Source organism: uncultured Rummeliibacillus sp. (assembly GCF_934216135.1).
Taxonomy (GTDB): domain Bacteria; phylum Bacillota; class Bacilli; order Bacillales_A; family Planococcaceae; genus Rummeliibacillus.
Genome location: NZ_CAKQBI010000016.1, coordinates 1 through 57,671, shown reverse-complemented (window position 1 = coordinate 57,671; position 57,671 = coordinate 1). Strand labels below are relative to the sequence as shown.

The window sequence follows — 57,671 nt, the reverse complement described above, 5'->3', positions numbered from 1 at the left end:
AATTTGCTTCCTCTATTAAAAGATAAAGGAAAGCTATTCATTGGAGATGTTGCTTTTCAAACAAGAGAACAACTTAATACATGTAGAATTGAAAGTATAGATTATTGGGATGAGGACGAATTTTATTTCGTATTTGAAGAAATAGCTTCTAAGTTAAGCAATTTTTGTACATGTGAATTTCATCCAATTTCCCAGTGCGGTGGAATTTTCGTTATTTCTAACTAAGTAATATCATATTAATCCTTTAAACTGTTGGTTAACTAGATTACTAGCTAATCAACAGTTTTTTATATACGAAAATTTAACTGAAACATTTATAAATTATGTTTACAATGGAGAAAATAAGTTAAAATATATTGAAAATATTTTAGTTGGAGGATATCATATGAACCTCATCATTGAATGGATTTACAAAACATCCAGAGGAGTAGAAACGGTATTTCGCTCAGAAGAAATATCGGCAGAGAAAGCATATAAAATTGCTTTAGATATAGAGAAAACAGGAAGAGTGAAGAACATAACATTTATAGATCAATTCGATAGTTCATGGACTATGAAAGAGCTAAAACGTTATTTAACGGAAGTGGAAGGAGAACCACATAATATTACAGTCTATTTTGACGGTGGTTATGATAGAGAAACGACTATATCAGGTTTAGGTTGTGCCATCTATTTTGAGCAAAATGGCAAGCCGTTTCGGGTTAGAAAAAATGCACAAACAGTAGGGTTGAAATCGAATAACGAATCCGAATATGCAGCACTTCAACTAAGTATTACAGAATTAGAATTATTAAATGTTAAGAATACGAATGTTCGATTTATCGGTGATTCGCAAGTCGTTATTAACCAAATGAGTGGTGAATGGGCAGTACTAGAACCAGAGTTAATGAGTTGGGCTGACAGAATTGATAATAAGTTAAAAGAACTAGGCATCCAAGCAGAATATGAGCATGTATCTCGAAAGTTGAATGTAGAAGCTGATCGACTAGCAACTCAAGCGATACATGGTATAGAAATTATTGCACAAATAGAATTAATATTGGAACATGATTGATAGAAATTAGAATTTTTTCTCTATAAATTTTTTTATTGCGTTCTTCTATTGTTTAAAGAATGGAATATCGGGAATACTTTTCTCAAAGAGTATAAGTCCGATATTGCGTGAACATATAAGTGAAACTTGGAGGAAACAGCATGAAAAACAAAATGAAAATAATCATCTTTGTATTCACAGCGTTAATCACATTATCTGGCTGTGGCAATGTTTTAAAGGGAGAAAATATTGATGTAAACAAAAATGTGGATATAGCTCCTGATGATAATTTAAATTTAGATGACAAACAAACTGTAACAGAAGAAAATAATCATATGAATCATAACAATTCTGGTGTAGTTTTAGGAGATATTAAAAAAGCTAAAAATCCAACGTATCCAGTAGGAAGTCAAGTAATCGTTCAAGCCAATCATATGGTTGGCATGAATGGAGCAAAAGGAACGATTGTTGGTGCATATGAGACTAATGCCTACTCAGTCAGTTATAAACCAACTACTGGTGGAAAAGAAGTCAAAAATCACAAATGGGTGATTCAAGAAGAAATAAAAAAAGCAGCCGGTAAAATTCTACAACCAGGAGCGAAAGTGACCCTTGATGCAGACCATTTGCCAGGTATGAAGGGTGCTATTGCTACAATTGAATCTGGAATTCACACAACAGTTTACATGGTCAACTATAAGCCAACTACTGGTGGGAATGAAGTGAAAAATCATAAATGGTTGATTGAAAGTGAACTAGTAGCAAATATATAAAAAATTAAAAGAAATTTCTATGAGATTTTAAATAGAAGTTTCTTTTTTTGTGATAAAGATAGATTATATAATCTACTAATAACAATATGTTATAATGAGAGAAACGGAATAAGAAGAAAAAGGGTACAAATCATTTTTTGATTTGTTTAAAAGGGAAGATCGGTGAGAATCCGACGCTGTCCCGCAACTGTAATTCAGAGCAAATCGCAAAAACCACTGTCAAAACGGGAAGGTGCGATGAGCAGAGAAGATAAGCCAGGAGACCTGCCTTTTTTCGAGTACAGCCATATAACCTACGAGGATAGGAGGTGTAGAGTGTGACAGAATATCTTCTGCATGCTCATTGTACGACAAAACCGCAAAGTTCTCCCTTTTTTAGAGGGCTTATTTTGCTATGGTCGAAGTCGTATAAGAGAGCAAGTTTTTCATAACACATCCTTCTAAATGTTGACGGATGTGTTTTTTTATGAGAAAAGGAGAGAAAACGATGAATCATGAAATTGTCACCATGTATGAACAAAAGATGAAGCAGCAACTAATGATATCTGTTGGGACTTCTAAATCAATGTCTTTGAAAGAGATTACACGAGAATTGATAGAAGAAAATTGTGAACAGTATTTAAATATTAACTACGCTTATTTAAATGTTAAACATGAAATAATAGGAAGTTATTAATTTGAGTACTTTTTGAAATTTTAAATTTTATAGGCTTTTTTAGAAATAATAATATAGTTAAGCGCATGAAAACATAGAAGATTGTTTCCATGCGCTTTTTAGTTTTATATTCCGATTTATGTTATTTTACCTGACATTTAAATAAAAAATAAATGCGCTTTTTATATTATTTTGTTTGATTGATAATTTTGTTAAAGGAATTTTTTAATATGTTAGGTTTTAATACATTGACTATATATAAAAACTTACGTATATTCAAAATATAAGATTACCTATTTATAGGAGATGCTATTTAATAATGCCAAAGGATGGTGGGAAGAATGATGTGGAATACACCAGAGAAATTACGTTCGCTCCTTTGTGAGCTTGTCAGTTGGGAAAGTCAGACAATGACAAAAGGGGAACAACTATTTTCAAGTAAACTAAAAGCAAAATTACAGCAACTTCAATACTTTAAGGAAAACCCATCTTATCTAAAACTTTGTGATGTTGACCGCGGGAGACAAGTTGTTTCAGCATTATACAAAAATTCACATGTAAATGAAACTGTAGTTTTAATTAGTCATTTTGATACAGTACAAATTGAAGAGTACAGTTCATTTATTCCTATAGCAACTATGCCTGAAGTGTTAACGAATGCTTTTAAGGCAGATCCAAGTATGCTAAACGAATCTGCCAAAAAAGATTTAGTAAGTGGGGATTACTTATTTGGCCGAGGGGTAATGGATATGAAAATCGGCTTAGCACTACATATGCAAATCATTGAAAGAGCTATTGCGGAAAAATGGCCTATTAATCTACTAATTGTTACTGTACCTGATGAAGAAGTCAATTCAGCAGGCATGCGACAAGCAGTGAAACTTATATCAGAATTACAAGAAAAAGAAAATTTGAAGATTAAATTATTTTTAAATAGTGAACCTTCTTTTTCTCAAGGTCCAACTGATTTAAAAGAATATGTTTACTCTGGTTCAATTGGAAAGATTATGCCTGCAGCACTTTTCTATGGGAAAGAGACGCATGTAGGAGAACCTTTAAAAGGGATGACTGCACCTTTTATGAGTGCTTTTCTAACAGCAGAAATGGAATGGAATGAAAAATTTCTAGAAGAAGACTTTGGTGAACAAACCCCTCTTCCAGTTTCGCTGAAGTTAACCGATCTAAAAGAACAATATTCTACACAGACACCCTATCGTGCCATTTCGATGTTCAATGTTTTCCTCATGAAGCGGAGTGCCGGAGAAATCATGAACTTATTCGAAGAAGTAGCGAAAGAGGCTATGAGAAAGTGTCAAACACGTTACGAGGTAATCTGTAAGAAACAAGGCGTTTCAACAATTGGCAAGATTCGTGTAGTTCGATTTGAAGAATTATATACGTATGCAGTTAATAAAATGGGTATAAAGCAGGTAAAAGAATTAAAGGAATCTATATTATCGAATGACACATTTGACGATCGTGAAAAGTCATTACGAATTGCAGATCAATTGATGATACGCTGCCAAGAATTAGCGCCAGCTGTAGTATTACTGTTTGCACCACCATATTATCCACCTGTAAATTCATCAGAAGATTCCCTGATACAAGGCGCGGTTTCCTTACTCCTTGAAGAAGCAAAAAAGTTCAATATTCCTCTTGAACAAATCCATTATTTTAATGGGATTTGTGATTTGAGTTACTGTCAATTTCAAGCTGTTAAGGATTGGAAGACATATGAAAAAAATTCACCAGTTTGGGGAGAAACGTATGATATTCCATTTGAAGAAATGTCGAAGTTTTCAGCTCCAGTCCTTAATGTGGGGCCGTTTGGGAAAGATGCACATCAAATTTCGGAACGTTTACATGTTAAAAGTGCATTTGAGGAAATGCCGGTATTACTCTATGAATTGCTGAAGTATGTAAGTAAAAATTCACAAGTTGTAGAATAATGAAATTTCAGCATATATTATTGTACAGATATCTAATCTGCATATATTTTTTCTCGCATTAACCGATTATAGAAGTTTCATTTTATATGAACAGGAGGAGCTATACTGGGATTATTTGATAATTTGATGGGGAATGCGACAGAAGTAAGCAAAGAAATTATTCATTCTGAGATAAAAGATCTAATTGCGAAAAATGAAAAAGTTGAGCAAGCATATAAGTTAATTAGAGACCTCTTTGTTTTTACAGATAAACGATTAATATTGATTGATAAACAAGGGGTAACAGGAAAGAAAATAGAATATCACTCTATTCCTTATAGAAGCGTAGTACACTTCTCCATTGAGACAGCTGGTACTTTTGATTTTGAAGCAGAACTAAAAATTTGGTTGTCTAATAGTGGTGAACCAATCGAGAAGAGGTTCACTAAACAATCAGATATTTATAAAATTCAAAGTGTATTAGCAGCTTATGTTTTAAAAGAATAAGTCGAATTAATATATTTTTCTATAATAGAGGAAGCTTTCTGCTGTGAATGGTAAGCTTCCTTGCTATTACTACAAGGTCTTACTATTGTGGTTTAAACATTACTTAGAAAGAGAGTGAGATAGAAAATTAGCATGAATTTAATAATAGTGTTACAATAACTATTATAAAAAAATTTTTTGCGGAAGTAGTTTAGTGGTAGAACATCACCTTCCCAAGGTGAGGGTCGCGGGTTCGATCCCCGTCTTCCGCTCCAAAATGGAGGAATACCCAAGTCTGGCTGAAGGGATCGGTCTTGAAAACCGACAGGCGGGTCAAACCGCGCGGGGGTTCGAATCCCTCTTCCTCCTCCATACTGGGTCGGTAGCTCAGTTGGTAGAGCATTAGATTGAAGCTCTAAGTGTCGGCAGTTCGATTCTGTCCCGACCCATAAAGAGATATTCAGAAAGTAAACTGGATATCTCTTTTTCTATTGTCAAAAGAATTATAGATGATACAATAATCATTAATGATTTTGATAATGGTTTTCGGGGGTAATTAGATGACTGAAAAAGACAGTCAGTTTAAAGGCATTGTTTTGGTTCTGTTGGCAGCGATCTTTTGGGCTGGAGCTGGAACTTTAGCTCAATTTTTAGTTCAGGAGAATGGATTTAGTATAGAGTGGTTAGTTGATCAAAGATTGCTATTAGCTGGTCTATTATTGTTAGTTCTTAATTATCGTAAAGAACATAAACGTATCTGGTCTATATGGAAAAGTAAACATGATGTGATTAGTATCCTTTTATTTAGTATAGCGGGCATGGTCGCAGTACAATATACATATTTTGCAGCAATTAAATACGGCAATGCTGCAACTGCAACAGTTTTACAATACTTATCGCCAGTAATAATTGTTGTTTATGTCGTTGGTAGAAATCGCAAGCTCCCAAATAAATATGAAGCTATAGCTGTATTGATGGCTGTATTAGGAACAATCCTATTAGTGACTCACGGTAAACTTACAGGTTTGTCTATATCAGGTAAAGCGTTGTTTTGGGGAATTACATCAGCATTTGCATTGGCTTTTTATACTTTGCACCCTGTAAAATTATTAGCGAGATACGGTTCTACTGTTGTAGTAGGGTGGGGGATGCTAATTGGTGGAATAGCCTTTAGTTTTGTTCATCCACCATGGAAGTTCGAGGGAACATGGTCTGTTTTGTCATTCTCCAGTTTTGTGTATATTATCATATTTGGCACACTTTTAGCTTTCTTTTTCTTTCTTGAAAGTTTTCGATATGTAAAACCGACAGTAGCGAGTGTACTTGCATGTGTGGAACCTCTTACTGCATCTATCTTATCAGTGCTATTTCTTCATGTATCTTTTGGAATTCCTGAATGGATTGGCACTTTTTGCATATTGAGTACTATATTCATATCAGCAAAAAAGCCGAAGAAATTAAAAGGGATTTCTGTAACAGAAGAAAATAATCACATATAAAACTTTAAAAGAGAGAATTCATTTCGAATTCTCTCTTTTAATATGATATAAAATGTAAATGAATAACTATGTGGCTTAATATTATCAGAAGTAAATGTATAAAGCAATAAAGAAAAGATATAATCTTTCAGGGGAAAGCATGAAACCAATTTATTCATCAAAAATTCATAAGCTAATTTATTATTTTTATTGCTTTCTAAATTTCTCTCCATCAATTATAACTTGAACTCTAATGTTAATACCCTTAGGTCCATGACTTACTTCATAAGTAATGGTAGAATTCATCAGGAAATTTATAAGAAGAGGCTGTCCGTAAGTATTTTACTTACAAGACAGCCTCTTAAAAGTTATTTATCTGAATCGGATTTATTTTCGTCAGATTTTTTTGTTATTGATACATCGTCTCTAAGCTCTTGAGTAGAGTTTTTGAATTCACGAATAGTATCACCAGCAGCTTTACCTATTTGTGGTAGTTTGGAAGGTCCGAATACAATCAATGCAATTACAAGAATAACGATTAATCCGGGCACACCGATGCTTGCAAGTCCCATAAGAAACCCTCCTTAATTTAAAAATAAATGATATTCTTCCGTAAATATTGTATATTACTAAACGGAAAAAGTGAAACAAACAGTATTTTCAGAATTTACTAGTTTAGTTGCGATTTGTCTAATTCTGATTGGAGAATATTTTTTTCTTTCACTAATTCTTCACCAGATTGCATTAAATCATAACGTAAATCAACAAATTTTTGTTGAATAGCCATATATTCAGCTTGAATTTCTTCAATTGCTTTATGAACATCACCGATTAAAGGCTTAATCTTTGATTTATCTTCGTCTAAAACAATATATTCATCATTATTGATAAATACTTCTATTTTAAAATGATTGTTTTCGATTGATAGATTGAAAAACATCTCAGCAAGAAAATGTTTGAAATGCTTGTGATAGGCTTTTTTAATGGGGCTACTTTCGGGTAGGTCTTGAAAGAGTTTTCCTATAGTTGCTTTCTTTTCAAAAATATCATCATAATCGATTAAACCAATTTTTTTTAAGAAACGTGTATATTCAATATCAAATTTTGCTTGCAGTACACGTAAATCTGCATCTAGGTATTTCATTTTGTCTTCATTGCGAAGCATGCGTTTACGAAGTTCACTCTGTTTCATATGTAAAAAATCCTCCAATTATTTCATTCCATCATTATATCAAATATTATTATTATATGATAGATATTTGATTGGAAATAATTTGAGTTTTAAAGAACAAAAGATAAACAATAATGGAACTAGTGAACTAATATCAATAACTGAGTATTCGTAAAACTAGCTCCATATGAAATCACATTATATTATAAAAAGATTATTCGATTGATATTTTATAGTCATTTGCCTCAATCATCTTAAATTTATGTTCAAACAATCTTAGTAAAACAACATTTAAGAGTATCGGAAGTATAAAGAACATAGTCACCATAATTGTAATATTCGTTGTTGACCAACCATCTGCTGTCAAATTAATGTAGTTTAATGGACCGATTAAACCTGATAGACCGAAGCCTGCACTCATTGGTGTACCTTGAATGTTGAAAATTCCAGCTAACCCTCCTAATATGGCAGCTGTAATTAGCATAGGAAAAGCCATTTTAGGTTTCATGAAAAAATTACGCATTTGAATTTTAGGTGAGCCGAGTACATGAGCAAGAGCTGTTCCAAGAGAATTTACTTTATAGCTAGCTATGCACAAACCGACACCTGCAGAAACAATCCCTAAGTTTGCAGCACCAGACCCTATTCCTGAAAGCATGATCACAGTTGCTACACCTACAGTAGAAAGAGGGGACAGTATTAGTAAGCAGAAGATAACAGCAATGATTGCTCCCATTGCAACGGGTTGTAATGTAGTTACATGTTGAATGCCAGTGCCGATTACACCAGTACCAGCTTTTACGTAAGGCAATAATACATAACCAATTAAACCAGGGATAAAAATAGAAAGTGTTGGCATCAATAAAATTGTATAGTCCTTTAATTTTACCCCTATAAATTGAACAAATAATACCGCTAAAGCTGCAGTAATCCCAGTATTTAATACAACACCAATCCCAGAAAGTGTCATAATTCCATCTTTCATGGTAATAACACCACTTCCTACAACAGCTGCTAAACCGATACTAGCAGTTTGAATAGGAGTTAATTTAAAAGTCATCCCTACTGTAACGCCAATCATTGCTGGTAACATACTCATAGTAATGATTGTTAAATTTAAAATGTGCTGTAAAAATGGTGCATCTGGAATGAGGAGTTTAAAAATTTCCCCTACCAACGCATTTGGAATTAAAGAAACAACTATACCAATACTCATACCGGTTAATAGTTTATTGAAAAAATCTTTCATAAAATTTCCTCCTCGAAATTCATTATCTATTAGTACAACAGTTTAACGCTTTAAAGCAGCAAAGTAAATAGGTAAATGAATAATTATCATAATTATTTGGGTAATAATAAGATTAATCATTTACTCGCAGGAGGATAAAAGCGATGAAAAGATTGATGTGGTTATGCTTTTGCCTACTCACTTTAATTCTCAATGGTTGTATTAAACCAAATTATTCAACACAAATCGGTATAGTAAAAGAAGATAGAAATATTCAGATACTAGAAACAATTAGAGATGAAAAATTTTATCAAAAAAGCATGGATGCTTTTAATAATGGTAGAAATATTAAGTTAGATGAAAATGATATAAAAGGACTACCAACTTACTGTATTCAATTTAAAGATGAAACCCAAAACATTGTAGTAAGTAATTATGATTTATGGGTTGTCAAAGAAAATCAGGAAGTTATTTTTACAAATCATATGAATCCCTATTCATATTATAAAATTGAAAAAGAAGACGAAGATTTTATCCGTAATATTATTCTGAAACATCATGAAGAGAAGTGAATGGTGTATACTAAAGAAAAAATATTTGGAGTGTGCATATAAACATGTGGTTTTGGTACATAGTTAGTTTTTTTATAAGCCTGTTGGCGATGTTTATTATTTATAAAATTACAAATGTTTTTTTATTTGTATTTCCTCCGTTAGCCGTAATTTTGGTGCATCTATATTTTAAACGTAAACCAAAGTAGAAATAGAATCTTACTAATTTGTGAACACACTAACGTTCTAATAACTTTTGCTCTACAATAGTATTGAATAACGTAGAGGGAGATTCATAATGGATACATTAAAACAGATCATAGCTATAGAAGATACAATTCAAAGACGAACATTAATGATTCAATATATTGTCGATCATCCTACGGAAAAAGATGAAATTGTAAAAGTTATAAATGAAAAAAATATAAACTTCTGGGAAACAAATATGGGTGAACCTTTTGAGATGAATCCATATAAATGGGATGATATTTATTATCAAAATTTACAAATTAGATTGAACAATAATTTTTCTAAAGAAAAGTTTGGACATATGCTAGAAGTGGCGGAATATTTAGCGAATCATCAAAGTACTTTACTAAGCGAAAATAGCAATGAAAAGATTAAACTATATGGAAATACAATGGGCTTTATTATGATTTGGGGTGTCGTTGTATTTATTGTTTTAATTGTTTTAGTTGTATTTTATTTTAAAAATAAATATGCCTAATAAAAATCCTACTCGCATAAATTTGCAAGTAGGATTTTATCTTGAAATCTAGATTATAATTCGTCTGCAATACCAAGTAAAATGATGCCGATCATTACGATTGTAATAACAACATAATGTTTAGAAGATAGTTTTTCTTTTAAGAAAATTCTAGATAGAATGACAGAGAAAATACTATATGATGCTATTAATGGTGCAGCGATTATAGCATATGCACTCATTGCATAGACATAGAAAAATTGCCCAGTTGTTTCTAAGATTGCTGCAAATGCTTTATCACGTTCTTTGAAAACGTTAAATTGTACTTTTTTAATAGCCTTCAAATAGATAAATGCAATTGCTGCACAAATGAAGAACGTATATTCATAAGCCAATAAAGCTGCATCTTCGCTCATAAGTTTGAGTTCATCAAGATAAATACCATCAGCAAATGTACCAGCTCCATCTAATAATGCATAGATGATTGGAAAAATGACGGCCATAAAACCAAGTTGGTATTTTTTATCGATTACTGTATTTTGCAAACGCATCAATTTGTTCTCTTCTTGTTTTTCTACTATAGCAATACCAATGACCCCAGCGGTAATAATTATTACCCCTAAGATATGAATCCAATCAATGTCTTGTTTAAAGAAGATAAAAAGTAGAATTGCTGTAATAGCACCAGATGAGTTTTGTACTGGTGAAGAAATCGACAGTTCCAAATAACGCAAACCAATATAGCCCACTGTCATTGAAGAAATGTAAAAGAATGATACAGGCAAATATTTCACCATGTCGAATAGTCTAAAGTCTATGCCTTTATACAGCATATAGCCCGTAGCATGAATCCCCATTACTAATCCAACAATTACAACAATCTTCAGATGACTGTATTTATCATTACTATCTGAGCCCCTTTTATAGAATAAATCTGCACCGCCCCATGCAAGAGCAGTCAGTATTGAAAATAAAAACCACATAATTTGAAAGACTCCTTATTTATTTTTACAACTAGTACATTATACGTTTTTTTTAAATTGCTGAAAAGATTGAATTTATGAAGTGAAAAAACTTTTTAAAATAGTAATATAATTTATAGGAAAAACACACTAAAAATACAATGTCATATTTATTCCATAAAGGTAAAAATAGTACGAAGATGATACAATAATAGGAAAGCAAATGAAAGGTGATTTACATCGAATGATCGAAAAAGCAAACCAATATTTACAACAATTTTTTGGTTACAAACAATTTCGTTTAGGCCAGGAAAAAATTATAGAACATGTTTTAGCGGGGGATTCCTCTTTATGTGTCATGCCAACTGGTGGAGGAAAATCAGTATGTTATCAAATTCCAGCACTTATGCTTGAAGGTACTACGATCGTAGTGTCTCCTTTAATCTCATTAATGCAAGATCAGGTCGATACTCTACTTGATATGGGAATTGAAGCAGCCTACATTAATAGTTCTTTAAATCAGCAAGAATTTCAACAAACAATACAAAATGCTCAAAAAGGACACTATAAACTTTTATATATTGCGCCTGAACGATTGGAATCAGAGTCTTTTAGAAATCTATTAGCCTCACTACCCGTACCATTAATAGCAGTAGATGAAGCGCATTGTATTTCACAATGGGGGCATGATTTTCGCCCAAGTTATCGTTCAATTGGACGATTGATGAATCTATTTGAAAAACAGCCCACAGTAGTTGCTTTAACCGCAACAGCAACGCCTGATGTTCGTGAAGATATTTGTCAACAGCTCAATATTTCAGAGGAAAATACCGTTATTACAGGTTTTGCACGAGATAATTTAAATTTTTCAGTACTAATTGGACAAAACAAAGAACGTTACGTCAAGGATTTTGTAAAGAAAAATTTAAAAGAAGTAGGAATTATCTATGCTGCTACAAGGAAAACGGTCGATCATTTATATGAAGTACTTAAAAAAGCAGGGCATTCTGTAGCAAAATATCATGCAGGATTATCAGAGTCTTTAAGGCAAAGTGAACAAAACCGCTTTTTACATGATGAAGCTTCTGTTATTGTTGCGACGAATGCATTTGGAATGGGAATTGATAAATCTAATGTTAGATATGTTATACATTATCAATTACCTAAGAATATGGAAAGCTATTATCAAGAAGCGGGTAGAGCAGGTCGTGATGGATTACCAAGCCAATGTATTTTGCTATATTCTCCGCAAGACGTACAAACACAACGCTTTTTAATAGACCAAACCGATGATCGAGAACGTATTCCTTCAGAATTAAAAAAACTACAAAGTATGGTTGACTATTGTCATACAGAAAATTGCTTGCAACAATATATCGTTCAATATTTTGGTGAGAATTCTGAAGAAACATGTGGAAAATGCAGTAACTGTTTGGATGACAGAGAAGTATTCGATGTTACAGTAGATTGTCAAAAAGTTTTATCATGCGTTATTAGAATGGGCCAAAAATTTGGAAAAACAATGGTAGCACAAGTACTTGTCGGGTCAAAAAATCAAAAGATAAAAAGTTTTGGCTTTGAAAGTTTATCGACTTACGGTTTATTGAAAGAAATGACCATAAAAGATGTAACCAATTTTATCGAATATATGATTGCTGAGGAATTATTGGCAGTAAACCAAGGTTCAATGCCCACTGTATACGTATCGGCGAAGGGAAAAGAAGTCCTCCTAGGAAAACGTAAGGTAGAAAGACGTGGTGTTGTCGTCACAAAACAAATTGTAGAGACAGACCCATTATTTGAAGAACTAAGAATCATTCGCAAGCAACTAGCAGATCAATCAAATGTTCCACCTTTTGTTATTTTTTCAGATAAGTCTTTAAAAGATATGTGTGCCAAAAAGCCAACAAATTCTCAAGAGTTCTTAGAAGTAAATGGTGTAGGGGAAAATAAACTAGAAAAATATGGGGAAGTGTTTATAAAGGCCATCTTAGAATATCAAACAAATCAATAATCGAAGGGGGAAGGGAATGTTATTTTCACAATTAGCTGTAGAATGTCAAAAAATCATCAATAGTTATCAGGATTATCAAGTAAGTGTCGCTATTATAGATGGTGAGCAATCGTTTCTCTATAAAGAAAATCAATTGTTCCGTGCAGCTAGTACTATCAAAATACCTATTCTATTAGCTTCTTATTTAAATTTAAATGATCGATTAGATACCGTAGCTACTATTCCTGAAGAATTAATCGTAGAAGGTGCTGGGGTAATACCATTTATAACTGGGAAATTACCTTTTACATATCGCAACTTAATGGAATTAATGATTATTGTATCTGACAATACGGCTTCGAATGCCTTATTGCATAGTAACTCCATGCATCATGTCAACCACTTAATGCAAAAGATAGGTTGTAAGGGTAGTAAGATTGAACGCTATTTTATGGATGAAAGTGCTGTACAAAATGGATTCGATAATTATACAACAGCAAAAGATATGATTTTAATGTTGCAACAAATAGGTGAGCCAGGTGGAGTGTTAAATGATAGTCAACGTTCAGATGCTCTAAGAATATTGGAAAATCAACAGTTTGAGGACATGTTACCAGCTTATACATTTGATGAAGAAATACGCTATTATCATAAAACAGGTGGATTAACGGGTGTAGATCATGATGTCGCCATTATAAACTATCGACAAAAAAAGCTATATGTAGCTGTTCTAACGCAAGGATGGAATGACGGATTTACTGGTAAGAAATGTATTGCTGAAATAGGGAAGGTAATTGTAGATTATTTAAAAGAATAATAAGATGTAGGAAAGATAATAACCTATTATCACTAGCTGTGAAGTATTGCTCCTGTGTGGTCAAATCAAACTTTCTCGACGAAAAGGGCGTGTCTCAAAAAATTTAAGACACGCCCTTTATTAATTTGAACGAATTAAATGTGTATGCTTTTCATCTAAAACAACGATACCAGTCACTCCATTAACTGTTTCTGAGTGAATAATCTTATCTTTTAATACAGGTAGTAATTTAGGGGATAATGCAACATGTATACCTTCTATTTCCATAATAATATCAGTATGAATCGGGGTATCAATATCTGCGGCAAACTTCATCCCGTTACGATCTGCAACTGCATAAAAGCGGAGCAGATGGTACTTATTATCAGCTGTTAAATTTTTGATAAATTTCTTTCCCTGATTAGTGAGTCTCATCGTAAAATCATCCATCCCTTACACAAATTTCGAAAGTTTTTTCACACTATTAATAGAGAGCCGTAATAACACCATCAAGAATTGTTACAAAAAAATTGAAGAGGGTGTTAGTTCGATGAAAAGCAAGGCTTGCAATAAATTTTTAATTAGAGGTAACCCTATTAAATAAATTTCACATTAACGGTCAGTAGAAAATCGCCCCCGCTGATGTTGCGCTTGATGGTGTAAGTATTCCACGACTATTTAAAATTTAAACAATAAGTAATTTGAATATAAGAAAATTATTATTTTCTCGTAATCCATTCTGCAACGATAAAAAATACGATAAAAAAAGCAAAAGCGATAATAAAAAACCAAGCTGGAACGCCACCAAAAGATAACAAGCAAGACACCCCCTTAAAATTCTTATTCTAATAGTAACATATCCTTCTTCTACTTCCATTTCATAGTGGATGACCAATCTTGTTTAAACTTTTTCGATAAAATCAGCATATTTATAGGACAAATTTATGGAAATCGTTTAAAATAAGAAATATATGTAATATACCCGAATGAATGGGGAGTAAGCTTATGCAATTATTTTTTGTAATTGGATCAAGCTTGACTTTAGTTAAGAGAGGTTGTTTAAAAGAATGATTCATTTAGATTGGAAAAATGCACCGACTATTAAGAAAGTAACATGTAAGCATACGAATGCAAAAAAATATTTAGTTTCAAATGTATTAACAGTTGGAAAAGAATATGAAGTGAAAAACGAAACAGAAGAATTCTATTTCGTCATCGATAATACCGGACATGTGGGTGGCTATTACAAAAACTACTTTGAATAAGTAGAAGTAATAAAAACAGCTTTTCGCTTACCAATGTGAGCGGAAAGCTGTTTTTATTTTTACAGATCCAATACATAATATTTGGAGTAACAAGTATCAAACGCAATATACCTATTAATGATTATAGTAGTTATAGATGCTTTATATTAAAGAAAAAGGAAGTGATTCATATGAAAGAGATCATCTTGCAAGAACAATCAATTCGCAAAAATAGAAAACATACAGAAGATGATCAGTTACTGATTGGTAAAGGCGGTTACATTTCACCAAATGATTATTTATGGGACGATATTCTACTTAGTGTAACATTAAAAAAAGCTATATTATTGAAAGGTCCTGCGGGTTCAGGTAAAACAAAACTAGCAGAATCTATTTCAAACTTCTTTTATCAACCAATGCATAGTATTAACTGTTCTGTTGATCTGGATGCTGAAAGTTTATTAGGTTTTAAAACGATGGTTCAAAAAGAAGGGAAAACATTAATAGAATTTGTAGAAGGCCCTGTTGTAAAAGCGATGAAACAAGGTCATTTACTTTATATTGATGAGATAAATATGGCAAAAGCAGAAACCTTGCCGATTTTACATAGTGTTTTAGACTATCGTCGAATGTTAACAAATCCATTTACAGGGGAAGTTATTCAAGCTCATCCCGACTTTAGTGTAGTTGCTGCTATAAATGAAGGGTATATTGGTACTACACCCATGAATGAAGCCTTGAAAAATCGTTTTGTTTCTTTTAGTATTCCATACTTAAATGGTCAACAATTAAAAGAATTATGGCAAAAAAGATTCCCTAACGTTTCAACTGATTTACTCACACTTATGTTAAATTTAGCAGAAGATTTAAAACAACAAGTGATGAATGGACTTTTGAGTGAAGAAGCAGCTTCTATTCGTAGTTTACTTGATGCTACAGAATTAGCTCAGCATATCGAACCTATACGAGCTATTCGATACGCAGTCGCAGAAAAGCTAGATGACCAAAGTGAAAAAGATTTAGTCATTGAATTAGCAAAAACATGGATAAAGTGAGGTTTTTAGATGGCCGAACTTAGTCGATTTATACAATTTAACAACGAACAAATAGATCCTAGACAAATGTTACATTATGAACAGTTAGCTAGAGCTCTTTCGAATGCACCATTTCTGTCTATGTCCGAAAGACAGTTAATCGAAATGAGACCTCAAGAACAACAAATTGCAATGAGCGTTTTTTGGCGTCATCGTGATAAAGAAACGATGCACTTAGGCAGATTATCAGATATCTATATACTGACATTAGGCTTTTGGTGTCATTTTGATGTAAATGCGTATTTAGAATTTGAAGAAGAAATTCGAATCCATCCATTAAAAAATTTTTTAAAGCAACTTGTCCTCCTAATTGAAGAATTTAGGTTAATGGACCTTGTCGTACAAAAAAGGCCAGGTATTGCTAAAGCGATTCAAATTAGAAAGAAAACATATATTGAATCATATAAACATCGATTTGAAGCAAATGCTCAAAAAGGTTTACTAGCAGATGCTTGCATCAATTATTTATACCTGGCTGCAAATGAAGGAATGATTAACCTTCCAGAAAATGATGTGTCCAACAAATTTGAACCTTTGCTTTACCCTTTTCAACAAATTTATGATGTTAAGAAAACGCAACAAAGTATCGATTTGGTGTATAGAATAATACCCATTATCGAAGAGCAAATAAGTAGAGATTTAGTTCTGGATTATTATGCATTAATGGATTCAATTCCAGAGGCAGTAAAATCTCATGAACATAGAGGCGTAAAAGGGCAAGAATGTGGCAACCAAAACGATGCAAAAGAAACGATTGAACAATTATTCCGAACATGGCATAGAGAAACAAAAGAAGAAACAGGTGTTCATCTACGTTTCGAGTTGCAACGCGGAAATGCAGGTAAAGCATTTAGTGTAGAATCGGAGGAAGGGCAAGAAGGAAACCAAATTTCTGAAGAGGGCACAGGTGGAGTCTCAAATGCAAATGCGACACCACAAAAAGCTAATCATAATGTAAATAAAAAAATCCCCAGAAAAAAGCAGCAAGCGAGACAGCAATATGGCAAAGAAAACGAAAATGTAGTGTTTGAGGAAAAAAGAATAGAAACTACCAAAACTCTTCAAACGCTAACTAACCTTGCCACTTGGCGTGCAGAACAAGCACCAAGTGTGAAAGCTCTAACGACAGAGTTTAGAAAAAGATTGACTCAAAAAGAAATTGCCAAACGAGATCATTTAACAAAGGGAAGATTAGACTCATCTAAATTAATAAATCTACTTTTGGAAGAACGATGTAAACCTTTTTATAAGAAAAATGCACCTGCAAAGCCATTAGATGCTGTTTTTGGATTATTAATCGATTGTTCAGCATCAATGATTGATAAAATGGATGAAACAAAAAAAGCTGTTTTGTTATTTCACGATGTTTTGAGACAAATGGATATTCCTCATGAAATTGTTGGCTTTTATGAGGACGCATATGAAGCAACGCCAGAAATTCAACCGAATACGTTTGAATGGCTACACAAATTTGAGGACAACCAAAAGGATAATGGAGCATCCATAATGTCCCTTACAGCCCACGAAGATAATAGAGATGGTTTTGCCATTCGCTGGATGACTAAACGGTTAAAACAAAGAAATGAAAAACATCGTTTTCTACTTCTTTTTTCAGATGGAGAGCCTTCAGCATTTGAATATGCACAAAATGGTGTAAAAGACACTCTTGATGCAGTGTTAGAAGCAGAAAAACAGAATATTGAAGTACTTCACTTGTTTCTAAACAATGAAATGCCAGGAGAGGAACAATTGCAGTTATTCCATATGATTTATGGTTCACATACAGTAACTGCCGATAGTGTAGAAAAGTTTACTGATATAACGATTAGGCTTTTACGTAAAATGATTTCACTTGTTATTCAAAGTCAATAAAATATAGAAAATAAAAAAGGCTATCTTAAAGGTCGCAGAACTCTTTAAGATAGTCTTTTTGTTTAAAATGATGATCGTTCTTGTTGATGTTTTGTATGAATGGATAGGAGTCTTTGTTTTAAATCTTCTTCCATTCTTGCTATTTCTATTTCAGCAGCTTTTCGTTTTTGACGTCCATCGGCTTGTATTTGAAGAGTTTCTTCAATCGTAGAAATTAAATTCTCTTGTGTTTTTTTCAACGTTTCGATTTCTACAAGGCCTCTTTCATTTTCCTTAGCTGTTTCAATTGTGTTTACTTTTAACATTTCAGAGTTCTTCAGTAACAAGTCATTCGTTGTTTTTGTCACTTGTTTTTGTGCTTCAACAGCTTTACGTTGATTGTTTAATGTTAATGCAATGGCAATTTGGTTTTTCCATAAAGGAATGGCTGTCATAATAGATGACTGGATTTTCTCAGCTAACGTTTGATTGGTTTGCTGAATCATACGAATTTGTGGTGCTGTTTGAATTGTTATCTGACGTGACAACTGTAAATCGTAAATTCTTTTTTCAAGACGATCAACGAATTGTGTTAAGTCATTAAATTCTTGTACATCCATTTGGTCTTGTGAGGCTTCTGCTTTGTGTTTTAATTTGGGAAGCATTTCACTAATAATTTCCTCTTTTTTAAGCTCTGCTGCAGCAATATATACATTTAATGCTTGAAAGTAAATTTTGTTTTGTTCATATAGTTGATCGAGCATATGAACATCATCAACAAGTCCTTGTTTTGAATGTTCTAGTTGAATACCAATACGATCAATCTGTGTACTTAATTTCTGGTATTTAGTCAAAAGTTCTTGAAGGGAACGAGAGACTCTTTTGAAAAATTTTCGAATACCAGACTTTTTTTCTTGTTGTAATTCTTCAGGGTCCAATTCATTTAATTTTTCCATTAAGTCTTTTAAAATATCTCCAACTGGACCAATATCTTTTCGTTGAACATGGTCGAGCATTTGATGTGAAAATCGAGAAAGTTCATTTTGAGCATTTGCACCATAAGTTAGAATAGACTCATAGTTACCAACTGGAATTTGCTCGGCTAATTGATGTGCTTTTTTTTGGTCTTCATCGGATAATCGTTCAAGAACAGAAGGTGCTTTTTGTTCAGTCGGTGATGGCTCATTTGAAAGCTTAGGTTCCGGTTGTAATTCAAACGGATTACTTAATAAATCATCCATCGATGGCGTAGGATTGGAAGATGAATTTGTCATTTAGATTCTCCTCTCATAGTTGCAGAAGTTTGATTTTGAGCTGTTGAAAGTTGCGCAAAGTCTAACTCCATTTAAGTTCTTCAATATCTGTAGCAAGTACTGATTGTAAATCTTTCTGCATAACATTGTTTAAGTCCTCTAATGTTTCACGTGTTTCTTGTAAAGCTAGATGAATTTCTTTGTTCTTAATAGGTTGTGTAGATAAAAGAACATACTTCTCAGTTAATTCACTAGCTGAATGTAAATGAGCATAGAAAAACTGTTCTGCTTGATAGAACTTTTTTGGACTTTTTTTAACTATATGATAAATTCGTTTAACTAAACGATTCATCTCTAAAAGTTGTTTGAACATAGAGATAGAACGAACTTTAGTATAGTTTCTGTTTAAGTTTTTAAGTAGCGAATAAGCTTCTGCTAACTGTTCTTGAATATGTTTATATTCAGAACGATTGAGACCATTTCTCTTCAAATAGCGTAAGTATTGAATATTCTTAATGATTATATTTGATAGCAAATAACTTACAATTGCTAAAAGAGAGCTTATCCAAAAATTAATATCAAAACTCCAATTACATATCATTAAAGTGGTCATTGCAATGAGTAGGTTAAGAAAATTTCTTAATAAAAATTGTCCGAATTTGAGCATGAATTTTCCTCCTTCTATCGCTCTTATTTTATGTACGAATGAAGCGAAAGAAAGTTTCATTTTAACAAACATATAAGAGTTTTTTCTAAAATTATTATAGCGGACTTTTTAGTCTTTAAGTAATTTTTAGTACTTATTATGATTGTTGCGTGTTAAATATTTAAAATGGATAAATATGATGAAGATTATTGACTATTTTTTGAAATAATAAAAAAGCTGATAAATCAACGTTTATCAGCTTTTTAACTTATAAATAGAGTAAACCGAATATTAAAGTGCCATTAATCGTTGCTGCTCAATTTTTTCGATTAAATAATTAATCTTATTGAGCACTTCATTAGAAGATAATTCTAATTTAGATAGAGCTTGTTCAGCTTCTTCAATCTTGCCTTTTTTATATAATTGAACAGCTATCAAAGCTTGGTTATGTACTTCTTGATGATAATAATCAAGTTCTTTAAATACATTCTCATGACCAAAAGTTTGTTGTGCTTTTTCTGATGTATACCATTTACCAAGTCGGCAATCTTTATGAGAAGATACTTCACCTTCTTGAATATTTTCAATTCCTAGGAACATATTATAAATTCGCCATTTCCACAAAATATGATCTGCCTTTGAAAGTTGCAGTAGGGCAAGACTAGAAAGTTTGGCGTTACTATTGTCGATTAAACTTAATCTAAAGTGATTTATTTCATCTCCTAATTGATGTATTCCTAATGAAGTAGAATGCGCCAATTCTCTAATATCTTCTTGTAAATTGGTAATCTGAATCATACGATTTGAAATTTCGTCAGCCGCAGATGCCTGTTCTTCGGAAATTGCGGCTGTTTGTGTTACATCACTATTGATTTCTTCAATAATTTGAACAATCTGAGTAAGAAGGGGAAGTGAGTTTTTAGCATCGTTTGTAGCAACTTTAATAATAGTTGTAGTCTCAGATATAGAGTCTGCCACATTTTTTGAGTAATCTTTTAAATGATGTACATTAGTAGTCACTTCACTTAATGCCGAAACAGTATTCTCGGCAAGTTTCCGAACCTCTTGTGCAACAACTGCAAATCCTTTTCCATGTTCGCCAGCTCTTGCAGCTTCAATTGACGCATTTAAAGCAAGCAAATTAGTTTGATCTGCAATGTTCGTTATTAATGTGACTACTTTTTCGATATCATTGACGCGTTTTTGTAATTCATCAAAAGAAAGAACGATATTAGAAAATGTTTCACCAGTCTTAACTATGTCATTTAAAGAAGAACTGATTTTATTTTTAGAAGTTGTAGCATACTTAACAGATTCTGCAGTTTTTTCGGAAATTTTACTTGAATTTTTAGCCACTTCATTGATAGATGCAGATATTTCTTCTGTTGCTGCTGATGATGATTGTATTTCGTTTGATTGTTGGTCTAAATTGATGACTAAATCTTTCATAAACATTATTTGAGATGTTGTATCCATGAGTGAAGAAACTCCAGTCACAGAGTGTTCAAGTGTACTTTCAGTTATAACCTCTATCAATAGTTCATGTTCAATATTAATCGCTGCTTGAAAAGAACGTAGTAAGTTAAAAGCTTTGGCAGGTTTGAACCCAAAGTTATACAATATATGAGATGTTACATAAAAGGAAAACTGATTAAGTAAAACAATAGTTTTTCCAGCTTCACATTTATAGCGTTTAAGCATATGATAAAAACTGATTACTTTATGAATGTAGTTTTCATCTCTTTGTGTGTTAAAGAATGTATGTAAGTATTGTTCTATAAACTTTTCATCTATATGGTTACGCTTATTTGGTGAAATCTCTTCAATATAAGAAACGAAAAAGTCTTTAATTGATGGGCTTGTGTTAAGAAACATTTTATACAATTCTTTTAACGTATCTTCGTCTTTATGTGTAAAATGATTAAATGATAAAGTATTTTTAAATCGGCCGTCGATGGAAATATCTGTGCCTCTTTCTAAAAGTTGATCTATTTCTATCTTAGGCCTTATTGATGAAAACATAACGGTAATCCTCCGATTATTTGTGATTATTTTATAATAATGTGTATAGTAATTTTATCACATTTTAATTTTGTTATATAGATATATCTAAGCGGATATTATGAACATTTTATCAAATTTATTAGAAGAAGGATGGAATTGATGTATAGAATTATTTATATGAAAGCCGATTATGAGCCATGGTGGCAATTTGATGGTTGGCAAGAATATATAGTAGAAGAAAAAACTTTTGAAGATTATGAGAAGGCTAAAAGTTATTTAAATAAAATGATTGAACGTTTTAAACAAAGATACACGCATTATGAGTTAAAAAAAGATAGGTTCTGGGCATTTTGGTCAGATGATGAAATTCAATTTTGTGAAGCTTGTGATGACGATATTCAAACTTACCATGGGATTATATGGGAAGAACTTAAATAACTGAAAGTAATAAACTTTTTGGAAATTCTTCAATTTTGTTGACAATCATTTTGAAAGTGGTATACTTAATACAACAAATGAAATTGATTTACCGCAAACTTCCATTCACATATTACAAAAAGTGATCGGCTTGTCTCGGTACTTTATGTAATATGTGAATTTTTGTTTGTGGTTAAAATTTTATTTGTTCACTTTTATTTTTTTTGGAGGTTTTCTCACATGAAACAAGGTACAGTAAAATGGTTTAACTCAGAAAAAGGCTTCGGTTTTATCGAAGTAGAAGGCGAAAATGATGTATTCGTACACTTCAGCGCTATCCAAGGCGAAGGCTTCAAAACTCTTGACGAAGGTCAAAAAGTTGAATTTGAAGTTGTTGAAGGTAACCGTGGACCACAAGCAGCTAATGTAACAAAACTTTAATTTACTGCTTATAGGGGTAACTCGTTTACCCCTTTCTATCAATTACATAATTTTCAATATGTCATATTTATGTATTACAAAGCGTAGCTGGCGAATAGTTACTTTTTGTAATATGTAAATCTTTGATCTAGGTTAAGAATTGCGTATTGATTTAAAATTTTTAAAATTTTTGGAGGTATCTCACATGAAACAAGGTACAGTAAAATGGTTTAATGCAGAAAAAGGCTTCGGTTTTATCGAAGTAGAAGGCGAAGATGATGTATTCGTACACTTCTCAGCTATCCAAGGCGAAGGTTTCAAAACTCTTGAAGAAGGTCAAAAAGTTGAATTCGAAGTAGTCGAAGGTAACCGTGGACCACAAGCAGCTAACGTTACTAAATTCTAATAACGTTTTTTGAAAAGGAACATCCTTAGGGGTGTTCCTTTTTTATATGCAATTTTTTAAATTCAATGTTATACCAAATCTGTAAAGCGTATAAAACTATTTACTTAATATAAAATCTGGTCTTTTTTGGAAAGTAGATTCAAATATATCAAGTAAAAAATTTAAGATACTTCAATATTATCAAAATATCAAATGATATATTAGCATTCTTCGTCATATAGTTATTTTGAGGAGGAGATATATTGAAGGTTCTTACAAAATGGTCTAACACTTTAATGGAAAAATATTTACCTGATCCTTATGTCTTTGTAATAATTTTAACAGCTCTTGTTCTTGTTTGCGGTCTTATATTTACAGATTCTACTCCAATGAATATGGTAACCTATTGGGGCGATGGTTTTTGGGGACTATTAGCATTCACAATGCAAATGGTTGTAGTTTTAGCAGCAGGACATGTATTAGCGAATAGCCCAATTTTTAAAAAAATATTGAGTAAACTTGCAAGCAAAGTAAAAACACCGGGACGAGCAATTATTATTGTTAGTTTTGTTTCTATCATAGCTTGTTGGATTAACTGGGGCTTTGGCCTTGTAATAGGTGCATTATTTGCAAAAGAAATTGCTAGACATGTATCAAAAGTAGATTATCGCTTATTAATCGCAAGTGCATATTCTGGTTTTGTTGTATGGCATGGTGGTCTAGCAGGTTCAGTTCCTTTATCAATCGCAACAGAAGGTCATCCATTTGCTGAGAAAATAGGAGTTATACCAACGACAGAAACACTTTTTTCCTCATATAATTTGTTCATAGTAATTGTAATCTTTTTAACGTTGCCATTTTTCAATCGTTGGATGATGCCGAAAGAGGAAGAGACAGTTTCAGTTAATCCTGAATTATTAGAAGATGATATAGAAGAAAAGGAAAGTAACATTCAATTTCCTAATAGCTTTGCCAATCGCTCAGAAAATAGCATAATCATAACCGTGCTAATAGGAGCTTTAGGATTAGCTTATCTTATTTGGCATTTCATTACAAAAGGATTTGACTTAAATTTAAATATTATCAATACGATCCTTATTATTCTAGGTATTATCTTCCATGGAACACCCCGTAAGTTTTTAGCGGCAGTAAATCAGGCGATTAAAACAACTGGCGGAATTGTATTCCAATTTCCTTTTTACGCGGGTATCATGGGAATGATGACAGCATCAGGTCTCGCTGCAGTTATTTCAGAATGGTTTATTAGCATTTCGAACGAAACGACATTCCCTTTATTTGCGTTTTGGTCGGCTGGTATCGTAAACATATTTGTTCCTTCTGGTGGGGGACAATGGGCAGTTCAAGCGCCTATTATGCTTGATGCAGCTGCAACACTAGGTATTGATTATGCAAAAACGGCAATGGCTATTGCGTGGGGGGATGCATGGACAAATATGATTCAGCCATTTTGGGCACTTCCAGCACTTGCAATAGCAGGATTAAAAGCGAAAGATATTATGGGATTCTGTGTATTCGTCCTTATTTTCACAGGGATTATTATCAGTTTAGGATTTTTGATATTCTAGAAAAGATAAGTAGGATAGTATTGAATCTAAAAATATAGATTAAAAAAGCTGCAATTTTAATTGCAGCTTTTTTAATATGGATACTAGTCCAAATTATTAGCTTCTTTCCACTCTAAGTACTCATCATAAGAAAGTTGTTTGTCTAATAGAGTTCCATCATCGCGAATTTCGATAACACGATTTGCAATTGTTTGGATAAATTGATGGTCATGTGAAGTAAAGATCATAGCGCCTTTAAAATTCATCAATCCTTCGTTTAAAGCTTGAATAGATTCAAGATCTAGATGGTTAGTTGGTTCATCTAATAAAAGAACATTTGAATGAGATAGCATCATTTTAGATAACATACAACGAACCTTTTCGCCACCAGAAAGAACAGATGGAGCTTTTTTCACTTCTTCACCAGAGAATAGCATACGTCCTAAGAAACCGCGTAAGAATGTTTCAGTTTCATCTTCAGGTGAAAATTGACGTAACCATTCAACAAGAGTTTTTTCTCCGCCTTTAAAGAATTCTTCGTTATCAAGAGGGAAGTAACTTTGAGAAGTTGTAACGCCCCATTTATATGTTCCTTCGAATTCTTCATCTTCTCCTGCTAGTATTTGAAGAAGGGCAGTTTTAGCAATAGAATTACCTAGAAGAATGATTTTGTCTTCTTTATTCATTGTAAAACGAATATCATTAAATTGAGTTTCTCCATCGATTGATTTAGAAAGTCCATCAACTGTTAAAACATCATTTCCAATTTCACGTTCTATTTGGAAGTTGATATAAGGATATTTACGGCTAGATGGTTTAATATCATCTAATTCGATTTTTTCCAACATCTTTTTACGAGAAGTCGCTTGTTTAGATTTTGATGCATTAGCAGAGAAACGAGCAACGAAATCTTGTAATTCTTTAATTTTTTCTTCTTTTTTCTTATTTTGATCTGCAAGCATTTTTTGTGCTAATTGACTTGATTCATACCAGAAGTCATAGTTACCAACATAAATCTGGATTTTAGAATAGTCAAGGTCAGCGATATGCGTACATACTTTGTTCAAGAAGTGACGGTCATGGGACACTACTATTACTGTGTTTTCAAAGTTAATAAGGAATTCTTCTAACCATTGAATAGCTTTAAGATCTAAGTGGTTGGTAGGTTCATCGAGTAGTAAAACATCAGGTTGGCCAAATAGGGCTTGAGCAAGCAATACTTTTACTTTTTCAGAACCTGTAAGATCAGCCATTTTCATATGATGCATTGAGTCAGGAATTCCTAGACCTTGAAGAAGGATTGCTGCATCTGATTCAGCTTCCCAACCATTCATTTCTGCAAATTCACCTTCAAGTTCTGCAGCTCTTATTCCATCCTCGTCGGAGAAATCTTCCTTCATATAGATGGCGTCTTTTTCCTTCATCACGTCGTATAATCGTTTGTGACCCATCATCACTGTTTCTAAAACTTCGAATTCTTCATATTCAAAGTGATTTTGCTTTAAAACAGCAAGACGTTCCCCAGGATTCATACTAACGTGTCCATCTTGTGGTTCTATTTCTCCAGATAAAATTTTTAAAAATGTAGATTTTCCCGCACCATTGGCACCGATTAAACCGTAACAATTACCAGGTGTAAATTTAATATTAACATCTTCAAACAGCTTACGGTCGCCATAGCGAAGACCTACGTTACTTACTTGAATCATGAAAGTACCTCCTTTTTCACAATGCTACTATTATATCATGTCTATAAGGAAAGCTCTATAGGATTGTATTTGTTATGGGAAATAAATGATAAATATTTAAAATAGAAGAGAAGAGTTAGGGGAAATAAGAGGAGAAAGGTGAAATTAGATTGAGTGGAATACACGAAAAACAATAAAGCGAAGAGATATTAAAAATCTCTTCGCTAGAATATAGAACTTTATTTTTTCATTGTACCTGTTTTTTCTAAACGATCATACATTTCAAATGCACGATTTAAGATATGTGGTGTTTGAGCATTACCAGTAGCCTCTACTGCAGCATTATAATATTCCCAAAGTTGTTCTTTGAAATCAGGATGAGCACAGTTATTAATGATTAATGGCACACGTTCTTTTGGTGCTAAACCGCGAAGATCTGCAACACCTTGTTCTGTTACAAGTACATCGACATCATGTTCAGTATGATCAACATGAGGTACCATCGGAACGATAGAAGAAATAGTACCACCTTTAGCATAAGACTTGGTAATGAAAATACCTAAACGAGCATTACGAGCAAAGTCGCCAGAACCACCAATACCGTTCATCATTTTACTTCCAGAAACATGCGTTGAGTTTACATTTCCATATATATCCGCTTCAAGTGCTGTATTGATAGAAATTAACCCTAAACGACGTATAAGTTCAGGTTGGTTGGAAATCTCTTGAGGTCGTAATACTAACTTATCTGCATACTTATCAAGATTTTCATATACTTGTTTACCTTTTTCAGCAGAAAGTGTAATGGAAGTAGCTGAAGCGAAGTCTACTTTACCAGCATCGATTAGATTAAAAACTGCATCTTGTAATACTTCAGAATATACTTCTAAATGTTCAAATTCTGAATTTGTAAAGCCGTCTAAGACTGCGTTTGCAACAGAGCCTATACCAGATTGAATAGGTGCTAACGTATTTGTTAAACGTCCCGCTTTAATTTCAGAACGTAAAAAATCTAAAATATAATTAGCCATAACTTGTGTTTCATCATCTGGTGGAACAATTGGAGAAGGAGCATCTGTATTATTAGAAATAACAATAGCTTTTACTTTTGATGGATCAAGTTTGATACCCACTTCACCAATACGATCAGAAACTTTAGTTAGAGGAATCGGTTCACGATTACCTTGTTCTTTAGGTACATACACATCATGGATCCCGATAATTGATTCAGGTTGAGCGATATTTAACTCAATGATAATATTTTCTGCTACTTCGGCAAGAATAGGGTTGTTTCCAATGGATGTAGTAGGTATTAAATAACCATCTGCAGTGATAGCTGTAGCTTCAATTATTGCATACTTGATAGGTCCGAAGATTTCTTGACGATATTGTTCTGCACCATGAGATAGATGCATATCAGCAAATAGAATTTCGCCTTTGTTGATCATCGTACGTATACCTTTATCTGCTTGGAAAGGCCCGCGTTTGCGGATTGCACCTACCAATGCTAAATCATGATCAACTTCTGGTCCAAGAGAAGCACCAGTATAGACATCTATTTTGATTTTTTCGTTTTTAGCTCGTTCAACTAAAGCAGCAGGAACCACCTTAGCATCACCCGCACGAGTAAAACCACTCATACCAACAACATCACCATCTGAAATTAATGCAGCAGCTTCTTCTGCTGATACTACTTTGTTTGTTAGCTCTTTCAAACCAATACGTCTTTCAATTGTTGCTTCCATAAATAATTACCCCCTAAGTGAAATGTATACCCCTGTTTGAGTGAAGTGCATGATCCTAAAATAGTGAAGTTCTTATGAATAACTGCGTATTTAAGCAAAACAGTCATTATAAAATTGATGTAATAATATTTACTTTTACAATAAGTAGGATCAAAACACTAAACCTTCACAACATTTTCAAAAATAAAATGTAATCGGTTTCTATCTATATTCTTACATAAATATGCTACATTAATCTAGTATTTTCTATAAAATATTTTAGTTTTAAAGTTAGTTTTTTTTAATGGATATTAAAAAGTTAGGTGGGGTGAAAAATTAAAAAGAAGTAGGGGATATCTCAACAATAATTATGTCAAGATATCCCCTTGATTTTTAATGATAAAATTATTTGTTTTTTCCTGCTTCTAGTACAGCTTGTAAGAATTCTGGGCCCAATTCAGATAAATCGCATCCAGATGCATTAGGATGGCCTCCACCATTGTATGCCTTTGCAATTTCTGATAAATTGACTTTATCTCCAATCGAACGGAGTGAAACACGGTTTTTAACTAAGCTGATGATAAATACCGCATCAATTTCTTCTTCAAATTTTTCGGCTAAATGATTTCCTAGTTCGCTATAGTATGAGTCTGTTTCTACTACACCAATATTAATTGGAGTATCATGACCTTTAAGTTGATATTGTGGTACAATTATCATTTGTTTTGATTTTTTCTTTAGAATTTTTTGTAATTCTTCTTTAGAAAATTGGAGATATGCAAGATCTTCTGCTGTAAAAAGTTGACCGTTCAAAAGGTAGTCCATTCGTGCATGTATAAAATCATGTCTTCTTCTAGCATAAAAAATAGTATTTAAATCTGTCGCTTCCTGAATAGAAAGGACATTCCAATCCCAAGTATCGTATAGTCGAATGTCTTCTACTAAATGTGCTAAACGATCGAAGAAAGTTTCTTTTTCCATCGTTGTATACTCAGTATTTTTTTCTATTTCCTTTAGTTCTTCCTCTGTTGAGTGGAAAATAGGCGATATTTCATACTCTGCATCTTTTAACGCTTTGAAGATTAAAGTTGTTGCAGACATTTTAATATCATTTACTATCGGTAGAACAGTAGCCCATTCATAGCTATTTAATGAAACTGCTGATGCATGGTGATCCAGTAATACTACAAATCGACCATCTGGCTTTTTATTTACTTTATCAATCATTTCCGCAGTTTCTTCGTTTACGCTTAAGTCAGTAATGATTAATAATTCGTGATCATTTAACTCATTTAAACGAGTTTGTACTGCTTCATCTACTTTCCGTGTTTCTACATAGTAGGGGGAATGTGTAATCCCGAATGCACGTAATACGATAGATGGCCCAACACCGTCTAAATCCGTATGAGTGATTAAGTGAATATTTTCGTAGTTTTGTAATTTTTTTGGCAATTTTTTGAAATCCAAGTAAGTCAACGCCTTTCATTGAAACGTAGGTATTCATTATAACATTATTTTTTAGAAAATAATCGCAGTGGTATCGAACTAATTTGTTGTAAATAAAAAAGACCAATATTTTATTGGTCAATTTCTTTCTAAACAGCAGTAGCATTAATAACGATTATATTTTTAAAGATGAGTTTTGGAAGCTTTTGATGTTTAGTTATTGATCGATAGAAGCTAGTTCAGAAAACGTTCTACCATTTAATTCTTGTTTAATCAATCCTATATGTGGAGCATAGTAAGAATAGTTTTTGTTTTTACCTTCTTTCACAACAACTACATTCTTATAAGTACCTGATTTGGTTTTTACTGTTTTTTTAGTAGATACAATTTTTAGGGTTTGCCCATTTAGTCCTTTCCAAGTTTTATTGAGTTTTACAGGATATTTTACAGCTAATGTTGCAATCCCAATATCCTTATACCCCGTGTATAGACCTTTGAAAGTTTCGTATTCCATTTTTCCGTAAGGATCTGGTTCAGAGTTTAAAAACCAAAAATGAGTTAAAGTTTTATTTGGTTTATAAACAGTTTGATATTTTGCTTTATAATACGTTTTAAAATCAGAGCCCGTATTTCCAGGAATATAGTAAGAATAGGTCTTATTTATATTCATAGCATAAGGGGTATTTATATTAGCTTTTACACTTGTTAAGTATTTTGTTTGAATATAACCTGATGAAAATTGTAAAGATACTTTTGACCAACCATTTGAATAGTTTCTTAATACAACTACACCCTGATTGTTTTTGACCGAATCTAGCACGGTACTTTTGGTTGAAGCTTTGCTAAATATTTTAACTGCGTGTTGAGCGCGAACTAATTTAAATGAATGAAGTGAAGCTGTTTTATATGTAGAATTAGGATTATTAGTACTTTTTGTAATATTTGTAACATTTGAATTTGTTACAGCTTTACTTGGCATAGGAACAGTTAAAAAAGTTCCAAAAGCTAAAGCTGTAAGTATTGATAACGAGATAACGGGTTTGAGTTTCATGGATAATTCCTCCTTAGTAACAATATATATTACAAATGTTTCAGAGTAAAGTAATATTTGTAACAATACAGACTGCATTTTTTAATATTAAATTATGCATTGTAACTATATGCAGAAGTTACCAAGAAATATACCTATTTAATAGATATTAGAATTTTATCCATAGAAAAAGAGGCTGGGACAGAACGAAATTAGTGCTTTCCAAATCCGAACAATTGAATTTATAGAATCAATTTCATCAATCGTCTTTCTTTGAGAAAATACGATTCTTTGTTGATGACCATCATATAGAATGGTGTGTGGAGTGTAGGATGGCGACTCCTGCGGGAATAGCTTGAGCTGAAAGCCCCGCAGGAACGTAGTGACGAGGAGATTGAAGCCAAGCCCGCGGAAAGCGCCGTCCGGAACGGAACACAAAACTAAATATACTGAAGAAATATATATTCAAAGTTCGTACCTTTGTACAAAATCCTGATTAAGGGCTTTAATAGATATGAATTAAAAGAAAATCCGAACAAATGTGAAATTTTAAATAGAATTCCACATTATTGTTCGGATTTTTCATTGGCTAAAACTCTTTTGTCCCAGCCCCTTAAAGGATTAATTATTTTCAGTAGTTATTTTACGACCTGTCCAGAAAACTCCAGTAACGACTAGAAGACCACCAATAACCTGAGAAAGAATAAGTTTTTCACCTATAAAGATGACAGCGAAAATGGAAGCAAAAACAGGGATAAAATTAAGATATATGCCAGCACGATTGGCTCCTAATTTAACAACCCCTGTGTTCCAGGCAATAAAAGCTACAATAGATGCTAATATACCTGTATATAAAATCGCAAAGATAGAGGTAGCAGACCAATGAATCACCATTGAAGTCGTAAAAGTTTCAAAAATATAAAAGGGTAGTAGCATAATAATGCCGACTGCAATTGAGACAAAAAATGTAGTGTGACCAGGTAGCTCCTTAGCATATTGTTTCACTAATAATGAATATACGCTCCATAAAATAACAGCGATAATAACGATCAAATCGCCTTTATTAAACGAAAAGTGTTGTAGAGCTTTTATAGACCCATTTGAGATAATTGTTATTACACCAATAAAAGATATAACAGTACCAATTATTTGGTTACGATTTAATTTTTCCTTGAGGAAGAAAAAGGACAGTATATAAATAATTACAGGTGTAAGCATGTTCATAAGAGATGCATTGATCGATGTTGTATAGTGTAATGCAATATATACGAGTGTATTGAAACTCGCAACTCCGGTAAACCCTAGAACTAAAACAATTGCCCAATGCTTTTTGATTTGTGGCCATTCTCGTTTTAGTGCAGTATAAATAATGGGTAGAAAGACGATTAAAGCTACACACCATCTAAAAAAGGCTAATGTAAATGGAGGTAAATCATTAGCAACCGCTCTCCCAATTACGAAATTACCACCCCATAATATCGTTGCTATTATAAGTAACACAACTGGAGGAATTCTATTCATATGTAAGACCTCAATTCTAAAATATTATTTATAACGAAAAGTTCATAAATTATAGCTTGCTTTAAAAGCAGAATTTACAATTGATAAAATATTGGCTATATACCAAGAAAATGTAGCACAATAGGGATACTAAAAATACTAATAATAGTTGTTACAAATGTAGTGAACGATACTAAATCTGGCTCTGTATCAAATTGTAAGGCCAACATCGTCGTATTTGCGGCTGCAGGCATAGCAGCTTGAATAATTAGGACAGATTTTATCAAATCACTAAGCGGCATGAACCATAGGATTGCGGTAGCAACTAGCGGCGAAATAATAATTCGAATAAAACTAACAGATGTTACAAAACGATATTGAACTCGAGTTTTAGAAATTGCTGCAAGTTGCATTCCTAATACAAGCATGACAAGTGGGATTGAGGCATCTGCGACCAAATCAACGCCATTCATAATTGCTTCAGGAACATGTACTTGAATAAGTTGGAGTACTATACCGAAAATAGATGCATATAAAACGGGCATTTGAAAAACGTTTTTAAGTGCTTGTCTGACAGTGGCTTTTCCTTTCCCACCGATAGCAGCAAAGAAAATACCAAGCGAATTCATGAACAATGAATGCAATACCATGATGATAACCGCTACATGAAAGCCTGGTGAACCAAGAGCAAATAATACAACGGGAGCCCCATAATTTCCACTATTCATAAAGACTGCACCTAGCATCATAGCTGATACTTCAGAACGTTCTGCTTTTAAAAAACGAGCCCAAATCCATGTAATGATAAATAAAAATAAAATCAAAAGGGAAGCAAACAAACATATGTATAAATAATCCATTGTCAGTGCAGTTGTATAAAATGTTCGAAATGCTAAAAATGGAGACATTAAATACAAAGATACTTTTGAAATCGTTCTAATATCAAAATTGATGAGCTTTTGTCCGATATAACCGATTAAAAAAACGATTAATACAGGTAAAATGATTAAAAATAAGTCCAATAATTTCACCTCTTTCAGTTTTCTTCTCTTATTATTTCATGTTAAGAAAGAATAACAAGTAGTTTTATAAGAAAAATGAATAATTAATAGATTTTATGAGGAAAAATACAAAAAGAGGCTGCCTCATAAGTATAAAGCTTACGATACAGCCTTTTTCAATGTATATGCATCCTTTGAATGCGAAAAACGTCAATAAATTTGTGCTATGCAATTGGATAGGAGATTTTACTTCCAATTTTCTTGGATGAACTTATCTCTACCAGATGCAGCTCGATCCTGTTTATAATGTTCTGGATTCTTTTTATAAAAATCTTGATGGTAATCTTCTGCTGGGTAAAAAGTTGTTGCAGCTTTTATCTCTGTAACAATCGGTTTTTTAAAACGACCGCTATTGGCTAAGTCTTGTTTAGATTTTTCTGCAACAATCTTTTGTTTATCTGAATGGTAGAAAATTGCAGTTCGATAGTTGCTTCCGCGATCTTGGAATTGCCCAGCATCGTCAGTAGGGTCAATTTGTTGCCAAAATAATTCTAGTAATTTTTCATATGGAAATATGGCTTCATCGAAAATTATTTGGACAACCTCTACATGACCAGTAGTGCCTTTTTTTACATCTTCATATGTAGGGTTTTCTAAATGTCCCCCCATATAACCTGAAGTGACACTGTGTATACCATCCCATTCAACAAATGGTTTTACCATACACCAAAAGCATCCACCAGCAAAAGTAGCAGTTGAAAGAGTTGTTTCTGTCATATTTTGACCTCCTAAGTATTTTTTGGTCATTTTACTTGCGTAGAATAGTTTCTACTACTAATATGTAGTGTACACGATAACTTCTTTAAAAAAAAGAAGTGGTGAAAGGAGAAATTCATATGGACGATAAACGTCATACACATGTCCGTAAGAAAAAAAGAAAGTTAAGAAAAGGTCGTGCTTTTTTAACTATATTTATACTGCTGGCTATTATAGCTGGAGTTTATTCATATAACCAATATAAAGAAGGACAAAAACTTGCATCAAATGCTACAAAAAAGGTAGAACAATTTAAAGGAGATGCACAAACAAAGTCGAATATTGAAAATATACTTCTATTAGGTGTAGATTCCCGAGGTGAAGTAAGATCACGCACAGACTCTATGATATTAGTTTCTTGGAACAAAGATACAAACGATGTCAAGATGGTGTCCTTCATGCGAGATATTTATGCAAATATACCTGGTTACCAATCGTATAAGTTAAATACAGCCTATTATTTAGGTGGAGTTCAACTATTAAAGGATACATTAAAAAATACATTTGATGTTGAAATCAATCACTATGCTTTGATTGACTTTAAAAGTTTTGAAAAGTTAGTGGATATCGTTGCTCCAAACGGAGTTAAAGTATACGTAGATCATGATATGTCCGAAAATATAGGGGTTAGCCTTAAAAAAGGTGAACAAAGACTTAACGGGAAAGAATTGTTAGGATTTGCACGTTTCCGTCATGACAATCTAGGGGACTTTGGACGAGTTGATCGTCAACAAAAAGCATTAGAGGCCCTAAAAAAAGAAGCTCTTTCTCCAAAGAATTATAAAAATTACCCGAAACTGTTAGGTGCAGTTCAAGGATATGTACAATCAGATATGACAGACAGTCAAGAATTAGGCTATATGTTTTCAATTATCAAAGGAGGAAGTCCTAACATACAAAGATTAACGATTCCTGTTGAGCATAGCTATGATTATGGATTTTACCCACAAGCAGGGTCTGTACTTGATATTAATGTTGAAAAAAATCAACAAGCATTAGATAAATTTCTTGGTTCCAATCAGTAACAAAAGAGTATAATGGAAATAGTTAGATAGACAGAGAAGATTTTTTGTGTATAAGAGGGGGAAATTCATTGCAACCAGAAAAAAGTTCGTTTTTTAAAACAAGGTTTATCCAGTTTCTGGGTGGCAAAAATTTGTTGTTTGGGTTAGTTACATTATTGTTAGTCGGATGTATTATTTTTATCTATGAAAAAATTTCCTTTATCTTTTATCCTATTGTTGTTTTTTTAAGAACAGTTGTTTTACCAGTTATACTAGCTTTAATTCTGTATTACTTATTAAGACCTGTATTAAATCTATTGATGAAATGGAAAATTCCAAAAATATGGTCGATACTAATAATCTATGTTGCGGGGATTAGTATTATTTCATTGTTTGTGACACTAATATTTCCCTTTTTAAAAGAGCAATTTATGAATTTAATTCAGGAATTTCCGATTTACTTTATGCAAGTAGTTCACTCTATTCAAGATTTTTTAGAGAGTTCTAAACTGAATGATACTTTGGCAAAGTATAATTTTAATCTAAATGAAGTATTAAATAATATTTCAAATCAGTTAAATGATACGGTTAAAGATGGCGCGAAAGAATTAGGAACAGGTATTGCAACCGGAATAACTGGATTTATATCTACTTTAACAGGTATCGTAATTGCTTTAGTTACTGTACCGTTTATATTATTTTATCTTTTAAAAGATGGAGAAAAATTGCCGAATTTTGCAATGAAACTTCTACCACCTCGTATGAGAGAAGGAACTGCATTTGTTTTAAAACAAGCAGACCATCAAATTAGTAGTTACATTCAAGGTCAAATTTTAGTTGCTTTTTGTATTGGCATTATGGTAACGATAGGTTTTTTAATCATTGGATTGGATTACGCTGTTGTTTTAGGTTTCCTTGCTATGGTTACAAGCGTTGTACCATATTTAGGACCAATTATAGCAATTACACCTGCAGCAATTATAGCAATCGTAAATGCACCGTTAATGCTTTTAAAACTTGCAGTAGTTTGGACAATCGTACAATTTGTAGAAGGTAAATTTATTTCTCCACAAATAATGGGGAAATCACTTCATGTTCATCCGATTACTATAATTTTCGTACTATTAACAGCTGGATCTATCTTTGGTGTCCCTGGGGTAATCTTAGGTATTCCGGGTTATGCAGTCTTAAAAGTATTTATAACGCATTTCTTTTACTTATTTAAAAAGCGTTATAACAAGTATACAGATGATGTATCGCTAGAGTACGAGATAGAAGAATGGAAAAAAGAAAAATAGTCTAATAAATACAAAGAGGCAAATTGCCGTCTTCGGACGTCAGTTTGCCTTTTTTTAATTAGAAAATTTAAGTGGTTGCTAATATAGAATGAAAATATCGTTGTAGCTTTCAAGGAAAATAGCCCTGACGATGCTAACTGTGTATCTTACTATTATCTATGTTTGATTCATTATTCTTAGATTTACGTTCTAGTCAGTGACTTCTTGAATATGTATTCAATTTTCTTTATGAAGTTTCAATTTTAGGGAACTAATTCAATATCCAGGAGTTGAAACACCCAAAAAATTGGAAGATTAATATTTACATTTAAGATACACGATTAATATGAAATTAATTTTTGCATATTAAATTGAAATCGATTTGTTTTGTAACGATAAGAAAATACGCTTAAGTCCGTTAATTTAAAATTATTTGATAAATAATAAAAATACAGTTGACTTTATAAATATCCAACAATATAATAATAACATCATATACAAGAGGTGAGCGCAATGCAGGTTGGAATAATAGGAGCAACAGGATATGGTGGTCTTGAATTACTAAGGCTTTTGTATAATCATTCGAAGGTAGAAACAATTCATCTTTTCTCGTCATCAGAAGATGGTATTCCTTTTTCGAATAAATATACACATCTCCGAAAAATAATTGATCAGCCCTTACAAAAAATTGAACCTGAAGCATTGCGAAAATTGGATGTTATTTTTACTAGTACGCCATCTGGAGTTTCTAGTAAGTTAATTCCAGAAATACTTAATGAAAAAGTAAAAGTAATCGATTTATCAGGGGATTTTCGAATCAAGAACACTGAAGATTATGAAAAATGGTATAAGCTACCTTCAGCTCCTTTGCATATTATTGAAAAAAGTGTTTATGGTCTTACTGAATGGAATGAAAAACAAATTGAAAATGCTAATTTAATTGCTAATCCAGGATGTTATCCAACGGCAGTCTTATTATCATTATTACCACTACTGAAAGATAACTTAATAGATTCTAAAAGTTTAATAATAGATGCGAAAAGTGGAATAAGTGGTGCTGGAAATAAACCAAATGCCAACAACCACTTTTGTGAAACAAACGATAATACATCAATATACAAGATCAATCAGCATCAACATATTCCAGAGATTGAACAGGCTATGGCAATGTTTGCTGAAAAAAATAATCCAATCACTTTTTCTACACATTTAGTACCTATGAATCGTGGAATTATGGCAACTAGCTATGCAAATTTACAAGTTGGTGTTACAAAAGAAGATTTATATAACAGTCTTTATAATAAATATGAAAAGCATCCATTTGTACGAGTAATCGAAAACACTACAAAAATAAATACTAGCCAAGTTCGCGGAACAAACTATTGCGATATACATATAAATGTAGACGAACGTACAGGTAGGGCAACTATTATCTCAGTAATTGATAATTTAGTAAAAGGTGCAGCAGGTCAAGCAATTCAGAATATGAATGTAATGTTTGGTTATGAGATTACAACAGGATTAACACAAATTCCAATTTGGATATAAAGGGAGAGAGTATGTTGACAGTTACAGATATATTAAAAAGAAGTGCAAGTCATAATATTATTTCACCAAAAGGATTTAAAGCAGCAGGGATTCATTGTGGCCTTAAACACAAAAAGAAAGATATGGCATTGTTAGTCAGTGAAGTTCCAGCAAATGTGGCAGGTGTTTTCACAACGAATGTCATCAAGGCTGCTCCGTTATTACTTTCAAAAGACATTGTTCACAGCACTGGTAAAATGCAAGCAATCATCGTTAACTCTGGAAACGCAAATGCATGTACTGGTACTCAAGGTGCAGAAGACGCTTATACAATGCAGAAATTGACAGCTGAAAAGTTAAATATACCACAGAGTTTGGTAGGTGTATGTTCAACAGGTGTTATTGGTGAATTAATGCCAATGGATACTGTGAAAAAGGGAATTGAAACAATTAACCCCGGTACAGAATTGGAAGATGCACTTGATTTTTCACAAGCAATTTTAACAACGGATACTGTCACAAAACATACTGCTTACAGCATTAAAATTGATGATAAAGAGGTAATTATTGCAGGAGTTGCTAAAGGATCAGGTATGATTAAACCAAATATGGCAACAATGCTAGCGTATATCACAACTGATGCCAATATTAGTCATGAAACTCTCCAAGCACTATTAGCAGATACTACAGAAAAAACATTTAATGCGATTACAGTTGATGGAGATACATCTACAAACGATACAGTACTTGTCCTAGCAAATGGATTGGCAGAAAATAATGAATTAACACCAGATCATCCGGATTGGAATGTCTTTACGGAAGCTTTTAAATCTGCCTGCGAAGACCTATCTAAAATGATTGCAAAAGACGGAGAAGGTGCAACTAAACTAATTGAAGTAAATGTATCAGGCGCAAAAGATGATAAAGAGGCATTACAGATTGCAAAAACTGTAGTTGGTTCTTCACTAGTTAAAACAGCAGTCTTTGGTTGTGATGCAAACTGGGGAAGAGTTATTTGCGCAGTTGGATATAGTGGAATGACCGTTAAACCGGAAAATATTAAAATTCAAATTGGTTCAACACTTGTTGTGGAATCCGGAGAACCAATTGTATTTTCTGAAGAAGAAATAACGGAATATTTAAAACAAAATGAAGTGAAAATTTTAGTCGATATGGGAATTGGAGAAGGTAAAGGAACTGCATGGGGGTGTGATTTAACGTATGACTATGTCCAAATCAATGCCACATATAGATCATAAAACTATAGTGATAAAACTTGGTGGAAGTATACTAGGCGACTTAAACAGCTCATTTTTTGAGAAAGTCCAAAAGTATATAAAAAGTGGCTATCAAGTTGTTATAGTACATGGTGGTGGACCTGCTATTAATGCTAGCTTAGAGAAAAACAATATAGCATATAAGAAGGTTAATGGAATTCGTTTTACATCTAAAGAGGCAGTCAAAATCGTACAACATGCCCTTATCGAAGAAGTAAATCCTTACCTTACAAAGCAGCTAAATTCTGCAGGTATCTCATCCATTGGGTTAAATGGCATAGATAGTTCTATTTTTGAGAGCGATTTTCTTGATCAATCAGTTTATGGCTATGTTGGTGAAATTCAAAAAGTACATTTGTCTACGATTCAACAATATTTTGATGCAGGTAAAGTACCAGTCATTGCTTGTTTTGGTGCCACAAAAGATGGGATTCCACTAAATATAAATGGAGATACAGTAGCTAGCGATATAGCATTGGCGATTAAAGCAGATGCATTATTGTTAGTAACAGATACACCTGGCATTAGGATTAATAATGAGGTTCAACAAGAAGTAAACCCAGAGATTATTAGAAATTGGATTGAAACAAAGGATATATATGGTGGTATGATTCCGAAAGTTCAAGCAGCGATTGCATGTTTAGAAGAAGGAATTCCAGCTATACATATCGTCGATCAAAAGTTTCAAGGCACTAAAATTACAAAAGAAGGGGTGTTATTATGAGCGCACTATTCGGCAATTATAAAACTAGACCAATTCAAATTGTAAAGGGTAAAGGTACAACAGTTTGGGATGAAAATGGTAAATCCTATTTAGACTTTACAAGCGGAATCGCAGTATTAAGCTTAGGACACGCAAATCCAATATTGGTAGATACGATTAAGCATCAAAGTGAATTACTTTGGCACACTTCTAACCTCTTTGAAAATAAGTATCAAGAGAAATTAGCAGAGAAATTAGTCAAAGATACACATTTATCACATGCTTTCTTCTGTAATAGTGGTACGGAGGCAAATGAAGCAGCCATAAAATTAGCTAGAAAACATACTGGAAAGCATAAAATTATTACTTGCTTACATTCATTTCATGGTAGAACTTTTGGTTCCATGTCTGCAACTGGTCAAGAAAAAGTGCACAAAGGTTTTGGACCTATTGTCGAAAAATTTGAGTACATACCATTTAATGATGTAGATAGCTTACTGGCAAAAGTTGACGATGAGACAGCAGCTATTATGTTAGAAGTCGTACAAGGCGAAGGTGGCGTTCATGTAATTACACCTGAATTCGCACAAGCAATTCAAAAAATCTGTGATGAAAAAGGAATTTTATGTATCGTCGATGAAGTTCAAACGGGAATTGGTCGTACGGGTACAGCTTATGCTTATGAACAGACTGCATTAAAGCCTGATATTGTAACATTAGCAAAAGGTTTAGCTGGTGGTTTTCCAATTGGTGCTATGTTAGGAACCGCCGAATTATATGAAAGCTTTGGTCCGGGTACTCATGGTACTACGTTTGGTGGTAATCCATTAGCAATGGCAGTTGCGACAGCAGTTATTGAGGAAATTTTCACAAAAGCGTTTTTAAAAACTGTAACAGATAAATCGCAATATTTTAAAGAAAAATTGCAAGCGGCGTTACCTGCTTCTGTTGAAATAAGAGGGATGGGCCTCTTACTCGGAATAAATTGTGATAGCTCTTCAAAATTGGTTGAAATAACTGACAAAAATGGTTTACTACTTGTACCTGCAGGAGAAGATGTTGTCCGCTTACTTCCACCATTAACAGTAAGTTATGATGAAATAGATCAGGCTGTTGAAATATTACAAGCAGCAATTCCTGTAACTACAACAGTGAAATAACATCTGTGAATTAAAGCGCTCAGAGAATCGCCATTCACATGCAAATAACCTCTTTTAATTGTACTTCTTATAAAGAAATGGAACGGGTACCATTTCTATTATAGGAAGTACTTTTTTATGTTAAAAGTTGAATGGATAAAGATTGGAATTTAAGAGAAACTTTGTTTGTATTTTGCAGGTTCTTATAAAAATATTTGTATGATTTAGTATGTGCATCAAATTTTGTAGAATCAATCGATTAGGATTTTTTACTTTATTATCGTTTTATCTTGATCATTTCCAACATATATTAGAAGACGTTGAGATTATAGGAGGTGTTTTGTTGCTTCTGTTTCTTATCTTATTCACTAGTATTTGTCTTACCTATGCACTAATAAAAAAACGGTTCATTTTTCTTACCTTTCCTGTGGTTGCACTAATTATTTTAATGATAGTCAAGATAATTCTGGTACCGCTTCCTTTAAAGGAAACGTTTCAATTTATTTTTGATTTGAGATAGATTAATAGAAAGGTGGTCCGTATGAAAAAGATTGATAAAGAAGTTGCTGATGCTTATTTCCGTGAGAAAAATAGGTACATGTTTGTTTATTTTGCTCTTTGGTTTCTTGTGTCTTATGTTATGGTAGCGTTTGCAGACTCACTAACTGAAATTCAGTTTTTGGGATTCCCATTCCACTATTTTATGGGGGCATTTGGAGCGTTATTTACTTTCATTGTTTTACTGTTTGTAAATGCGATTGTCGGGGACAAAATTGATAAAAAATATGGGATTGATGATGAACGAAATAAAGAAATAGGTTCAAAAAACATGATAGATCACTAATGGAAGGAGGCTGAATATGGATAGTCAATTTTTAGTATCACTGGTGATTATACTATGTACATTTGCTTTATATATTGGAATAGCGGTATTTAATACTGCTAAGCAAACATCTGATTTTTATGTTGCTGGTCGTGGAGTACCTCCTATTTTTAATGGGATGGCGATTGGGGCAGACTGGATGAGTGCAGCATCCTTTATCGGAATGGCTGGTACTATCATGTTACTTGGCTATGATGGATTAGCCTATATTATGGGATGGACTGGCGGTTATTTATTTTTAACAATATTACTTGCACCTCAGCTTCGTAAATTTGGTCGCTTTACTGTACCTGAATTTATCGGAGACCGTTTTAATAGTAAGGCAGCGCTAATAATTGCTGCTATATGTACAATTATTATAAGCTTCACGTATTCAATTGGGCAGCTATCAGGTTCTGGTGTAGTAATCGGACGTCTCTTTGAAATTGATGCTAAAATAGGAACACTGATCGGCGTTGTGTTAATTGCATTTTATGCTGCATTCGGTGGGATGAAAGGCATTACTTGGACACAAGTTGCACAATACGTTATTTTAATAATCGCATATTTAGTACCTGTTATTTTTATGTCATTACAATTAACTAGTAATCCTATACCGTGGATATCCTATGGTGAAATTGTAACAAAAATGGGGGAACTAGACCGAGAACTTGGAATCTCTGAATATTTTGCACCATTCACAAATGGAACTAAATGGCAGTTTTTAGCACTCATGTTTACATTAATGTGTGGTACAGCTGGACTTCCACATGTTATTGTACGTTTTTATACTGTAGGTACTATGAAGGCGGCTCGTTGGTCAGGCGCTTGGGCATTAGTTTTTATCGGACTTTTATATTTTAGTGCACCAGCTTATGCAGCCTTTGCTCGTTTTATTTTATTAACGGAAGTTGCTGGTAAAAAGATTGCTGAATTACCTTCGTGGACCCAATCATGGATTGATACAGGAAAATTAGGGATAGCCGATACGAATGGTGATGGCATACTTCAATGGGCTGAACTTACAATTGCTAACGATATTGTCGTAATGGCTACACCTGAAATTGCAAATCTAGGTATCTTTGTTATTGGACTAGTGGCTGCAGGTGCAATGGCAGCTGCACTATCTACAGCTGGTGGCTTAATGATTTCTATTTCTTCGTCGTTTGCACATGATATTTATTACCGCATTATCAATCCACAAGCATCTGAACGAAAACGTCTACTTATAGGTCGTATTTCAATTGTTGTTGCAACACTACTAGCTGGTCTTATTGCATTAAACCCACCTGGTGCCATTACCCAAATTGTTGCATGGGCATTTGCAATTGCTACCGGTACTTTCTTCCCTGCACTCGTATTAGGCGTCTGGTGGAAGCGGGCTAATGCAAAAGGAACTATGGCTGGCATGCTTGTCGGTTTAGCTGTGACACTTCTTTACATTTTTAGTGCAAAGTATGGTGGCTTTACGATATTAGGCATTATCGATACAGGCGCTGGTATTTTCGGGGCGATAGCTGCCTTCGCTACTAATATAATTGTGTCACTCTCAACACGTGCACCTTCACAAGAACTTCAGGACGCGGTTATAAACCTACGCTATCCAGAACAGATGATTTATAAAGACGGTGAAGTTTATTTAAATGAAGGCTCATCGAAGGATATAAAGAATTAAGAGGGGGAGCAGTTTACCCCCTTTTTTTATGGAATCAAAGTATTGGGGTTTTAGTTAATGAAAAGCTCCACTGGTTAAGCTTAAACAACAAAAAAGTTCAAACTTGTCAAGAAACAAATTTGAACTTTGAAATATAACTCAAAATTTATACGCCAACTTCAACTTTTGAAAGCTTTCCCAGACGTTCTACAGCCTCTTTAAGTAAAGATTCTTCTTGAACTAATGCTAGACGGACATAATTTTTACCGGCATCTCCAAATATTGAACCTGGAACCATTACAACGCCTGTTTTTTCAATTGCATGATATACAAAATCGATGTCGTTCATCTCTTGATTAGGATATTTTGCAAAAACAAACATTCCACCTTCTGATGGTGTAACATTCCAACCAATACTCTCTAAACCTTCGACTAAAATATGGTGACGTTTTGTAAACACAGAACGTAAACGGTCAGTGATTTCTTCAGCATGATCTAAAGCTACACATGCAGCATCTTGAATCGGTTGGTAAGTACCATAGTCAAGGTTCGATTTTAGTTCTTGTATAATCGAAATCATTTCAGCATTACCAGCAATATAAGCAATACGTGCTCCTGCTAAACTAAAACTTTTAGAAAGAGAATTGATTTCCATGCCAACTTCTTTTGCGCCAGGTGTAGATAAGAAACTCATAGGCTTGCCACCATCAAAATAGAATTCTGAGTATGCAGCGTCGTGAAGTACTATTATATTGTATTTTCTTGCAAATGCTACAACTTTAGCGAAAAATACTTCAGATGGCATTGCAGGTACAGGGTTACCAGGTAAATTTAAAATCATCATTTTTGCTTTTTCAGCAATTTCAACTGGAATCGCATCAAAGTCTGGTAAAAAAGAATTTTCTTCTAACAAAGGCATATAATAAGGAATTGCTTCTGCTAGGTGAATACCGGCATCATAGGCTACATAGGCGGGATTTGTTGTTAAAACATAATCTCCCGGGTTACAAAAGGCCATTGGTACATGAACTAAACCTTCTTGAGAACCCATAGTTTGAATAATTTCTGATTCGGGATCTAAATCTACATTACTACGACGTTTATAATAATTTGCAACAGCTTGGTAGAATTTTTTCGTTCCGCCCAAAGTATAACCGTAAGAACTTGCTAATGCTGCTTGATTAGAAAGTTCCATACGTACTTTTTCATCGGGGGGGAGGTCTGGGCTACCGAGACTTAAATCGATTAACTTAGTACCAGAAGCTGCTTTACGATTGGCGGCCGCTTTTAAATCTCCGAATATTGCTTTTGGAAACATAGCCATTTTTTTTGATCTTTCGATTTTCACTAGTAAGCACTCCTTAGTTAAAACTTAAATTTAACAATTATTTTATCATAGTTATCTATTATATAACAGTAAAAATTAGAAAAATTAAAAAACATAATCCGCATACAAAAACATATCCAGGAAGAATAGTCAAACTTAGTAGGTAATATAATAGATTTAATCTAAATATGTATAAAGAGTCTATTTCAAAATCCTCCTTAGTTTAAAAATGGATACTGATTGTAACCTACATTCATGTGGCTTTTTTTCAATTTTCATACTAAATTCTCCATAATTATAATAAGCTAGGAATAAGTGGTTCTTTTTCTTTAAAGTTGCTTAAGTTTCTGTTTTTCTTGTATTTTCTGAAAAGTTTGCAATATCAGCATTTCCATGTTAGGATTACATTAATTGTATAGATCTTATCAAGAGAAGCTGAGGGAAATGGCCCTATGAAGCTTCAGCAACCTCTGCTCTGCAGAAAGGTGCTAAGTCCTACAAGACAACTGTCTTGGAAGATAAGAAAACTGAGCGGAATTTAAACCTCTTTTCTTATCATAGAAAAGGGGTTTTATTTTTTATCACTCAATTACATTAAGCTAGTTCCTACATCAATTCCACCTATATAACCTAACAAACTAGTGTTAGGTTGAGAGAAGTAATTGTAGGAATTTAAGTTAGTGATTTCAATTGTCAAATTATGAATAATCTTCTCAATCGAAAGTGATTAAAGATATTCAAAAAGGAGAGTTACAAATGCCAATTAATATTCCTAAAGATTTACCTGCTACAGAACTGTTAAAAAAAGAAAAAATATTCGTAATGGATGAAGATCGATCTAGAAGTCAAAATATTCGTCCTTTAAATATAGCTATATTAAATTTGATGCCACAAAAAGAAAAAACAGAATTACAACTTCTTAGACTTTTAGGTAATACACCTTTACAAACAAACGTAACATTTCTAAATACTGCAACACATGAATCAAAAAATGTAAGTAAATCTCATTTAGAAACTTTCTATACTACTTATGAAGAGGTTAAACATCGTCGTTTTGATGGACTGATCATTACTGGTGCCCCAATTGAGCTTATGGAATTTGAAGATGTTGATTTTTGGGAAGAAATAAAGCAAATAATGGATTGGTCAAAAACAAATGTAACATCTGTTTTACATATTTGTTGGGGAGCACAAGCAGCCCTTTATCATCATTTTGGAATTGGAAAATTCCCGTTACCTGAAAAGTGTTCAGGAGTTTTTAACCATACAGTAAAAGATTCAACTGTAAAATTATTAAGAGGGTTTAATGACGTGTTCACTGCACCACATTCACGTAATACTTCGGTTTCATTAGAAGAAGTCGAAGCGCATCCTGAATTATCAGTGTTATCCTCTTCTGATGAAGCTGGCCTTTTTATAGCTATTTCAAAAGATGAAAGATTAATAATGGTAACTGGCCATTTAGAATATGATGCTTGTACATTGAAAGATGAGTATGAAAGAGATGTCGCAAAAGGTTTAGACATCCCTATACCTAAACATTATTTTCCAAATGACGATCCAACGAAGAGGCCTTTGAATGTTTGGCGTTCACATACACATCTACTATTTTCAAATTGGTTAAACTATTATGTATACCAAGAAACACCATATGAATGGGAGTGAACAGACCGTTGTAAGCAAACGAATGCTTGCAACGGTATTTTTTATGAGAGAAAGGATTTGATATACTAATGTTAATGAAATATTAGAAATGAGGAAGTACAATGTTTAAAACAATCGGGGTTTTAGCACATGTCGATGCTGGTAAAACGACATTTTCCGAACAGTTGTTATTTCATACAAATAGTATAAAAACTAGAGGCCGCGTAGATCATAAAGACGCTTTTTTGGATTACAATGCGATAGAAAAGGAAAGAGGAATAACTGTTTTTGCGGAACAAGGTAGATTTATAAAAAATGGAGATACTTATACAATTATCGATACGCCTGGACATATAGACTTTTCTCCTGAAATGGAAAGGGCTATAAAAGTAATGGATTATGCAATAGTCATAGTAAGCGCTGTTGATGGAGTAGAAGGCCATACAGAAACAATTTGGCAACTCCTCAAAAAACACGAAATTCCTACTTTTCTATTTATCAATAAAATTGATCAAGAAGCTGCAAATGTTCCTAAAGTACTTAAAGAATTGCAACAAGAATTAGATCAAAATATTCTTCCAATTACTAACTGCTTAACAAATCAAACTCTATCAGAATCAGTTATTGAATTTATCGCTGAACATGATGATGAATTATTAGAAAAATATTTGGAACAAAATATTGATATGCAACTTTTTTTATCAACATTTCGACGCTTGATACAAAATAGAGAAGTATTTCCTTGTGCATATGGTTCCGCCTTAAAAGATATCGGTATAGTAGAATTTTTAGATCAAATTTCTATTTTAACGGAAACAACATATAATATAGAGCGCCCTTTTACTTCAAGAATATTTAAAATTAGACATGATAATAATAGGCAACGAATTACATTTATGAAGGCGTTAACAGGTACATTAAAAGTGCGTGATGAACTGAAGTTTGGAGAGAATACAGAAAAAGTAACAGAAATTCGATTATATAATGGCAACCAATATGAAGTTGTAAAAGAAGTAAAAGCTGGTGAAATATTTGCTGTTACTGGAATTTCTAGTGCTGCTATTGGAGATATAATTGGGGAGGAAGTTACCGATTATGGTCTATCAGTTAATATAATCCCAACATTACAATCGAAAGTAGTAAATGAAGGTAATGAAAATATAAAGGATGTATTAGCTTATTTTCAATTATTGGATGAAGAGGATCCTTCTTTACATGTAATTTGGAATGAGAGATTCCAAGAAATCCATTTACATGTTATGGGGATTATTCAGTTAGAGGTATTAACTGAAGTTGTTAAAAATCGATTTGGTTTACATATATATTTTGAAAAACCTCAAATATTATATAAGGAAACAATAGCGTCAAAAGTAATTGGATATGGTCATTTTGAACCTCTAAAACATTACGCTGAGGTGCATCTTCTAATGGAGCCAACTGAAAGAGGAGCAGGTATAATATTTGAAAATGCCTGTCAAGCAGATGACTTATCTGATGGTCACCAAAGATTAGTGAAACAACATATTTTTGAAAAAGAGCACCATGGTTTATTAACTGGTTTTCCTATTACAGATATTAAGTTTACGTTACTGACAGGACGAGCTCATATTAAGCATACAGAAGGTGGCGATTTTAGAGAAGCCACTTTAAGAGCGATTCGACAAGGTCTTGAACAAGTAGAAAATCATTTACTAGAACCATATTATCATTTCAAAATGAAAGCTTCTGCTGAATTTGTTGGGAGAATGATGACGGATATTCAAAAATTGCATGGTGAATTTGAGCCTCCAATAATGACTAAAGAAAAAGTACTGATCAATGGTAAGGGACCTGTATCAACGTTTATGGATTACAACTCAACATTTTCATCTTATACGAATGGAAAAGGTGTATTAAATTTGACGTTTAGTGGCTATGATCAATGCCATAATCCAGATGAAGTAATTGAAATGATTAATTATGATAAGAATAGTGATCCTGAATACACATCTTCAAGTATATTTTGCTCGAAAGGTAAAGGATATACAGTTCCTTGGGCCGAAGCAGAAGTAGCAATGCATTGCTTAAAAAAATGATATTGTGTGGGAAGAATCTAATAATTGGCCTTCAAGATTTGAGGAGATAGATGAACTATACAATTTTTTGAGCAACAAATCTAGCACCTCAGTTATTGTCTATGACGAATGTAATAACTGAAATTTATTAATAAGTTTGATCAAGTACGTATATTATTATATTTGCTTATTAGATTACAACGCTGTAATCCAAATAAATAATAAAAAACACAGCATAATTAAAGAGGTCGCTGAAAAAGTCCTTTCTGATTTTTATTGCGAGTATGAGAACCATCCATTTGTTCTCATACTCGCTTTTTTCAGCCGTGGATTTCCGTTCCAGGCAGGCGCTTTCCGCGTGCACGGCTTCAATCTCCTCGTCACTTCGTTCCTGCGGGGCTTTCAGCTCGCGCTGTTCCCGCTGGAGTCGCTGCCTTCCACTCCAATCCACTATGTTCTCCTTCTTTAATAGATTTTTTGTTCAAAAAAGCAACGCCTTTCCTGTATAATTAAATGAAGTAAATGTAGGTGGTATACCTGATGATTTCAAACCAAGAAACCCTTAAATTAAGCCCATTCATGGCAATTTATGATATGGTCGTGCCAAAAGATAATATGCTTCGTCAAATCAACGAACTTGTGGATTGCACATTCATTTTAAAGAGCTAAAAACAAAATACTGTTTAGACAACGGGCGTAACGCAATACCTCCGATTCGAATGTTTAAGTATTTATTGTTAAAAGCTATTTTTGATGTATCAGATATCAATGTCGTGGAACGTTCCAAATATGATATGTCATTTAAGTATTGCTTAGATATGTCACCAGAAGATGCGGTGATTGATCCAAGTTCACTTACAAAATTCCGCAGACTTCGTCTCAAGGACGTGAGTTTATTAGACATGCTTATAGGGAAAACGGTTGAAATCGCATTAGAAAAGAAAATTATCAAAAGTAAATCGATTATTGTGGATGCCACACATACAAAAGCTCGATATAATCAAAAATCACCAAAGGAATTTTTACAGAAAAAATCAAAAAATGTACGAAAAACAGTCTATCAATTTGACGAATCCATGAAAGAAAAATTCCCAACGAAAACGACTTCTAACGAAGTAAAAGATGAATTAGCTTATTGTAAAGAAGTCATTACAGTCGTCGAAAATGAACCGAAAATTTCCTATATCCCAGCTGTTCAAGAAAAATTAAATGTCTTATAAGAAGTGGTTGAAGACTATACAGAACAGTTCAATCACTCTGCAGACCCAGATGCACGTATCGGTCATAAAACAGCTGATTCTTCATTTTTTGGTTTCAAAACGCACATTGCGATGAGTGATGAAAGATTGATCTCCGCTGCAATTGTGACAACAGGTGAACAAAGTGATGGAAAATATCTTCAAGAACTCATTGAAAAAAGCAAAGAAACAGGTATGGAAATTGACACGGTGATTGGAGATACAGCTTATTCTGAAAAGGAAAATATTCATTACGCAAAAGAAAACAAAATTCAATTAGTATCAAAGTTGAATCCAGTAATTACAGATGGTATACGACCAAAGGAAAAAGAATTTGAATTTAATAAGGATGCCGATTTATTTATCTGCCCAGCAGGAAATTTAGCTACTCGAAAAGCACGGACAGGCAAGAAAAACCAAGGGAAAAATCAAGTGCTAACTTACTTTTTTGATATCGAAAAATGTAAAGTTTGTCCTCTTCAAGAGGGATGTTATAAAAAAGGAGCGAAGAGTAAAAGTTACTCGGTGATTAAATCAACAGAACATAAGGAGCAAGAAATATTTCAAAATACCGAGGAATTTAAAGAAAAAGCAAAATCTCAATATAAGATTGAAGCAAAGAATAGTGAATTAAAACACAGACACGGGTATGATGTAGCATCATCTGCGGGTCTATTAGGTATGAACATGCAAGGAGCGATGGCTATATTCGCCGTCAATCTCAAACGAATTATGACCATTTTGAAGGAAAAAGAATATAAAAGAATAGAGAAAAAGGCGACTTTCTGTTCAAAATCGAACCGATAGTCGCCTTTTATTTTTGATAACTGTTTAACAAAATAAAAAACGTGAGTTTTTCAGTGGCCTCTAATTAAATGCTGTGTTTTTTATTATGGGCGTAGTGGGGGTCGAACCCACAACCCCCTGATTAAGAGTCAGGTGCGCTAGCCAATTGCGCCATACGCCCGTTTGCTTTATGACATAAATTATCTTAACGCTATATTCTAATAATGTCAAGCGGAAAATTATAGTTTCTTAAAGAGATTAAATACCGAGTAGATCATTCCTTATAAAGATAAAAATAATTCAGAGATAAAAAAGAACCATCACAATATTGTGATGGTTCTTTTAAAATGATGGGCATAGTGGGGGTCGAACCCACAACCCCCTGATTAAGAGTCAGGTGCGCTAGCCAATTGCGCCATATGCCCATTTTGTAACAACAAAATATATTATAATACTATATCGTAATAATGTCAAGGGTATCCATTCATTTTTAATTAATATTGTCGAAATTTGCTTAAAAAATATTTTGTGGAAATAGAGGTTAAAAACAGAATATTTAGAATATATATTATACAGAAATGTATAGCCACAATTGAATGAATGTTCATTCATAATGGTCATTTCTACATTTAAAAAGAATGGGGGATAGAAATGGATGCGTTCAAAGTTTTAGGTAAAGAATTGTCAAAACTTAAAGAAAACAAAGGGGTGTTGTTTTCAGTAATCGGTGTCTTGTTGATACCACTAGTTTATGCAGCAATTTTGTTATCTGCCAAATGGGGACCTTATGATCATCTTGACAATCTTCCAGTTGCATTTGTAAATAATGATGCTGGAGCCGTATCCGATGGCAAAGAAATTAATGCGGGAAATGAACTAGTAGCAGAACTAAAGGAAAGCAAAGCTTTGGGATGGAGCTTTGTAACGATGGAAGAAGCAAAAAAAGGTATGAAAGATCAAAAGTATTATATGATGATTGAAGTACCTGAGGACTTTTCTCAAAAAGTAACGACTGTTTTAGATGAAAATCCTCAAATACCTGAGTTGAGATATGTTCAAAATGAGGGGCTCAACTTCATGGCTGCACAAGTCACAAAAAGTGCTGTAGAAAAAATTCGAGAGCAATTAGGTAACAAAATAACAGCAACATATACTAGTACGATTTTTGCTAAACTTGGTGACATTTCAAATGGATTTACAACGGGTGCAGATGGCTCAAAGAAAATCTCAAAAGGAACAAAGACGCTTTCTGACGGTACTCAAAAACTATTAGACTCATTAAATGAAAAAAATAGTGATATTAAGACACTTGCGGATGGCTCTAGTAAAGCTGCAGCAGGTTCACAACAACTTTTAGTTTCTCTTCAAAATGGACAAGGAAATATTAACAAATTAGCTGCAGGTTCGAAACAAGTAGCAAACGGTATTGGGACTTTAAAGTCAGGTTCACAACAGGTATTAAATGGACTAAAATCAGCTAAAGCTGGTAGTAGCTCTTTGACAAATGGTTTAGAAAAACAATTAAAACCTGGTGTAGCCCAATTAAATGGTGGTATTCAAAAAGTAACAGAAACAACACCTCAATTAGTTTCAGGCTCTCAAAATTTAACCAATGGAATGAAAGCGTTTTTATCCAAACATCCAGAATTAGCCCAAGATATCGAATTTATGACACTTGTTGGTACAAGTGATGCTATTACTAAAGGATTAACACAATTCAATCAACAAATCCAACCATTAAAAACAGGTGCAAATTCTTTAGCGGCTGGCGTAAATCAGTTAGCAGCAGGCTCAAAACAATTAGATTCTGGTCTTAACCAGTTGATTACAGGGCAAACGTCTGCAATTGGGGGGATAAATAAACTACAATCAGGTGCTACTCAGGTGGCAAATGGTAATGCAAGTTTATCTTCTAATTGGGCGAAACTCTCATCATCTGTTGCAACATTAAATGGAGGTTTAAAACAAATTAGTGTTGGTAATCAACAGGTATCTACAGGATGGGGGACAATCACAACTGGTGTAAACAGTTTGAATAAAGGAGCTACTAAACTTCAATCTGGAAGTCAAGAATTAACAGACGGACTATCAGATGGAGCGAAACAAGTGAGCAGTATTAAAGCAACTGATAATACAATTGCAATGTTCTCAAATCCAGTGAGTTTAAAGGGAGAAAAAGAAAATGCATATGAATACTACCGTGATTCAACAGCACCTTATATTCTTTCTTTAGCACTATTTGTCGGTTTACTTGTTTTAACATTTGTAACCGATTTCAAACGCCCAGCAATTTTACCTGGTTCTGGATTAAGTTGGTTTGTAAGCAAATGGCTAAAATTAGGTATTTTAGCAGTTGCCCAAGGTGTCTTAGTATCACTATTTGCCTTGTTGTTCTTAAAACTTCAAGTAGCAAGTGCGGGTCAATTTATACTATTTAGTATTTTTGTCAGTGTAACATTTATGACAATTATTTTCTTCTTAGTTTCGATAGCTGGCAATTTTGGACGTTTTGTTGCATTTGCATTTATCGTCCTTCAATTGACGATTACAGGTTCCAACCTACCGATTCCTATGCTTCCAGAGAATTTAAGATCATTAAGTCAATATTTGCCTTTAACGTATTCAAATGAAGGCTTCAAATCAATTATTTCTTTAGGAGATGCTTCATTGTTAGTCCAAAATACGTTAACATTATTAATCTATCTGATTGTTTTCTCAGTTTTAACATTAGCTGTATTATTATTTAGTTATAAATCGCTTTCTAACAAAATGTCTAAAAATGATCCTCAAGCAGAAGAATTTGTTGCTTAATAAAAATATTAATTTTTGGAGAGTATTTCATTTCCAATTAGGATGGTGGAAGCTTGACTCTACCACCGAAGGAGTAAGGTCTTTCCCGTAGGTTTGCTACTTATGGGAAGGACCTTTTCAATTTTATTAAAAGCATCCTTCTTACATTATTTACATTTTTAAAAGAAAGTGTATAATAATTTCTAATATTCAAAACAATTTTAACTAAAGTAATGAAACATTTACTCATATAGAATCTCAAAGAATATTAAATAGCATTTAAAATATTCATAATTTGTGGTTGAAATAGACTCAATACTAAAAAGGGGAGATTTATATTGGAAATTATTGATAAAACTATACAAGTGGAAAATAAACCTTCTATTACGTATACACATTATCAATCGGGATCAGACAAGATGTGCTTTATGTTTTCAGGAACCGGTTATACATATGATTCACCAGCGCTTTATTATGCAACATTGCTATTATTAGAGAAAAAATACGATATCATTCAGATCCATTATTCATCCATCGATGATTTACTTCGTTTGCCTCTAGAAGAAATACCAGAACTAATATTCCAGATGGTGAACCCTGTTATTGAAGAAGTTACATCGAATCATCAGTACTCAGAATATGTATTTATAGGGAAATCTATTGGGACAATGCCAATTGTATTAGAATATATGAACCAAGAACGTTTTAATGATTCTAAATGGATAATACTTACGCCTTCTTTGAAAATAGATAGAATGGCTTACTCTTTGTTAAACAGTAAACAAATTGCTTATATTGCGATTGGTGATGCAGATCCGCATTTTAATTTTGCCGCAATTGAAAAGCTAAAACAAAAGCAATTTCAGTTAGATATATTTCCTAAAGCAAATCATTCTTTAAATATTGATGGAAATGTATCAGCGTCTATTAAAGTAATAGAGAGGATACTGAATAAGATAGACGAATTACTATAAAATAGGAAGGTGGTTGAATCATGAAACTTATTTTGTTATTTGGCCCACAGGCAGTTGGTAAGATGACTGTTGGACAAGAACTAGAGAAAACGACAGATTTGAAATTATTTCATAATCATATGACTATTGATTTACTCGAACCGCTATTTGGTTTTAGTTCAGAAATGTGGCGATTAACGCACCTTTTCAGAGAAGAAGTGTTTAAATCTTTTTCGAAAAGTGACCAATACGGAATGATATTCACTTTTATTTGGGCATTTAATCTACAAGAAGATTGGGATATTACAGAGAATATTTGTAGGATTTTCTCTGAAAATAATGCAGATATATACTTTGTTGAATTGGAAGCAGATATGAATGTTCGACTTGAAAGAAATCGTACACAGAACAGACTTCAACATAAACTGACTAAAAGAAATATTGCTCAATCTGAAGAGCATTTAGTCAATAGTATGAATGACTACAGGATGAACTCAAACGAGGGTGAAATAAAGGAAAAAAATTATATAAAGATTAACAATACAAATTTAACTGCAACACAAGTTGCTCAAATTATAAAGGAAAAATTCGAACTATAAGAATGTAATTTAATTAAACCACATAAAATGGGTTTTATTTCATTGTGATTGGAGGTTAATGAGTTGATCGTCAGACAAGCGGAAGAAAAAGATGCTAAGCAATTTTTGGAACTACTATGTGAAATTGATGCTTCGAATAATATGTTATTTAATCCTGGCGAAAGAAAAACAACTGTTGAACAACAAAGAAAGATAATCCAGGATTTCAAGAATGATCCGCGATCGGCATTTTTGGTTGCTGAAAACGAAGGTGACTTAATTGGATACATCGGTTTAGTTGCTGGAAATCTTCAAAGAATATCACATATTGGAAGAATCGTTATTGGCGTTTCAAAAAAAGCAAGAGGCAAGGGAATAGGCACGAAATTATTTGAAGAAGTTTTCAAGTGGATAGAAGGAAAACATTTTTCTAGATTGGAATTGACAGTCATTGAAAGAAATACAGCTGCCATCAATCTTTATGAAAAAGTGGGCTTTATAAAAGAAGGAAAGCGTATTGAGTCTTTAATCATTGATGATAAATTTGTTGATGAATGGTCAATGTATAAAAAAGTGTGATTTTAGCCCCATTTCTACGATGATAGGAATGTATCAGAAAAAGAAGAGAAAAGAATAGAAGAATTGCTTTACAAGATAGCTCCAGAAGAACCTTGGTCTGTAAAAAATCTGGCGAGAATGCATAAGAAAAATCATGTTCAACCGTACAAATCTACTCTTGACGGGAGTGCACACTTTCCAGAAATACCAACAGCAATTGGAATCAGACTCAACAAAGGGGAGCTTGAGATCATAGCTCCTTATGGATTAGTCCTTATGGATTAGCTGCTTTATTTTCTAAAAAGGTAGAACCGACGCCATACTTTAAGCAATCTGAAAGATTATATAATATTTATCTACAGAGATTAAAAACGAAGAATTGGAAACAAAAATGGCCAAGATTACAGATTATAAAGGAATAACGGTCTTTTTTATAATACATTCAAATTACAAGGTTTTAATGCAGTTACTAAAGCATTAGAATCTTTTTTTTATAAAATATTATACTTATTAAGTTAGTATGAATTAACTATTGTAACTCAGATAATGTCATAATATAATAAAAACCAATTAGTTTACTAAGGTAAAGAATGAGGTGAGAAAATGGTTCAAATGGTTATTACAGGTTTACTATGTGGTGCAGCATTGGGATTTGTTTTACAGAGGGGTAGGTTCTGTTTAACAGGTGGATTCCGAGATATGTACTTAACGAAAAATAATCGGATGTTTTATGCATTGTTATTGGCAATTGCGATTCAAAGTGTCGGGGTTTATGCACTTATCCAATTTGGATTGTTACAATATGAAGCTGGTACTTTTTCTTGGGTAGCAATTGTAATAGGATCATTTATCTTTGGTATTGGAATTGTGCTTGCTGGAGGTTGTGCAACTGGTACTTGGTATCGAGCTGCTGAAGGGTTAATAGGAAGCTGGATTGCACTTATATTTTATATGTTAACAAGTGCAATGATGAAGTCTGGTGTCTTACTACCATTAAATGAAAAATTGTCTTCTGTACAAGTACATAATAATTCAATTCCAAAAACTTTTGGAGTGAATGTCTGGGTATTTATTGCAATATTAGTGATTATCGTTGCAGTTATTATGTTCAAAGAAGCTAGAAAACCAAAATTGGTTATTCCGTCACTTAAACCAAAGAAATCAGGAATCGCACATTTACTATTCGAAAGACGTTGGCACCCATATTTCACAGCAAGTATTGTGGGGATTATTGCCATTATTGCTTGGCCATTAAGTGAAGCAACTGGTCGTAATTCCGGACTAGGGATTACAACGCCTTCAGCTAATATTTTGCAATATTTAGTGAGTGGTGATAAGTCTATTCTTAACTGGGGCGTATTCTTAGTATTAGGAATCTTTGTTGGATCGTTTATAGCTGCTAAAGGTAGCAATGAATTCCGTTTACGAGTACCAGAAGTTAAAACAATTGTATCTAGTGTATGTGGTGGTAGTTTAATGGGTTTAGGTGCAAGTTTAGCTGGAGGGTGCACAATTGGTAACGGATTAGTAAGTACTGCAATGATGACATGGCAAGGTTGGATTGCACTAGCTTTTATGATTTTAGGTGCTTGGACAGCTACTTACTTTGTTTTTGTTAGACCTAGAGTTAAAAAACAAGTTGTTGCTAAACAAGCAGTTACACCAGCATCAGCAAATTAGGAGGAATATCAAATGACAAAAGTTTTAGAAACAATGGGGCAAGTATGTCCGTTTCCATTAATTGAAGCGAAAAATGCGATGGAGGAACTTCAATCAGGTGAAGATCTAGTGATTAACTTTGATTGTACGCAAGCAACAGAAAGTATACCAAGATGGGCTGCTGAAGAAGGTCATAAAGTTACAAATTACGAACAACTAAGTGAAGCTTCTTGGACAATTACAGTGCAAAAGAAATAAAGAGGTTATTACTAAATAGCATAGACAATGTCACCTTTTATAGGGACATTGTCTTTTTTTATGGATATAACTAAAAAGGTTGTATCCATTCGAAATAGTTTAGCAAGATAACTATAGAAAAACAACATAATAGAGAAGAAATCACTAATCGATTTTTCATAAGGACTGGGTAAATTCGTTTCCACACTATAGTAACGCCCTGTATTAAAACAAAATAGAAGAATAGTTCTGGAAATGCTAAAAAGATTGTAAAATCACCAATACCCATAATGATTTCTATTAAAATTAATAATCCAAATGTAGATAATTGTAAAGTATAATAGCTTAGATTCAAATTAAGATTATAAAATAGCAATTTTATTCTTTTCATATAAAACCCCCTAATAAATAATTGTTGCTATAATATACGAACGAATTTTGGTTTAGTTTCAAATAATAGGTTTTTATTATAGAGCAAAAGAAAAAGAACATCATTAAATGATGTTCTTTCTTCTTTATGGGCGTAGTGGGGGTCGAACCCACAACCCCCTGATTAAGAG

Annotated in this window: 52 protein-coding genes, 5 tRNA genes, 2 pseudogenes and 2 riboswitches (1 of these 61 running past the window's edge); of the genes and pseudogenes, 40 read left to right on the top strand and 19 right to left on the bottom strand. The window is 33.2% G+C overall.

Translation table 11 applies throughout. The features are described 5' to 3' along the window. The 10 genes from Q0977_RS11555 to Q0977_RS11510 all read left to right on the top strand — a co-directional run. Window positions 1-225, top strand: partial view of a class I SAM-dependent methyltransferase gene (locus Q0977_RS11555; RefSeq protein ID WP_299513963.1) — the end only. Its footprint begins 402 nt before the window's first position; the window shows 225 of its 627 coding nt (coding positions 403-627); the start codon falls outside the window, past its left edge; the stop codon is at window positions 223-225. 160 nt (window positions 226-385) lie between these two features. Then, window positions 386-1,054, top strand: a complete 669-nt coding sequence (locus Q0977_RS11550; RefSeq protein ID WP_299513960.1) for a reverse transcriptase-like protein — start codon at window positions 386-388, stop codon at window positions 1,052-1,054. A gap of 140 nt (window positions 1,055-1,194) precedes the next feature. Continuing rightward, on the top strand, window positions 1,195-1,806 hold the full coding sequence (locus Q0977_RS11545) for a YdhK family protein (RefSeq protein ID WP_119415681.1): 612 nt from the start codon (window positions 1,195-1,197) through the stop codon (window positions 1,804-1,806). 104 nt (window positions 1,807-1,910) lie between these two features. Then, window positions 1,911-2,093: riboswitch (cobalamin riboswitch) on the top strand. Window positions 2,094-2,272: 179 nt separating this feature from the next. Then, entirely contained in the window at window positions 2,273-2,482 is a 210-nt protein-coding gene (locus tag Q0977_RS11540; protein ID WP_124218609.1) for a hypothetical protein, read from the top strand. Between the two features lie 323 nt (window positions 2,483-2,805). Further along, entirely contained in the window at window positions 2,806-4,410 is a 1,605-nt protein-coding gene (locus Q0977_RS11535) for a M20/M25/M40 family metallo-hydrolase (protein WP_299513947.1), read from the top strand. A 105-nt stretch (window positions 4,411-4,515) separates the two neighbouring features. After that, window positions 4,516-4,896 carry a PH domain-containing protein gene (locus tag Q0977_RS11530; RefSeq protein ID WP_119415679.1) on the top strand — a complete coding sequence of 127 codons (381 nt, stop codon included), beginning with the start codon at window positions 4,516-4,518 and terminating at the stop codon, window positions 4,894-4,896. Between the two features lie 179 nt (window positions 4,897-5,075). Further along, window positions 5,076-5,150, top strand: a tRNA-Gly gene (locus tag Q0977_RS11525). Window positions 5,151-5,154: 4 nt separating this feature from the next. Beyond that, window positions 5,155-5,247 (top strand) — tRNA-Ser (locus tag Q0977_RS11520). A gap of 4 nt (window positions 5,248-5,251) precedes the next feature. Further along, window positions 5,252-5,324 (top strand) — tRNA-Phe (locus Q0977_RS11515). Window positions 5,325-5,435: 111 nt separating this feature from the next. Continuing rightward, complete coding sequence (locus Q0977_RS11510; RefSeq protein WP_124218606.1) at window positions 5,436-6,374, top strand: DMT family transporter; 939 nt, start codon at window positions 5,436-5,438, stop codon at window positions 6,372-6,374. A gap of 347 nt (window positions 6,375-6,721) precedes the next feature. On the opposite strand, the gene Q0977_RS11505 is transcribed toward Q0977_RS11510, so the two are convergent. The 3 genes from Q0977_RS11505 to Q0977_RS11495 all read right to left on the bottom strand — a co-directional run bounded on the left by Q0977_RS11505 (window position 6,722) and on the right by Q0977_RS11495 (window position 8,773). Beyond that, entirely contained in the window at window positions 6,722-6,925 is a 204-nt protein-coding gene (locus Q0977_RS11505; protein ID WP_119415677.1) for a twin-arginine translocase TatA/TatE family subunit, read from the bottom strand. A 98-nt stretch (window positions 6,926-7,023) separates the two neighbouring features. Then, window positions 7,024-7,545 (bottom strand): hypothetical protein, encoded by a 522-nt coding sequence (locus Q0977_RS11500; protein ID WP_119415676.1) that lies wholly within the window; start codon window positions 7,543-7,545, stop codon window positions 7,024-7,026. 193 nt (window positions 7,546-7,738) lie between these two features. Beyond that, window positions 7,739-8,773, bottom strand: coding sequence for a PTS transporter subunit IIC (locus tag Q0977_RS11495; RefSeq protein ID WP_119415675.1), 1,035 nt, complete (start codon window positions 8,771-8,773; stop codon window positions 7,739-7,741). Between the two features lie 143 nt (window positions 8,774-8,916). Between Q0977_RS11495 and Q0977_RS11490 the strand changes: the two genes are divergently transcribed. After that, window positions 8,917-9,324, top strand: coding sequence for a hypothetical protein (locus Q0977_RS11490; protein WP_119415674.1), 408 nt, complete (start codon window positions 8,917-8,919; stop codon window positions 9,322-9,324). Window positions 9,325-9,601: 277 nt separating this feature from the next. Continuing rightward, a complete protein-coding gene (locus Q0977_RS11485) occupies window positions 9,602-10,030 on the top strand; it encodes a hypothetical protein (RefSeq protein WP_119415673.1) in 429 nt (142 codons plus the stop codon). Between the two features lie 53 nt (window positions 10,031-10,083). Here Q0977_RS11485 and Q0977_RS11480 read toward each other — a convergent pair whose 3' ends face one another. Continuing rightward, window positions 10,084-10,992, bottom strand: a complete 909-nt coding sequence (locus tag Q0977_RS11480; RefSeq protein ID WP_119415672.1) for an EamA family transporter — start codon at window positions 10,990-10,992, stop codon at window positions 10,084-10,086. A 223-nt stretch (window positions 10,993-11,215) separates the two neighbouring features. Between Q0977_RS11480 and recQ the strand changes: the two genes are divergently transcribed. Further along, window positions 11,216-12,985 (top strand): DNA helicase RecQ, encoded by a 1,770-nt coding sequence (recQ, locus tag Q0977_RS11475; protein WP_299513998.1) that lies wholly within the window; start codon window positions 11,216-11,218, stop codon window positions 12,983-12,985. A 16-nt stretch (window positions 12,986-13,001) separates the two neighbouring features. After that, entirely contained in the window at window positions 13,002-13,781 is a 780-nt protein-coding gene (locus Q0977_RS11470; RefSeq protein WP_299513932.1) for a serine hydrolase, read from the top strand. 120 nt (window positions 13,782-13,901) lie between these two features. On the opposite strand, the gene Q0977_RS11465 is transcribed toward Q0977_RS11470, so the two are convergent. Next, entirely contained in the window at window positions 13,902-14,195 is a 294-nt protein-coding gene (locus tag Q0977_RS11465; protein ID WP_119415670.1) for a hypothetical protein, read from the bottom strand. Between the two features lie 632 nt (window positions 14,196-14,827). Here Q0977_RS11465 and Q0977_RS11460 point away from each other — a divergent pair. The 3 genes from Q0977_RS11460 (at window position 14,828) to Q0977_RS11450 (ending at window position 17,970) form a co-directional block, all read left to right on the top strand. Continuing rightward, entirely contained in the window at window positions 14,828-15,025 is a 198-nt protein-coding gene (locus tag Q0977_RS11460) for a DUF6501 family protein (RefSeq protein WP_119415669.1), read from the top strand. Window positions 15,026-15,195: 170 nt separating this feature from the next. Next, on the top strand, window positions 15,196-16,059 hold the full coding sequence (locus Q0977_RS11455) for an AAA family ATPase (protein ID WP_119415668.1): 864 nt from the start codon (window positions 15,196-15,198) through the stop codon (window positions 16,057-16,059). Window positions 16,060-16,068: 9 nt separating this feature from the next. Further along, a complete protein-coding gene (locus tag Q0977_RS11450) occupies window positions 16,069-17,970 on the top strand; it encodes a nitric oxide reductase activation protein NorD (RefSeq protein WP_299513923.1) in 1,902 nt (633 codons plus the stop codon). Between the two features lie 62 nt (window positions 17,971-18,032). On the opposite strand, the gene Q0977_RS11445 is transcribed toward Q0977_RS11450, so the two are convergent. The 3 genes from Q0977_RS11445 to Q0977_RS11435 all read right to left on the bottom strand — a co-directional run bounded on the left by Q0977_RS11445 (window position 18,033) and on the right by Q0977_RS11435 (window position 21,870). Then, window positions 18,033-19,223 carry a toxic anion resistance protein gene (locus tag Q0977_RS11445; RefSeq protein ID WP_299513920.1) on the bottom strand — a complete coding sequence of 397 codons (1,191 nt, stop codon included), beginning with the start codon at window positions 19,221-19,223 and terminating at the stop codon, window positions 18,033-18,035. A 61-nt stretch (window positions 19,224-19,284) separates the two neighbouring features. Next, complete coding sequence (locus Q0977_RS11440; protein ID WP_299513917.1) at window positions 19,285-19,869, bottom strand: 5-bromo-4-chloroindolyl phosphate hydrolysis family protein; 585 nt, start codon at window positions 19,867-19,869, stop codon at window positions 19,285-19,287. Between the two features lie 270 nt (window positions 19,870-20,139). Next, window positions 20,140-21,870, bottom strand: coding sequence for a globin-coupled sensor protein (locus Q0977_RS11435; RefSeq protein WP_299513914.1), 1,731 nt, complete (start codon window positions 21,868-21,870; stop codon window positions 20,140-20,142). Window positions 21,871-22,011: 141 nt separating this feature from the next. Here Q0977_RS11435 and Q0977_RS11430 point away from each other — a divergent pair, with 141 nt between their 5' ends. The 4 genes from Q0977_RS11430 to Q0977_RS11415 all read left to right on the top strand — a co-directional run bounded on the left by Q0977_RS11430 (window position 22,012) and on the right by Q0977_RS11415 (window position 24,660). Further along, window positions 22,012-22,290, top strand: coding sequence for a DUF1033 family protein (locus Q0977_RS11430; RefSeq protein ID WP_119415663.1), 279 nt, complete (start codon window positions 22,012-22,014; stop codon window positions 22,288-22,290). A 219-nt stretch (window positions 22,291-22,509) separates the two neighbouring features. Beyond that, window positions 22,510-22,710, top strand: a complete 201-nt coding sequence (locus Q0977_RS11425) for a cold-shock protein (RefSeq protein ID WP_102692015.1) — start codon at window positions 22,510-22,512, stop codon at window positions 22,708-22,710. A 184-nt stretch (window positions 22,711-22,894) separates the two neighbouring features. Continuing rightward, window positions 22,895-23,095: a cold-shock protein gene (locus Q0977_RS11420; protein ID WP_119415662.1), complete on the top strand. Its 201-nt coding sequence runs from the start codon at window positions 22,895-22,897 to the stop codon at window positions 23,093-23,095. 242 nt (window positions 23,096-23,337) lie between these two features. Then, window positions 23,338-24,660, top strand: coding sequence for a short-chain fatty acid transporter (locus Q0977_RS11415; RefSeq protein WP_119415661.1), 1,323 nt, complete (start codon window positions 23,338-23,340; stop codon window positions 24,658-24,660). 83 nt (window positions 24,661-24,743) lie between these two features. Here Q0977_RS11415 and Q0977_RS11410 read toward each other — a convergent pair whose 3' ends face one another. The 7 genes from Q0977_RS11410 to msrA all read right to left on the bottom strand — a co-directional run bounded on the left by Q0977_RS11410 (window position 24,744) and on the right by msrA (window position 33,805). Beyond that, window positions 24,744-26,348, bottom strand: a complete 1,605-nt coding sequence (locus Q0977_RS11410; protein WP_124217876.1) for an ABC-F family ATP-binding cassette domain-containing protein — start codon at window positions 26,346-26,348, stop codon at window positions 24,744-24,746. A 218-nt stretch (window positions 26,349-26,566) separates the two neighbouring features. Beyond that, a complete protein-coding gene (locus tag Q0977_RS11405) occupies window positions 26,567-28,072 on the bottom strand; it encodes a succinate CoA transferase (protein ID WP_299513896.1) in 1,506 nt (501 codons plus the stop codon). Window positions 28,073-28,456: 384 nt separating this feature from the next. After that, on the bottom strand, window positions 28,457-29,503 hold the full coding sequence (locus tag Q0977_RS11400) for a DHH family phosphoesterase (RefSeq protein ID WP_299513893.1): 1,047 nt from the start codon (window positions 29,501-29,503) through the stop codon (window positions 28,457-28,459). Between the two features lie 211 nt (window positions 29,504-29,714). Beyond that, window positions 29,715-30,548: an SH3 domain-containing protein gene (locus Q0977_RS11395; RefSeq protein WP_299513890.1), complete on the bottom strand. Its 834-nt coding sequence runs from the start codon at window positions 30,546-30,548 to the stop codon at window positions 29,715-29,717. Window positions 30,549-31,148: 600 nt separating this feature from the next. Next, window positions 31,149-32,048, bottom strand: coding sequence for a DMT family transporter (locus tag Q0977_RS11390; RefSeq protein WP_124217872.1), 900 nt, complete (start codon window positions 32,046-32,048; stop codon window positions 31,149-31,151). 95 nt (window positions 32,049-32,143) lie between these two features. Further along, entirely contained in the window at window positions 32,144-33,058 is a 915-nt protein-coding gene (locus tag Q0977_RS11385) for an AEC family transporter (protein WP_367269472.1), read from the bottom strand. Window positions 33,059-33,274: 216 nt separating this feature from the next. Further along, a complete protein-coding gene (gene msrA / locus Q0977_RS11380) occupies window positions 33,275-33,805 on the bottom strand; it encodes a peptide-methionine (S)-S-oxide reductase MsrA (protein WP_124217871.1) in 531 nt (176 codons plus the stop codon). A gap of 119 nt (window positions 33,806-33,924) precedes the next feature. Between msrA and Q0977_RS11375 the strand changes: the two genes are divergently transcribed. The 8 genes from Q0977_RS11375 (at window position 33,925) to Q0977_RS11340 (ending at window position 43,308) form a co-directional block, all read left to right on the top strand. Then, window positions 33,925-34,869, top strand: a complete 945-nt coding sequence (locus Q0977_RS11375) for an LCP family protein (protein WP_124217870.1) — start codon at window positions 33,925-33,927, stop codon at window positions 34,867-34,869. Between the two features lie 68 nt (window positions 34,870-34,937). Continuing rightward, window positions 34,938-36,146, top strand: coding sequence for an AI-2E family transporter (locus Q0977_RS11370; RefSeq protein WP_199670705.1), 1,209 nt, complete (start codon window positions 34,938-34,940; stop codon window positions 36,144-36,146). Window positions 36,147-36,638: 492 nt separating this feature from the next. Next, window positions 36,639-37,673: an N-acetyl-gamma-glutamyl-phosphate reductase gene (argC, locus tag Q0977_RS11365; RefSeq protein WP_299513880.1), complete on the top strand. Its 1,035-nt coding sequence runs from the start codon at window positions 36,639-36,641 to the stop codon at window positions 37,671-37,673. A 14-nt stretch (window positions 37,674-37,687) separates the two neighbouring features. Further along, window positions 37,688-38,911: a bifunctional glutamate N-acetyltransferase/amino-acid acetyltransferase ArgJ gene (gene argJ, locus Q0977_RS11360; RefSeq protein WP_119415648.1), complete on the top strand. Its 1,224-nt coding sequence runs from the start codon at window positions 37,688-37,690 to the stop codon at window positions 38,909-38,911. Continuing rightward, window positions 38,874-39,653: an acetylglutamate kinase gene (gene argB, locus Q0977_RS11355; protein WP_119415647.1), complete on the top strand. Its 780-nt coding sequence runs from the start codon at window positions 38,874-38,876 to the stop codon at window positions 39,651-39,653. The genes argJ and argB overlap by 38 nt, the downstream gene beginning before the upstream one ends. Further along, the gene (locus Q0977_RS11350; RefSeq protein ID WP_299513873.1) at window positions 39,650-40,792 is read left to right on the top strand and encodes an acetylornithine transaminase; all 1,143 of its coding nucleotides are present in this window, start codon (window positions 39,650-39,652) and stop codon (window positions 40,790-40,792) included. Before argB ends, Q0977_RS11350 begins: the two co-directional genes overlap by 4 nt. Window positions 40,793-41,312: 520 nt before the next feature. Beyond that, a complete protein-coding gene (locus Q0977_RS11345) occupies window positions 41,313-41,615 on the top strand; it encodes a DUF4212 domain-containing protein (RefSeq protein ID WP_119415644.1) in 303 nt (100 codons plus the stop codon). 16 nt (window positions 41,616-41,631) lie between these two features. After that, window positions 41,632-43,308, top strand: a complete 1,677-nt coding sequence (locus Q0977_RS11340) for a sodium:solute symporter family protein (RefSeq protein ID WP_299513871.1) — start codon at window positions 41,632-41,634, stop codon at window positions 43,306-43,308. 145 nt (window positions 43,309-43,453) lie between these two features. On the opposite strand, the gene Q0977_RS11335 is transcribed toward Q0977_RS11340, so the two are convergent. Beyond that, on the bottom strand, window positions 43,454-44,635 hold the full coding sequence (locus tag Q0977_RS11335; RefSeq protein WP_119415642.1) for an aminotransferase class I/II-fold pyridoxal phosphate-dependent enzyme: 1,182 nt from the start codon (window positions 44,633-44,635) through the stop codon (window positions 43,454-43,456). Between the two features lie 398 nt (window positions 44,636-45,033). Continuing rightward, window positions 45,034-45,139: riboswitch (SAM riboswitch) on the top strand. A 231-nt stretch (window positions 45,140-45,370) separates the two neighbouring features. On the opposite strand from Q0977_RS11335, the gene metA reads away from it, so the two are divergent. Beyond that, window positions 45,371-46,279: a homoserine O-succinyltransferase gene (gene metA, locus Q0977_RS11330; RefSeq protein WP_119416872.1), complete on the top strand. Its 909-nt coding sequence runs from the start codon at window positions 45,371-45,373 to the stop codon at window positions 46,277-46,279. Between the two features lie 101 nt (window positions 46,280-46,380). After that, window positions 46,381-48,333, top strand: coding sequence for a translation factor GTPase family protein (locus Q0977_RS11325; protein ID WP_299513866.1), 1,953 nt, complete (start codon window positions 46,381-46,383; stop codon window positions 48,331-48,333). A gap of 169 nt (window positions 48,334-48,502) precedes the next feature. Here the strand turns inward: Q0977_RS11325 and Q0977_RS11320 are convergent, their stop codons facing one another. Beyond that, window positions 48,503-48,763: a hypothetical protein gene (locus Q0977_RS11320; RefSeq protein WP_119416870.1), complete on the bottom strand. Its 261-nt coding sequence runs from the start codon at window positions 48,761-48,763 to the stop codon at window positions 48,503-48,505. Between the two features lie 89 nt (window positions 48,764-48,852). Between Q0977_RS11320 and Q0977_RS11315 the strand changes: the two are divergent. Beyond that, window positions 48,853-50,357: pseudogene (locus Q0977_RS11315) on the top strand (IS1182 family transposase). Between the two features lie 86 nt (window positions 50,358-50,443). Here Q0977_RS11315 and Q0977_RS11310 read toward each other — a convergent pair. Beyond that, a tRNA-Lys gene (locus Q0977_RS11310) sits at window positions 50,444-50,517 on the bottom strand. 170 nt (window positions 50,518-50,687) lie between these two features. Further along, window positions 50,688-50,761 (bottom strand) — tRNA-Lys (locus tag Q0977_RS11305). Window positions 50,762-50,987: 226 nt separating this feature from the next. Between Q0977_RS11305 and Q0977_RS11300 the strand changes: the two genes are divergently transcribed. The 8 genes and pseudogenes from Q0977_RS11300 (at window position 50,988) to Q0977_RS11275 (ending at window position 57,132) form a co-directional block, all read left to right on the top strand. Beyond that, window positions 50,988-53,147, top strand: coding sequence for a YhgE/Pip family protein (locus Q0977_RS11300; RefSeq protein WP_119416869.1), 2,160 nt, complete (start codon window positions 50,988-50,990; stop codon window positions 53,145-53,147). A gap of 317 nt (window positions 53,148-53,464) precedes the next feature. Beyond that, window positions 53,465-54,100: an alpha/beta hydrolase gene (locus tag Q0977_RS11295; protein WP_124217863.1), complete on the top strand. Its 636-nt coding sequence runs from the start codon at window positions 53,465-53,467 to the stop codon at window positions 54,098-54,100. A 20-nt stretch (window positions 54,101-54,120) separates the two neighbouring features. After that, a complete protein-coding gene (locus Q0977_RS11290) occupies window positions 54,121-54,678 on the top strand; it encodes an AAA family ATPase (protein WP_119416867.1) in 558 nt (185 codons plus the stop codon). Window positions 54,679-54,741: 63 nt separating this feature from the next. Then, complete coding sequence (locus Q0977_RS11285) at window positions 54,742-55,236, top strand: GNAT family N-acetyltransferase (protein WP_299513857.1); 495 nt, start codon at window positions 54,742-54,744, stop codon at window positions 55,234-55,236. A gap of 24 nt (window positions 55,237-55,260) precedes the next feature. Beyond that, window positions 55,261-55,500: pseudogene (locus Q0977_RS18260) on the top strand (nucleotidyltransferase family protein); the annotation flags it as partial. Further along, window positions 55,482-55,637, top strand: a complete 156-nt coding sequence (locus Q0977_RS18255; RefSeq protein ID WP_367269473.1) for a nucleotidyltransferase family protein — start codon at window positions 55,482-55,484, stop codon at window positions 55,635-55,637. The pseudogene Q0977_RS18260 and the gene Q0977_RS18255, both read left to right, overlap by 19 nt. A 181-nt stretch (window positions 55,638-55,818) precedes the next feature. Further along, window positions 55,819-56,895, top strand: coding sequence for a YeeE/YedE family protein (locus Q0977_RS11280; protein ID WP_119416864.1), 1,077 nt, complete (start codon window positions 55,819-55,821; stop codon window positions 56,893-56,895). A gap of 12 nt (window positions 56,896-56,907) precedes the next feature. After that, window positions 56,908-57,132 carry a sulfurtransferase TusA family protein gene (locus tag Q0977_RS11275; protein WP_119416863.1) on the top strand — a complete coding sequence of 75 codons (225 nt, stop codon included), beginning with the start codon at window positions 56,908-56,910 and terminating at the stop codon, window positions 57,130-57,132. Window positions 57,133-57,671 lie beyond the last annotated feature (539 nt).

What these genes read in the sequence shown, in the direction of transcription:
- Q0977_RS11550 (WP_299513960.1), top strand. Translation starts at nt 386, where the DNA reads ATGAACCTCATCATTGAATGGATTTACAAAACATCCAGAGGAGTAGAA.
- Q0977_RS11545 (WP_119415681.1), top strand. Translation starts at nt 1,195, where the DNA reads ATGAAAAACAAAATGAAAATAATCATCTTTGTATTCACAGCGTTAATC.
- Q0977_RS11540 (WP_124218609.1), top strand. Translation starts at nt 2,273, where the DNA reads ATGAGAAAAGGAGAGAAAACGATGAATCATGAAATTGTCACCATGTAT.
- Q0977_RS11535 (WP_299513947.1), top strand. Translation starts at nt 2,806, where the DNA reads ATGTGGAATACACCAGAGAAATTACGTTCGCTCCTTTGTGAGCTTGTC.
- Q0977_RS11510 (WP_124218606.1), top strand. Translation starts at nt 5,436, where the DNA reads ATGACTGAAAAAGACAGTCAGTTTAAAGGCATTGTTTTGGTTCTGTTG.
- Q0977_RS11505 (WP_119415677.1), bottom strand. Translation starts at nt 6,925, where the DNA reads ATGGGACTTGCAAGCATCGGTGTGCCCGGATTAATCGTTATTCTTGTA.
- Q0977_RS11500 (WP_119415676.1), bottom strand. Translation starts at nt 7,545, where the DNA reads ATGAAACAGAGTGAACTTCGTAAACGCATGCTTCGCAATGAAGACAAA.
- Q0977_RS11495 (WP_119415675.1), bottom strand. Translation starts at nt 8,773, where the DNA reads ATGAAAGATTTTTTCAATAAACTATTAACCGGTATGAGTATTGGTATA.
- Q0977_RS11490 (WP_119415674.1), top strand. Translation starts at nt 8,917, where the DNA reads ATGAAAAGATTGATGTGGTTATGCTTTTGCCTACTCACTTTAATTCTC.
- Q0977_RS11485 (WP_119415673.1), top strand. Translation starts at nt 9,602, where the DNA reads ATGGATACATTAAAACAGATCATAGCTATAGAAGATACAATTCAAAGA.
- Q0977_RS11480 (WP_119415672.1), bottom strand. Translation starts at nt 10,992, where the DNA reads ATGTGGTTTTTATTTTCAATACTGACTGCTCTTGCATGGGGCGGTGCA.
- recQ (WP_299513998.1), top strand. Translation starts at nt 11,216, where the DNA reads ATGATCGAAAAAGCAAACCAATATTTACAACAATTTTTTGGTTACAAA.
- Q0977_RS11470 (WP_299513932.1), top strand. Translation starts at nt 13,002, where the DNA reads ATGTTATTTTCACAATTAGCTGTAGAATGTCAAAAAATCATCAATAGT.
- Q0977_RS11465 (WP_119415670.1), bottom strand. Translation starts at nt 14,195, where the DNA reads ATGAGACTCACTAATCAGGGAAAGAAATTTATCAAAAATTTAACAGCT.
- Q0977_RS11460 (WP_119415669.1), top strand. Translation starts at nt 14,828, where the DNA reads ATGATTCATTTAGATTGGAAAAATGCACCGACTATTAAGAAAGTAACA.
- Q0977_RS11455 (WP_119415668.1), top strand. Translation starts at nt 15,196, where the DNA reads ATGAAAGAGATCATCTTGCAAGAACAATCAATTCGCAAAAATAGAAAA.
- Q0977_RS11450 (WP_299513923.1), top strand. Translation starts at nt 16,069, where the DNA reads ATGGCCGAACTTAGTCGATTTATACAATTTAACAACGAACAAATAGAT.
- Q0977_RS11445 (WP_299513920.1), bottom strand. Translation starts at nt 19,223, where the DNA reads ATGACAAATTCATCTTCCAATCCTACGCCATCGATGGATGATTTATTA.
- Q0977_RS11440 (WP_299513917.1), bottom strand. Translation starts at nt 19,869, where the DNA reads ATGCTCAAATTCGGACAATTTTTATTAAGAAATTTTCTTAACCTACTC.
- Q0977_RS11435 (WP_299513914.1), bottom strand. Translation starts at nt 21,870, where the DNA reads ATGTTTTCATCAATAAGGCCTAAGATAGAAATAGATCAACTTTTAGAA.
- Q0977_RS11430 (WP_119415663.1), top strand. Translation starts at nt 22,012, where the DNA reads ATGTATAGAATTATTTATATGAAAGCCGATTATGAGCCATGGTGGCAA.
- Q0977_RS11425 (WP_102692015.1), top strand. Translation starts at nt 22,510, where the DNA reads ATGAAACAAGGTACAGTAAAATGGTTTAACTCAGAAAAAGGCTTCGGT.
- Q0977_RS11420 (WP_119415662.1), top strand. Translation starts at nt 22,895, where the DNA reads ATGAAACAAGGTACAGTAAAATGGTTTAATGCAGAAAAAGGCTTCGGT.
- Q0977_RS11410 (WP_124217876.1), bottom strand. Translation starts at nt 26,348, where the DNA reads ATGATTCAAGTAAGTAACGTAGGTCTTCGCTATGGCGACCGTAAGCTG.
- Q0977_RS11405 (WP_299513896.1), bottom strand. Translation starts at nt 28,072, where the DNA reads ATGGAAGCAACAATTGAAAGACGTATTGGTTTGAAAGAGCTAACAAAC.
- Q0977_RS11395 (WP_299513890.1), bottom strand. Translation starts at nt 30,548, where the DNA reads ATGAAACTCAAACCCGTTATCTCGTTATCAATACTTACAGCTTTAGCT.
- Q0977_RS11390 (WP_124217872.1), bottom strand. Translation starts at nt 32,048, where the DNA reads ATGAATAGAATTCCTCCAGTTGTGTTACTTATAATAGCAACGATATTA.
- msrA (WP_124217871.1), bottom strand. Translation starts at nt 33,805, where the DNA reads ATGACAGAAACAACTCTTTCAACTGCTACTTTTGCTGGTGGATGCTTT.
- Q0977_RS11375 (WP_124217870.1), top strand. Translation starts at nt 33,925, where the DNA reads ATGGACGATAAACGTCATACACATGTCCGTAAGAAAAAAAGAAAGTTA.
- argC (WP_299513880.1), top strand. Translation starts at nt 36,639, where the DNA reads ATGCAGGTTGGAATAATAGGAGCAACAGGATATGGTGGTCTTGAATTA.
- argB (WP_119415647.1), top strand. Translation starts at nt 38,874, where the DNA reads ATGACTATGTCCAAATCAATGCCACATATAGATCATAAAACTATAGTG.
- Q0977_RS11350 (WP_299513873.1), top strand. Translation starts at nt 39,650, where the DNA reads ATGAGCGCACTATTCGGCAATTATAAAACTAGACCAATTCAAATTGTA.
- Q0977_RS11345 (WP_119415644.1), top strand. Translation starts at nt 41,313, where the DNA reads ATGAAAAAGATTGATAAAGAAGTTGCTGATGCTTATTTCCGTGAGAAA.
- Q0977_RS11340 (WP_299513871.1), top strand. Translation starts at nt 41,632, where the DNA reads ATGGATAGTCAATTTTTAGTATCACTGGTGATTATACTATGTACATTT.
- metA (WP_119416872.1), top strand. Translation starts at nt 45,371, where the DNA reads ATGCCAATTAATATTCCTAAAGATTTACCTGCTACAGAACTGTTAAAA.
- Q0977_RS11325 (WP_299513866.1), top strand. Translation starts at nt 46,381, where the DNA reads ATGTTTAAAACAATCGGGGTTTTAGCACATGTCGATGCTGGTAAAACG.
- Q0977_RS11300 (WP_119416869.1), top strand. Translation starts at nt 50,988, where the DNA reads ATGGATGCGTTCAAAGTTTTAGGTAAAGAATTGTCAAAACTTAAAGAA.
- Q0977_RS11290 (WP_119416867.1), top strand. Translation starts at nt 54,121, where the DNA reads ATGAAACTTATTTTGTTATTTGGCCCACAGGCAGTTGGTAAGATGACT.
- Q0977_RS11280 (WP_119416864.1), top strand. Translation starts at nt 55,819, where the DNA reads ATGGTTCAAATGGTTATTACAGGTTTACTATGTGGTGCAGCATTGGGA.
- Q0977_RS11275 (WP_119416863.1), top strand. Translation starts at nt 56,908, where the DNA reads ATGACAAAAGTTTTAGAAACAATGGGGCAAGTATGTCCGTTTCCATTA.